General features: G+C 65.2%; 54 protein-coding genes (1 of these 54 running past the window's edge). 12 read left to right on the forward strand and 42 right to left on the reverse strand.

From position 1 onward, the window contains the following. From MLGJGCBP_RS29325 to MLGJGCBP_RS29340, 4 genes are all read right to left on the reverse strand, one after another. Positions 1-503: SDR family NAD(P)-dependent oxidoreductase (locus MLGJGCBP_RS29325; RefSeq protein WP_160099958.1), on the reverse strand; the 503-nt coding region annotated here is incomplete at its 3' end. Between the two features lie 29 nt (positions 504-532). Continuing rightward, positions 533-1,669: an acyl-CoA dehydrogenase family protein gene (locus MLGJGCBP_RS29330; RefSeq protein ID WP_160099960.1), complete on the reverse strand. Its 1,137-nt coding sequence runs from the start codon at positions 1,667-1,669 to the stop codon at positions 533-535. Positions 1,670-1,758: 89 nt separating this feature from the next. Continuing rightward, the gene (locus MLGJGCBP_RS29335; RefSeq protein WP_160099962.1) at positions 1,759-2,565 is read right to left on the reverse strand and encodes an enoyl-CoA hydratase-related protein; all 807 of its coding nucleotides are present in this window, start codon (positions 2,563-2,565) and stop codon (positions 1,759-1,761) included. A 395-nt stretch (positions 2,566-2,960) separates the two neighbouring features. Next, entirely contained in the window at positions 2,961-3,485 is a 525-nt protein-coding gene (locus tag MLGJGCBP_RS29340) for a thioesterase family protein (protein WP_160099964.1), read from the reverse strand. A gap of 45 nt (positions 3,486-3,530) precedes the next feature. Between MLGJGCBP_RS29340 and MLGJGCBP_RS29345 the strand changes: the two genes are divergently transcribed. Continuing rightward, positions 3,531-4,082, forward strand: a complete 552-nt coding sequence (locus MLGJGCBP_RS29345; RefSeq protein WP_087560775.1) for a TetR/AcrR family transcriptional regulator — start codon at positions 3,531-3,533, stop codon at positions 4,080-4,082. 65 nt (positions 4,083-4,147) lie between these two features. On the opposite strand, the gene MLGJGCBP_RS29350 is transcribed toward MLGJGCBP_RS29345, so the two are convergent. From MLGJGCBP_RS29350 to MLGJGCBP_RS29360, 3 genes are all read right to left on the reverse strand, one after another. Further along, positions 4,148-5,164, reverse strand: coding sequence for a DUF7064 domain-containing protein (locus MLGJGCBP_RS29350; protein ID WP_160099966.1), 1,017 nt, complete (start codon positions 5,162-5,164; stop codon positions 4,148-4,150). Further along, positions 5,161-6,432 carry an MFS transporter gene (locus MLGJGCBP_RS29355; RefSeq protein ID WP_160099968.1) on the reverse strand — a complete coding sequence of 424 codons (1,272 nt, stop codon included), beginning with the start codon at positions 6,430-6,432 and terminating at the stop codon, positions 5,161-5,163. The genes MLGJGCBP_RS29350 and MLGJGCBP_RS29355 overlap by 4 nt, the downstream gene beginning before the upstream one ends. Before the next feature lie 129 nt (positions 6,433-6,561). Beyond that, positions 6,562-7,824 (reverse strand): acyl-CoA dehydrogenase family protein, encoded by a 1,263-nt coding sequence (locus tag MLGJGCBP_RS29360; protein ID WP_160099970.1) that lies wholly within the window; start codon positions 7,822-7,824, stop codon positions 6,562-6,564. A 151-nt stretch (positions 7,825-7,975) separates the two neighbouring features. Here MLGJGCBP_RS29360 and MLGJGCBP_RS29365 point away from each other — a divergent pair, with 151 nt between their 5' ends. Both MLGJGCBP_RS29365 and MLGJGCBP_RS29370 read left to right on the forward strand, forming a co-directional pair. Continuing rightward, on the forward strand, positions 7,976-8,428 hold the full coding sequence (locus MLGJGCBP_RS29365; RefSeq protein WP_087560825.1) for a MaoC family dehydratase: 453 nt from the start codon (positions 7,976-7,978) through the stop codon (positions 8,426-8,428). A 20-nt stretch (positions 8,429-8,448) separates the two neighbouring features. Beyond that, complete coding sequence (locus MLGJGCBP_RS29370) at positions 8,449-9,465, forward strand: NADPH:quinone oxidoreductase family protein (protein WP_160099972.1); 1,017 nt, start codon at positions 8,449-8,451, stop codon at positions 9,463-9,465. A 16-nt stretch (positions 9,466-9,481) separates the two neighbouring features. Here MLGJGCBP_RS29370 and MLGJGCBP_RS29375 read toward each other — a convergent pair whose 3' ends face one another. Continuing rightward, a complete protein-coding gene (locus MLGJGCBP_RS29375; RefSeq protein WP_160099974.1) occupies positions 9,482-10,531 on the reverse strand; it encodes a phosphotransferase family protein in 1,050 nt (349 codons plus the stop codon). A gap of 122 nt (positions 10,532-10,653) precedes the next feature. Here MLGJGCBP_RS29375 and MLGJGCBP_RS29380 point away from each other — a divergent pair, with 122 nt between their 5' ends. Further along, complete coding sequence (locus tag MLGJGCBP_RS29380; RefSeq protein WP_160099976.1) at positions 10,654-11,439, forward strand: SDR family NAD(P)-dependent oxidoreductase; 786 nt, start codon at positions 10,654-10,656, stop codon at positions 11,437-11,439. 9 nt (positions 11,440-11,448) lie between these two features. On the opposite strand, the gene MLGJGCBP_RS29385 is transcribed toward MLGJGCBP_RS29380, so the two are convergent. The 7 genes from MLGJGCBP_RS29385 to MLGJGCBP_RS29415 form a co-directional block, all read right to left on the reverse strand. Then, complete coding sequence (locus MLGJGCBP_RS29385; RefSeq protein WP_160099978.1) at positions 11,449-12,159, reverse strand: SDR family oxidoreductase; 711 nt, start codon at positions 12,157-12,159, stop codon at positions 11,449-11,451. After that, a complete protein-coding gene (locus tag MLGJGCBP_RS29390; protein WP_160099980.1) occupies positions 12,156-13,496 on the reverse strand; it encodes a PucR family transcriptional regulator in 1,341 nt (446 codons plus the stop codon). The genes MLGJGCBP_RS29385 and MLGJGCBP_RS29390 overlap by 4 nt, the downstream gene beginning before the upstream one ends. Before the next feature lie 34 nt (positions 13,497-13,530). Continuing rightward, a complete protein-coding gene (locus MLGJGCBP_RS29395) occupies positions 13,531-14,451 on the reverse strand; it encodes an LLM class flavin-dependent oxidoreductase (protein ID WP_160099982.1) in 921 nt (306 codons plus the stop codon). Between the two features lie 148 nt (positions 14,452-14,599). Continuing rightward, on the reverse strand, positions 14,600-15,397 hold the full coding sequence (locus tag MLGJGCBP_RS29400; protein WP_160099984.1) for an SDR family NAD(P)-dependent oxidoreductase: 798 nt from the start codon (positions 15,395-15,397) through the stop codon (positions 14,600-14,602). Between the two features lie 28 nt (positions 15,398-15,425). Then, positions 15,426-16,580, reverse strand: coding sequence for an acyl-CoA dehydrogenase family protein (locus MLGJGCBP_RS29405; RefSeq protein WP_160099986.1), 1,155 nt, complete (start codon positions 16,578-16,580; stop codon positions 15,426-15,428). A 188-nt stretch (positions 16,581-16,768) separates the two neighbouring features. Continuing rightward, positions 16,769-17,299: a MarR family winged helix-turn-helix transcriptional regulator gene (locus MLGJGCBP_RS29410; protein WP_160099988.1), complete on the reverse strand. Its 531-nt coding sequence runs from the start codon at positions 17,297-17,299 to the stop codon at positions 16,769-16,771. A gap of 83 nt (positions 17,300-17,382) precedes the next feature. After that, positions 17,383-18,363, reverse strand: coding sequence for a quinone oxidoreductase family protein (locus tag MLGJGCBP_RS29415; protein ID WP_160099990.1), 981 nt, complete (start codon positions 18,361-18,363; stop codon positions 17,383-17,385). A 274-nt stretch (positions 18,364-18,637) separates the two neighbouring features. On the opposite strand from MLGJGCBP_RS29415, the gene MLGJGCBP_RS29420 reads away from it, so the two are divergent. Next, the gene (locus MLGJGCBP_RS29420; protein ID WP_087560787.1) at positions 18,638-19,777 is read left to right on the forward strand and encodes a LuxR C-terminal-related transcriptional regulator; all 1,140 of its coding nucleotides are present in this window, start codon (positions 18,638-18,640) and stop codon (positions 19,775-19,777) included. 443 nt (positions 19,778-20,220) lie between these two features. After that, entirely contained in the window at positions 20,221-20,946 is a 726-nt protein-coding gene (locus MLGJGCBP_RS53820; protein ID WP_328799638.1) for a helix-turn-helix transcriptional regulator, read from the forward strand. Between the two features lies 1 nt (position 20,947). Here the strand turns inward: MLGJGCBP_RS53820 and MLGJGCBP_RS29430 are convergent, their stop codons facing one another. The 15 genes from MLGJGCBP_RS29430 to MLGJGCBP_RS29500 all read right to left on the reverse strand — a co-directional run bounded on the left by MLGJGCBP_RS29430 (position 20,948) and on the right by MLGJGCBP_RS29500 (position 36,936). After that, the gene (locus tag MLGJGCBP_RS29430; RefSeq protein ID WP_160099992.1) at positions 20,948-21,268 is read right to left on the reverse strand and encodes a 2Fe-2S iron-sulfur cluster-binding protein; all 321 of its coding nucleotides are present in this window, start codon (positions 21,266-21,268) and stop codon (positions 20,948-20,950) included. Positions 21,269-21,496: 228 nt separating this feature from the next. Further along, positions 21,497-23,161 (reverse strand): AMP-binding protein, encoded by a 1,665-nt coding sequence (locus tag MLGJGCBP_RS29435; RefSeq protein WP_087560790.1) that lies wholly within the window; start codon positions 23,159-23,161, stop codon positions 21,497-21,499. Between the two features lie 196 nt (positions 23,162-23,357). Next, a complete protein-coding gene (locus MLGJGCBP_RS29440; RefSeq protein ID WP_160099994.1) occupies positions 23,358-24,803 on the reverse strand; it encodes an aldehyde dehydrogenase in 1,446 nt (481 codons plus the stop codon). 67 nt (positions 24,804-24,870) lie between these two features. Continuing rightward, entirely contained in the window at positions 24,871-25,911 is a 1,041-nt protein-coding gene (locus tag MLGJGCBP_RS29445) for an ABC transporter ATP-binding protein (RefSeq protein WP_179220393.1), read from the reverse strand. A gap of 56 nt (positions 25,912-25,967) precedes the next feature. After that, entirely contained in the window at positions 25,968-26,498 is a 531-nt protein-coding gene (locus tag MLGJGCBP_RS29450; RefSeq protein WP_160099996.1) for a hypothetical protein, read from the reverse strand. Next, a complete protein-coding gene (locus MLGJGCBP_RS29455) occupies positions 26,495-27,076 on the reverse strand; it encodes a hypothetical protein (protein ID WP_160099998.1) in 582 nt (193 codons plus the stop codon). Before MLGJGCBP_RS29455 ends, MLGJGCBP_RS29450 begins: the two co-directional genes overlap by 4 nt. Continuing rightward, positions 27,052-28,542, reverse strand: coding sequence for an MCE family protein (locus MLGJGCBP_RS29460; RefSeq protein ID WP_160100000.1), 1,491 nt, complete (start codon positions 28,540-28,542; stop codon positions 27,052-27,054). Before MLGJGCBP_RS29460 ends, MLGJGCBP_RS29455 begins: the two co-directional genes overlap by 25 nt. Further along, a complete protein-coding gene (locus MLGJGCBP_RS29465) occupies positions 28,542-29,681 on the reverse strand; it encodes an MCE family protein (RefSeq protein WP_160100002.1) in 1,140 nt (379 codons plus the stop codon). The genes MLGJGCBP_RS29460 and MLGJGCBP_RS29465 overlap by 1 nt, the downstream gene beginning before the upstream one ends. Next, positions 29,678-30,892 (reverse strand): MCE family protein, encoded by a 1,215-nt coding sequence (locus MLGJGCBP_RS29470; RefSeq protein WP_160100004.1) that lies wholly within the window; start codon positions 30,890-30,892, stop codon positions 29,678-29,680. Before MLGJGCBP_RS29470 ends, MLGJGCBP_RS29465 begins: the two co-directional genes overlap by 4 nt. Then, positions 30,892-31,893 carry an MCE family protein gene (locus MLGJGCBP_RS29475; RefSeq protein WP_160100006.1) on the reverse strand — a complete coding sequence of 334 codons (1,002 nt, stop codon included), beginning with the start codon at positions 31,891-31,893 and terminating at the stop codon, positions 30,892-30,894. Before MLGJGCBP_RS29475 ends, MLGJGCBP_RS29470 begins: the two co-directional genes overlap by 1 nt. After that, on the reverse strand, positions 31,893-32,900 hold the full coding sequence (locus tag MLGJGCBP_RS29480) for an MCE family protein (RefSeq protein ID WP_160100008.1): 1,008 nt from the start codon (positions 32,898-32,900) through the stop codon (positions 31,893-31,895). The genes MLGJGCBP_RS29475 and MLGJGCBP_RS29480 overlap by 1 nt, the downstream gene beginning before the upstream one ends. Further along, on the reverse strand, positions 32,900-34,063 hold the full coding sequence (locus MLGJGCBP_RS29485) for an MCE family protein (protein WP_160100010.1): 1,164 nt from the start codon (positions 34,061-34,063) through the stop codon (positions 32,900-32,902). The genes MLGJGCBP_RS29480 and MLGJGCBP_RS29485 overlap by 1 nt, the downstream gene beginning before the upstream one ends. 1 nt (position 34,064) lies before the next feature. Further along, the gene (locus tag MLGJGCBP_RS29490) at positions 34,065-34,850 is read right to left on the reverse strand and encodes an MlaE family ABC transporter permease (RefSeq protein ID WP_236581460.1); all 786 of its coding nucleotides are present in this window, start codon (positions 34,848-34,850) and stop codon (positions 34,065-34,067) included. A gap of 132 nt (positions 34,851-34,982) precedes the next feature. Then, on the reverse strand, positions 34,983-35,777 hold the full coding sequence (locus tag MLGJGCBP_RS29495) for an MlaE family ABC transporter permease (RefSeq protein WP_160100014.1): 795 nt from the start codon (positions 35,775-35,777) through the stop codon (positions 34,983-34,985). A gap of 55 nt (positions 35,778-35,832) precedes the next feature. Continuing rightward, entirely contained in the window at positions 35,833-36,936 is a 1,104-nt protein-coding gene (locus MLGJGCBP_RS29500; protein ID WP_087560803.1) for an NAD(P)-dependent alcohol dehydrogenase, read from the reverse strand. 306 nt (positions 36,937-37,242) lie between these two features. Here MLGJGCBP_RS29500 and MLGJGCBP_RS29505 point away from each other — a divergent pair, with 306 nt between their 5' ends. Beyond that, entirely contained in the window at positions 37,243-38,604 is a 1,362-nt protein-coding gene (locus tag MLGJGCBP_RS29505; protein WP_160100016.1) for a C40 family peptidase, read from the forward strand. Positions 38,605-38,665: 61 nt separating this feature from the next. On the opposite strand, the gene MLGJGCBP_RS29510 is transcribed toward MLGJGCBP_RS29505, so the two are convergent. The 3 genes from MLGJGCBP_RS29510 to MLGJGCBP_RS29520 form a co-directional block, all read right to left on the reverse strand. Continuing rightward, positions 38,666-39,061: a DUF2834 domain-containing protein gene (locus MLGJGCBP_RS29510; RefSeq protein WP_236581435.1), complete on the reverse strand. Its 396-nt coding sequence runs from the start codon at positions 39,059-39,061 to the stop codon at positions 38,666-38,668. 34 nt (positions 39,062-39,095) lie between these two features. Then, positions 39,096-39,413 carry a 2Fe-2S iron-sulfur cluster-binding protein gene (locus MLGJGCBP_RS29515; protein WP_087560805.1) on the reverse strand — a complete coding sequence of 106 codons (318 nt, stop codon included), beginning with the start codon at positions 39,411-39,413 and terminating at the stop codon, positions 39,096-39,098. A 69-nt stretch (positions 39,414-39,482) separates the two neighbouring features. Next, the gene (locus tag MLGJGCBP_RS29520; RefSeq protein ID WP_087560806.1) at positions 39,483-40,805 is read right to left on the reverse strand and encodes a cytochrome P450; all 1,323 of its coding nucleotides are present in this window, start codon (positions 40,803-40,805) and stop codon (positions 39,483-39,485) included. A 281-nt stretch (positions 40,806-41,086) separates the two neighbouring features. Between MLGJGCBP_RS29520 and MLGJGCBP_RS29525 the strand changes: the two genes are divergently transcribed. Further along, entirely contained in the window at positions 41,087-42,310 is a 1,224-nt protein-coding gene (locus MLGJGCBP_RS29525; protein ID WP_160100018.1) for a lipase family protein, read from the forward strand. A gap of 15 nt (positions 42,311-42,325) precedes the next feature. Here MLGJGCBP_RS29525 and MLGJGCBP_RS29530 read toward each other — a convergent pair whose 3' ends face one another. The 9 genes from MLGJGCBP_RS29530 to MLGJGCBP_RS29570 form a co-directional block, all read right to left on the reverse strand. Continuing rightward, positions 42,326-43,108 carry an SDR family NAD(P)-dependent oxidoreductase gene (locus MLGJGCBP_RS29530; RefSeq protein WP_160100020.1) on the reverse strand — a complete coding sequence of 261 codons (783 nt, stop codon included), beginning with the start codon at positions 43,106-43,108 and terminating at the stop codon, positions 42,326-42,328. Positions 43,109-43,149: 41 nt separating this feature from the next. Next, on the reverse strand, positions 43,150-43,485 hold the full coding sequence (locus MLGJGCBP_RS29535) for a non-heme iron oxygenase ferredoxin subunit (RefSeq protein WP_087560809.1): 336 nt from the start codon (positions 43,483-43,485) through the stop codon (positions 43,150-43,152). Positions 43,486-43,528: 43 nt separating this feature from the next. Beyond that, on the reverse strand, positions 43,529-44,032 hold the full coding sequence (locus MLGJGCBP_RS29540; RefSeq protein ID WP_160100022.1) for an aromatic-ring-hydroxylating dioxygenase subunit beta: 504 nt from the start codon (positions 44,030-44,032) through the stop codon (positions 43,529-43,531). A 56-nt stretch (positions 44,033-44,088) separates the two neighbouring features. Next, a complete protein-coding gene (locus tag MLGJGCBP_RS29545; protein WP_160100024.1) occupies positions 44,089-45,402 on the reverse strand; it encodes an aromatic ring-hydroxylating oxygenase subunit alpha in 1,314 nt (437 codons plus the stop codon). A gap of 41 nt (positions 45,403-45,443) precedes the next feature. Continuing rightward, a complete protein-coding gene (locus tag MLGJGCBP_RS29550) occupies positions 45,444-45,722 on the reverse strand; it encodes a hypothetical protein (protein WP_087560812.1) in 279 nt (92 codons plus the stop codon). An 11-nt stretch (positions 45,723-45,733) separates the two neighbouring features. Beyond that, positions 45,734-46,933 carry an NAD(P)/FAD-dependent oxidoreductase gene (locus tag MLGJGCBP_RS29555; protein WP_160100197.1) on the reverse strand — a complete coding sequence of 400 codons (1,200 nt, stop codon included), beginning with the start codon at positions 46,931-46,933 and terminating at the stop codon, positions 45,734-45,736. A 78-nt stretch (positions 46,934-47,011) separates the two neighbouring features. Further along, entirely contained in the window at positions 47,012-48,247 is a 1,236-nt protein-coding gene (locus tag MLGJGCBP_RS29560; RefSeq protein ID WP_160100026.1) for an MFS transporter, read from the reverse strand. Between the two features lie 87 nt (positions 48,248-48,334). Beyond that, the gene (locus MLGJGCBP_RS29565) at positions 48,335-49,318 is read right to left on the reverse strand and encodes an alpha/beta fold hydrolase (protein ID WP_160100028.1); all 984 of its coding nucleotides are present in this window, start codon (positions 49,316-49,318) and stop codon (positions 48,335-48,337) included. Beyond that, entirely contained in the window at positions 49,305-50,369 is a 1,065-nt protein-coding gene (locus MLGJGCBP_RS29570; protein WP_160100030.1) for an amidohydrolase family protein, read from the reverse strand. Before MLGJGCBP_RS29570 ends, MLGJGCBP_RS29565 begins: the two co-directional genes overlap by 14 nt. A gap of 231 nt (positions 50,370-50,600) precedes the next feature. On the opposite strand from MLGJGCBP_RS29570, the gene MLGJGCBP_RS29575 reads away from it, so the two are divergent. The 4 genes from MLGJGCBP_RS29575 to MLGJGCBP_RS29590 all read left to right on the forward strand — a co-directional run. Next, the gene (locus MLGJGCBP_RS29575; RefSeq protein WP_236581436.1) at positions 50,601-51,407 is read left to right on the forward strand and encodes an IclR family transcriptional regulator; all 807 of its coding nucleotides are present in this window, start codon (positions 50,601-50,603) and stop codon (positions 51,405-51,407) included. A 120-nt stretch (positions 51,408-51,527) separates the two neighbouring features. Beyond that, positions 51,528-52,589: an extradiol ring-cleavage dioxygenase gene (locus MLGJGCBP_RS29580; RefSeq protein WP_160100032.1), complete on the forward strand. Its 1,062-nt coding sequence runs from the start codon at positions 51,528-51,530 to the stop codon at positions 52,587-52,589. Positions 52,590-52,790: 201 nt separating this feature from the next. Further along, positions 52,791-54,569 carry an AMP-binding protein gene (locus tag MLGJGCBP_RS29585; RefSeq protein WP_160100034.1) on the forward strand — a complete coding sequence of 593 codons (1,779 nt, stop codon included), beginning with the start codon at positions 52,791-52,793 and terminating at the stop codon, positions 54,567-54,569. Positions 54,570-54,673: 104 nt separating this feature from the next. Then, positions 54,674-55,394, forward strand: partial view of an alpha/beta fold hydrolase gene (locus MLGJGCBP_RS29590; protein ID WP_160100036.1) — the 5' portion only. It continues 128 nt past the right edge of the window; 721 of the gene's 849 nt are visible here — the first part of the coding sequence; its start codon is at positions 54,674-54,676; its stop codon lies beyond the right edge, outside the window.

Here is a 55,394-nt window from a genome sequence, read left to right on the forward strand (position 1 = left end):
TTCGCCATCGCGGACGGGACGACGAACGCGGATCCGCTCCAGACCCAGGTGGTGAGCGTCGACAGAACGACGCCCTTCGTCCCGCCTTCGATCCAGCGGCGGCCTGCGGCGTGAGTGGTATTGAACGACCCGTTCATCACCGTGGAGGTGACGGCTTCGAAGGCACGCGGGCTGAGTGATTCGGTGGGGGCGATGAAGTTCGCGGCGGCGTTGTTGATCACGCCGGTGAGCGGACCGTGGAGAGTCCAGATTTCGTCCATTGCGGCCGACACGAGATCTGCTTTGCGCACATCGACGGTCTGCCAGTGGACCGAACCCGGCCGGGAGACGGACGCCTCCGCCGCGGCTTCCTCGAGTACGGCGGGACGGCGGCCCCACAGGTGGACTTCGGCGCCGTGGTCGACGAGGTGGCGCGCGACGCCGCGGCCGAGCCCGGTGCCGCCGCCGGTGATGAGGACGCGCTTGCCCGCGAGGGCGTCGGAGGTGAAGGGAGTGGTGGTCATGCGATGGTCCTTACGATGGGGAACGAGGGCTACAGGCCCAGGCTCTTGCTGATGATCTCACGCTGAATCTCGTTGGTACCGCCGTAGATCGGTGGTGCCAGAGAACGGCGAACCTGCTCCTCCATGCCGTACTCGCGGGTGTAGCCGTAGCCGCCCATCATCTGCATCGCCTCGAGTGCGGTCTTCTTCGCGATCTCGGTACATCTCAGCTTGGCCATCGAGCCCTCGCGGTTGAGGTTGTCTTCCTCGCCCGCGTCGATCCGCTCGGCGACCTCGTACACGAAGGACTTCGCGAAGGCGATGTCGGTGGCGAGGTCCGCGATCCGGTGCCGGATGGCCTGGAAGCTGCTGATCTTCTGGCCGAACTGTTCACGCTCGGTGACGAACGCGATCAGGTCGTCGAGCGAACGCTGGGCGCCGCCCAGTGCCATCGTCGCGATGATGAGACGCTCGACGCTCAGTCCGCGCATGAGGTGGCGCCACGCCTGGTTCGGTGTGCCGACGACTGCGCTCGCCGGGACCGCGACGTCGGTGAAGTACAGGTCGTTGCAGGTCCGGGCTTCCATGGTCTGAATTTCGTGGATCTCGAGGCCCGGGGCGTCGGCAGGCACCATGAACAGGGTCAGGCCCTGGTGCTTGTTGCCGGAGGAGTCGGTCCGGGCCAGGAGCAGGATGTGCTCGGCGACGTGGGCCGCGGAGATCCACGTCTTCTGCCCGTTGATGACGTAGTGGTCGTCGACCAGTTCAGCCTTGATCCGGACGCCACCGAGATCAGAGCCCGCGCCGGGCTCGCTGAGGGCGATCGCCTCGAGTTTGCCGGCGGCCATGTTGCCGACGATGGTGCGCTTCTGCTCGTCGGTGCCGTAGCGAAGATAGGTCTGCGCGGCGGTGAGACCGGTGGAGTAGGCGGTGATGGGTGCGAGGCCGCGGGCGGATTCCTCCAGGAAGATGCATTCCTCGACCATTCCGGCCCCGCCCCCGCCGAACTCCTCCGGCAGCGAGACGGCGAGCCAGCCGAGACCCGCGAACTTCTCGAGGATGAGGGGGCTGTTCGCCAGTGTGCCGCCCTCGGTCAGCGCGTCCCGTTGCTGGAGGGTCTTGCATTCGGCGGCGCAGAACTCGCGGACGGCAACCGCGAACTCCTGTTGCTCTCGGGTGAAACGCATAGCTGCGGCTGCTCTCTCGCGTGAGGGGAGGGGGTGGGGTCGACGCGCGGGCGGGAGGCGAGGCGCGTACGCCCCGCCTCCCCGAACGGTCAGGCCCCGCGGAACTTGGAGAAGTCGGGCTTGCGCTTCTCGTTGAACGCGCTGATTCCCTCGATGGCCTCGGCGGACTCACCGAACAGCTTGAGCGTCGAGTAGGCCATGTTGCCCTGTGCGATGAAGTGCTCGGTGTCGGCGTTGAGCGACTGCTTGAGTACCTTCAGCGCCGTCGGCGAGAGCTGCAGGATCTCGTCGGCCCATGCCCGGACCTCTGCCCGCAGCTGGTCACCGGGCACCACCTTGTTGACCAGACCCCAGTCGAGAGCCTGCTCGGCGCTGTAGCGGCGGCACAGGAACCAGATCTCACGCGCGCGCTTCTCGCCGATGGCCCGCGCCAGGTAGCCGGTGCCGAGGCCGGCGTCGAACGATCCCACGCGCGGCCCGTTCTGCCCGAAGATCGCGTGGTCGGCGGCGATGGACAGATCGCACAGCAGGTGCAGCACGTGGCCACCACCGACCGCGACACCGTTGACCGCGGCGATCACGGGCTTGGGCACGTCGCGGAGAACGCGGTGCAGAGCCTCGACCTCGAACAGACCACTGTCGGACGGGCCGTAGTCGCCGGTCTCCATCCGCTGCTTCTGGTCGCCACCCGAGCAGAACGCCTTCTCCCCGGCGCCGGTGAGCGCGATCGCCCCGACCTCGGAGCTGCCCCATGCCTTCTTGAACGACTTCACCAACTCGTCGACCGTCCGCGCACGGAACGCGTTGTACCGCTCGGGCCGGTTGATCGTGATCCAGGCGAGTCCGTTCTCGACCTCGTACGTCACATCCGTGAAGTCACTCGTGAAGTCACTCATCGACCTGTTGGTCCTTTCGTGTCGCCCGCGGAGCGTGAGCCGCCCGCGAAGTTCTTTTGGTCTTACCTTATGACAAAGGTAGCGCTGATAACGAGCGTTTTCAAGAGCGGGGGCAAAAAACGCCTGTACCTGCGGTGATGGATTCGCGTGTCTCTGCAAAAAGTGCGAATCGGCGAAGATTGACTCGTACGGAGCCCGTGGGACGAGCCGCAGTGGGCTCCCGGGCTTCAGGACGTGCTTGACTGCTGAATTCGATTGGTCACGAACATGATTGGGCGCACGATGGCCACAGACGCACTACTTCTGTGCTCAGGCACCCCCTGTCGGCACCCGTAGCGAGTGTGAGAACCGAGAAGGTGCGCGTCAATGGATGATCGGAGCTCGGTCCGACGCCGTCACCGCGCGGCCCTGGCGCGGACGCCCATCGCGCCGCACACCGGGGCGGGCCAGTCGACGTGTGCGGTGCCTGCCAGTTCCCGGTCGACGGCGTCCGCGACGTCGGCCGCGAACGGGACCACTCGGCGGCTGGTGAGGTCGACGTGGGTCGCGGTGACCTCGAGGGTGCTCGCGAGGCGTTCGGTCGTGTCGTCGACGAGAAACGCCATCGCGTGGACTACTTTGTCCGAGCGTTCGACGATCTGCGCGTGCACCGACACGCGGTCGCCGACGTGGACTTCGGCGTAGTAGCGGATGTGATGCTCCGCGGTGAAGAACCCCTGGCCGCGGGTGCTGCGGTAGTCGTCGGTGATGCCCAGCCGATCGAACACTTCCGCGATGGCCTGCGCCTCGAGGTCGAAGTAGTGGCGGATGTTCATGTGGCCGTTCTCGTCCTCGTAGGCGGACGGAATGAGCACGGGCCCGCATTCGCGGGGCAGTGCAACCACCTGGAGGTATGAGGGGATTCCGGCTGGTGACGTCATCGGCTCATAATAACGATCGTTAACAACGAGTGCTAGGATGCAGGTGTGGACCGGAACAGGAAGATCCTCGACACCGCCGCAGAGCTGTTCTACGAAAAAGGCTTTCACGGCACGAGTGTCGATGAACTGGGATCCCGTGCGGGTCTGAGCGGTCCTGCCATCTATCGTCATTTCTCGGGCAAGGACGAGATTTTGGCCACCCTGTTCGACGAGGCGATGGACGAGTTGATCGGCGCCACCGAACCGGTGCACGAGGACGCGGAGCTCGATCTCCAGCGGATGATCCGCCACCACGCGCTCTATGCTGCCCGGCACCGCCATCTCGTGAACGTCAGCCAGCGTGAAGACCGGTCGCTGGTCGATCCGTGGCGGAAGGCGATCAACCGCAGGCGCAAGCAGTACGTCCAGGGGTGGGAGGCCGCGGTGGCGCGGTCGATTCCCGCCGCGTCACCGGCGGAGGTTTCGGTGGCAACCCAGTCCTGCCTGGGCATGATCTTCTCGATCGCGTATTGGCCCGCCAAGGTGACCCGCACCGCCGGGCTGGCCGACCACATGGTGCGGATGGCCAGCGAGGGACTGGACGCTTTCCGGCAATAGCGCACTGCGAACAGCACTCTGCCCCTGCATCTATCGGTAGATGCAGGGGCAGAGTCGGCTTCGGGCTAGGTCGCGATGCTGGAACGGTACGTGTAGGACGACGACCGCGACAGGGCGAACTCGAAGATTCCGTAGCCGGTCTGCCCGTTCCACTCGAACGTGCAGCACCGGTCGGTCAGGGCCGAGTCGAGGGTCGTCGGCCCCACGGATCCGTCGAGCGGATAGACGTCGAACTCTTCGAAATCGCGGCCACGGACCTTGCCGTGGTGTCCGCCGTAGCCACCGCCCGCCATGTACCCACCGCCGGCGGAGGCGTCCGCACCGATGCGGTAGGTCTCGCCGCCGGCCGTCACGACCTCGACCGTCCCGCCGGTGAGGTCGTTGCCCGCGGCGAACGCCAGGTCGTGCCGGACGTCGGTGATGTCGTCGAGTCGGCCGTCGTCGTGCATGACGGCGCCTTCCAGGAGAATTCGGCCACCTCGACGGTCCTCGACGAGCAGGAACCCGAACGTGCGGTCCGGGAACTGCGCCTGGTACCAGATGTGCAGGCCCTGTCCACCGGACATGGTGCGTACCCCACGGGAGCGGTCCCGCAGGCCGTACCACCCGCCGACGTCGGTGGTGGTTCCGTCGAGGGTGAGAGTGCCTTCGTAGCGGCCGGGCTGGAAGAGGTGGTCGAACGACGTGACGTTGCCGTCGGCGTTCTCCACGTCTACCGATCCGAGCCAGTACGGTGCCCGGGCACGCCAGACCAGGTCCAGTTCGAGTCCGGTCTTGTTCTCACCCAGCTGGATTCGCCAGGTGGTGTTGTCCTCGAGCGTCTCCCACTTCAGCGGCCCGACGGAGGCGGCGTCGGTCGCGTCGTGCTCGGTGGAGAAGCGCAGGTTGCGCTGCTCGGTCTCCGTGGTGAGGACGACGAAACCGTCCACGACGTTCCGCGGTGGATAGACACCGGCGCCGAGGATCACCGACGGTGCGGTATTGCCGTCCGGATGAAGGTTGAACATGAACCGGTCGAAGAATCTCTCCGGCATGTCAGCGGTGGCCCGGGTTACCAGGGCGTCGTGGAATCCGTCGGTCATACGTGCTCCTTTTGTTCTTCAGTCACATTGTCGGCGCCGATTTCGCGGTGGTCCAGCGTGAAGCGGTAGGAACCCATCATCAGCAGGCACGCGATGGCGATGCCGACCAGGACGATGATCGGGAGCGCGCCGGCACTGTAGGAACCGGTGGCGCCGTAGACCTGCCCGAGCAGGAAGATGCCGAACGCCGACCCCTGCGCGTACAGGAAGTAGATGAATCCCAGCACCCGGCCGTAGGAGTGCTTGGGGAAGTACCGGCTCACCATGTAGGCGGCGAGATCGCCTTCGGACCCCAGGCCGAGGCCGATCAGGACGGCGCCGAGGAACAGCATGCCTACCTGCGTCGACGTGATCATCAGGAAGACGCCGACCGCGCACAACGCGAAGATGATCGAGCCGATGGCGGGCGCGTAGAACCGGTCCAACAGGTAGCCGACCAGCAGACGGGCGGAAACCGACGCCAGGCTGAGGACGGACAGGATCGAGACGGCGGTGCCCTGGCTGATGCCCTTGTCGGTGGTCATGGGGACGATCTGCGACATCAGCCCGAACGTCGCCGACGAGACGAAGAAGATGGCGATGGAGAGCATCCAGAACTGCCGGTACTTTCTCGCCACGGTGAGCAGCGATTCCCCGGCCATCCGGCCCTGCTGACGCGCGGCCATGCGCTCGGCCTCGTGTTCGGCAGGCATGCGGGTGACGAAGGCGTAGACGGCCGCCGGGATGACCGTGCACAGGGCGCCGATGACCAGGAAAGCCAGGCGCCATCCGCCGATGCCGAGCATCCAGTTGGCCAGATACGGCATCAGCACACCGCACGAGCCGAGGCCCGCCATGAGGATGCCCAGCGCCATGCCGCGACGGTCTTGGAACCACGCACTCACCACGGTCGAGTGCGCGACCGGGTTCACGGCGCCCGCTCCGGCGCCGATCACCACACAGAGCAGGTAGAAGGCGAGTTGATTGTTCGGGAGAACGGACATCAGCATCAGGCCGATTCCGAACGCCAGCGACATCGGAACCGAGGGGATCTTGGGCCCGTACCGGTCGATGAGGAAGCCCAGGATGACGATGCTGATGCCCACCAGCACCGTTTCGATGGACAGACCGTTGCTGATGACGCTTCGTTCCCAGCCGAACTCCTGGGTCATGGGCTTGCCCAGGATGTTGAACAGAACGTTGACCGCCGTCGTGCCGAACAGCAGAGTCAAAAAGCCTGTGACGACGTACCACCAGCGGTTCAGGTGCCGCGTGGACGCTGTGCTCATGGGAGCTCCTGTCGATCGATGTCGATGGTCGAACAGTGGACGTGGGGTGCGGGCGAGCCACGTGAGTGGCGCTCGTCACAGCATGGAAGCATATGGACAGTCCAAATGCAAAGGACAGACCAAAAATCGCTATGTGGTTCCCCCAGCCGGTCCTCTCGTTGATCCGAAATCGAACATCCTGCTCGCGATGCGACGCAGCTGGAGCTCGTCGGTGCCCTCGGTGATGCGGTACCGCCGATGGTGGCGGTAGATGTGCTCGAACTGCTTGTGGCGGGTGTAACCGACGCCGCCGTGGATCTGGATCGCACGGTCGGCCGCGCGGCACGCGAGCTGATTGCTGCGCAGGTTCACCATCGCGACCTTGTCGGAGACGGCCGTCTTCCCGAGTTCGTCCATCATGGCCGCGGTCTTGTAGATGGTGTTGCGGATCAGCTCGGCGTCGGTCTGCAGTTCCACCAGCTGCCACTGGATGCCCTGGTGTTCGTGCAGCGGCTTACCGAAGACGACCCGCTCCTGCGCATACCGGACACTCTCGTCGATGCAGTACTGCGCGGCGCCGAGCGACGACGCCGCCTGCCGGATGCGATTCTCGTGGACGAACAGCTGCGCGCAGTCGAGACCGCGGCCGACCTCGCCGACCACTGCGCCCGCCGGGACCCGCACGTCGTCGAGATGGACTTCCGAATGGTCGCTGGGCATGTTGAACGTCCAATGGTTGAACGGCACGGAGAACCCGGGCGCGTCCGTCGGCACCAGAAACGCGGTGATCCCGTCCGCCTTGCCGGCCTGCCCCGACGTGCGCGCGAACACGAGGTCGACCTCGGAGCAGTCGACGAGACTGTTGAAGCGCTTCGCCCCGTTGATGATCCAGTCGTCACCGTCACGGCGGGCCGTCGTCTCCAGGTACGTCGCGTCGCTGCCGTGCCCAGGCTCGGTGAGACCGAACGCGATCTCGATGTCGCCGCGGATCAGCGGTTCGAGGTACCGCTCCCGCTGCTCGGCGGTGCCGTATTCGTGCAACACGAGCGCGAGAGGGAGGTTCGCGACCACCGAGGCCTCGTCGGCGTGCGGGAAGTGCAGACCCGAGCCCCGGGTGAGGAGGTGCTCGCGCACGACGGCCATCGCGAGGTTGCTCCCGTCGTTGCCGCCGAGCACCCGGGGCAACGGGAACCGGAAGAACCCGGCGGCGTCGGATCGGCGCCGCGCCTCGAGCAGCAACTCACGCCATTCCTGCTTGGGGAACCCGTCCCGTTCCCAGTCCGTGCGGGCGTACTCCCGGCGGTGGTCGAAGAACTGCGGGTGCTTGGCCTCGAGCGGGGTGATCTCGCGATCGATGAACGCGTCGAGGTCGGTGACGAACTGCTGCACATCGTCGGGAATGGTCCAGTCCATGGGGCGTCCTCCGCTTCGGTTTCCTGATGTATCGGACGGTAGGGAGCGGCGGCACCCACGGCCACGAGGCTGCCGCGCCGCACTGTTGATTTCTCCAGTGCCGGATCGACGGTTCCTGGGGTGCGCGTGGTCGGCGTGGTTGCATGCGGCCATGCTGAAGCTGAACGGGATCGACGAGTTGGTCGGGCGGATCGGCACCGACCTCGGGACGACGGCCTGGTACGCCGTGACCCAGGACCGCATCACCGCGTTCGCGCACGACACCGAGGACTTCGAGCGGATCCACGTCGACCCCGAGCGGGGACGGGAGGCCGGATTCGGCGGCACGATCGCCCACGGAATGTACACACTCTCGCTCGGGCCGAGGTTTCTCTACGAGATCTTCGAGATGAACGGGCATTCGCTGGGGCTCAACTACGGGTTCGACACGGTGCGGTTCCTGAACCCCGTCCGGGTGGGTTCGCGGATCCGCATGACGGCGCGACTGCAGGATGCGCGGCCGATCGACGGCGGATACCGGTTCACGATCCGGCAGACCTTCCAGATCGAGGGCCACGACAAACCCGCCTGCGTCGCAGACGCGGTCGTGGCCTACTTCCACTGAACACGAGGAGAGTGACGTTCATGCGTGCAGTCGTCGTCGAGGAACTGACCGGCCCGGAGGGCGTGACGTTGGCAGAGGTGCCAGAACCGCAGGGCGCCCACCCCCGGGCGGACGGTCAGCGACTGCTCGTCGACGTGCACGCCGCCGGCCTGTCGTTCATCGACCCCCTGCAGACCTGGGGGAAATACCAGAACGGCGTGCCCACACCATACGTATGTGGCAGCGAGTTCGCGGGTGTCGTGGTCGAGGCGCCGGCCGGCACCGACTTCCGGCCGGGTGACCGGGTCGGCGGAATCGTGTGGCACGGCGCGCTCGCCGAGCGAGCCCTGGCGCTACCCGACTACACGGTGAAGATCCCGCCGTCGATGTCGTTCGTCGAAGGCGCCGCGCTCTACATGAACTACGCGACGTCCTGGTACGCGCTGCACCGGGCGCAGGCCCGGCCGGGCGAGTACGTGCTCGTCCACGGCGCGGCGGGTGGGGTGGGCACCGCGGCGCTCGACCTCGCGGACACGTTCGGGGTGAAGGCGATCGCGGTCGTGTCCGGCGACCGCAAGGAAGAGGTCGCGCGCCGGCACGGCGCGCACGCGGTAGTGCGGTCGGACGGGCCGTGGCTCGACGAGGTGCGCGACCTCACCGACGGGCGCGGCGTGCACGTGGTGATCGACCCGGTGGGCGGCGACCGGTTCACCGACTCGCTCCGTGCGCTGCGTCAGGGCGGGCGACTCGTCGTCGTCGGATTCACCGGCGGCTCGATTCCCACCGTCAAGGTCAACCGCCTGCTCCACCGCAACCTCACCGTCACGGGAATCACCATGGACAACATGGAAACCGAGTATCCCGGCACGCTGCGGATGGTCCGGGACGCCGTCGAGACGCTGGCCGCCGAAGGACGGATACGGCCGTACGTCGGGGCCACGTTCCCGCTCGACCAGGCGGCGACCGCACTGCGTACGCTCGACGACCGCGCCGCGATCGGGAAGGTCGTGGTCGAGGTGGTACCGAGCGGTGACACGGAGGTTGTGGCGTCAACCTGACGCCATCACCCGGGTGTCACGAGGAGGGAGCGATCGAGGTCTGGCCGAGGACAGCCAGGCCCCGCTCGACCACCTCGGCGAGGCTGTCGGCGGCGACAATCAGGGAGGCGTCGGGGTCGGCGCGCCGCCGGTTGCGTTTGACGAACACCGAGATCGTCGACGCCGTCTTGTAGTGGCAGTAGGCCAGGAACCAGTCCAGGTCGGGAATCGGACCGTCACGCTCGGCGCGATACGCCGCCAGGAGTTCGCCGCGCGACGGCATTCCGGTTCCCGCCGCAACGTCGGCCGCCGACCGCGTGCGCCGGAACCGGTGCACCGGGTCGGTGTGCATCAGCAGCCACGCCAGATCGGTGCGGGGGTCGCCGACGGACCAGATCTCCCAGTCGATGATCGCGGCGAGGTTTTCGCCGGCGAACAGCATGTTCGCGAGTCGATAGTCGCCGTGGAGCAGCGTGGGAGCGACCGGTGCCGGGATCCGGTCCGCCAGCGCGGCGTGCAGTTCGGCGTGGCGAGGCGCGATGTCGTCGTCGACGGTGTCGAGCAGGCGCTGCCAGCGCGCAAGTTCCTCCGCGACGGTGACGACCGGTTCGTCCCCGACTCCCAGCGCGACGGGGTCGAGGTTCTGCATCCGCGCGAGCATCCCCGCGGCTCTGTGAGCGCGGACGGCAACCGTGTCGGCGGAAGGAGGGGAGTCGGCTTCGTCGAGGAGAGGTTCGTAGGACTGTCCGTCGACGAGGGTCATGCCGAAGAACGGTGGCCGTTCGGGTGTTCCGCTCTCCTCGAAGAGGATCGCCGGCACCCGGACGCCGGGCGCCGCGCCGAGCAGACGGATGATCCGCGCCTGCCGGAGGACGTCGCGGTTGCGGACCGGTTCCAGTCCGGGGGGTGCCATCTTGAGGACGATGCCCGCGTCGGGCAGGCCGGGGCGGCTGAGAACCGCCCGGTAGGTCAGGCTCGACACGCCGCCCGGCAGTGCCGAGGGCGCCGATATCGCGGATCCCGGCCATTGGCGACCGGCAGCCTCGGTCGCGCGGGCGGTCAGAGTGCTCACGTCGAATTCCGTCACGAATCCACGATCGGTCCGGTCCGCCGGTGCCGCAAGCACGGGCGCGATCGCCGCTGAAGAAACCCACAGCGGCTCCCCGGTGCATGCTTCGGCTCCCACGGAGTGCGTGGTAGAGCTTGCCTATGTCGAATACCTCTCACCACCGAAACATGCTGGAGCGATTCTCCTTGCACGGCAAGGTGGCGATCGTGACCGGGGCGTCGTCCGGACTCGGAGTGGCGTACGCGCTCGCGCTGGCTCAGGCGGGCGCGGACGTCGTCCTCGGCGCCCGGCGCGGCGACAAACTCGCGGCGACCGCGGAACAGGTGCGAAAGTACAACCCCCGCGTAGTCGCGGTGCATACCGACGTGACGGAGGCGGACCAATGTAATCGCCTGGTCGAGGCCGCCGTCGAGGCGTTCGGGAGGGTGGATGTCCTCGTCAACAACGCGGGCACCGGCGGCGAATACCATCACGTGACGCAGGACCCGCCCGACCACTTCCGGTCCGTCGTCGACGTCAACCTGCACGGCTCCTACTGGATGATCCAGGCGTGCGCGCGGGTGATGGGCCGGGGAAGTTCGATCGTGAATGTCTCCAGCGTCATGGCTCTCACGACGGCGAAGATGCCCGCCGCCGCGTACAGCGCGAGCAAGGCTGCCGTTCTCGGATTGACCCGCGACCTCGCCGCTCAACTCGGGCCGAGCGGTATCCGTGTCAATGCCCTTCTGCCGGGGGTGTTTCCGTCCGAGGCGACAGCGCACTACAGCGAGAACTACAAGCGAAAGATCATCGACGCGCGGATACCGCTCGGCCGGATCGGCGATCCCGAGGACATCGCGGCGGTGGTGGTGTTCCTGGCGAGCGACGCATCCGCATATCTGACCGGGGTGAGCCTTCCGGTCGACGGCGGCGTGCTGGTGAACTGAACGCCGCGATCAGCGCCGTACCACCGAGGAGGTGACCGAGCGGGTGTTGAGGCCGTCGCCGCCGTCGACGGTGAGGAACTGGCCGGTGACACTGCGCGCGGTGGGGGAGGCGAAGAACGCGACGGCGTCCGCGATGTCGGCCGGGTCGACGAATCCGTTGGGCATCGACGCGAGCCACGCGTCCTGGATGTCCTGTGGCATCGACAGAATGCCGGAACTCGCGGTCATCCCGGGCAGGACCGCGTTGGCGGTGATGCCGAGGGAGACGTTCTCGGCCGCGACTGTCTTGACCAGACCGAGCAGGCCGGCCTTCGTGGTGCTGTAGGAGACCTGCGCCGGCATGCCCTGCGTGCCTGCGGTGCTGGAGATGACGACGACACGCCCGTACCGTCGTTCGCGCATCCCCGGCAGGCACTGCTGAAGCACCCGGAACGTCCCGGTGAGATTGACGTCGAGATCCTTCCGCCACTTGTCGATCGACATGCTGTGTGCGGCGCCGAACATCGTCGTCAGCCCGGCGTTGGCCACGTAGACGTCGATGTCGTCGAGGTCCGGCAACTCGTCGGACGCGATGTCGGCCTGGTAGGTGCACCCGGGTGCACGGTCGAGGGTGACGACGTCCATCCCGTCGGCCTCGAGCCGGGCCACGATGGCCTTGCCGATACTGCCGTCGCGTGCGGCGCCCGTCACGAGTGCCGTGCGGCGGCGCGGGTCGGTCATGCGGATCTCCGTTCGTCCGGGAGCGCGTCTGCGCGCACGGTGTTGTCGTCCTGCGCTTCGGCGCAACGGCTTTCGAGGTGGAAGGCCGGGTGGTCGCGCAACCGGAGGACGAGAAGTGCGGTCTGGATGCTCAGTTGATGGGACGCGTCTCCGGTGACGTCGAGTCCCGTGAGGGTGTGAACCCGCGACAGCCGGAGGCGGACGGTGTTCTCGTGCACACCCAACCGGGCGGCGGTGCGGCGCATTCCGCGATTCTGCTCGAACCAGACGGCCAGCGTGCGAATCAGTTCGGTCGCGGCTGCCGCGTCGTCGTCGAGGAGCGGGCCGAGCATGTCGTCGATGAAGTGCCGGATCGCCGAGACCTCGCCGTTCGCGAGGAAGAGCCGGGCCGGTCCCAGGTCGTCGACGGCGAGGACGCGGTGCCGCGTTCCGTGAGTGAAGCGGTCGATGCAGCGCACGACCTCCCGCGCCTCCCGGTACGCCCGGGCGAACGAATCGGGTTCGTACACCGACGACACCCCGGCGATCAGGCCGCTCGCCGGGCTCAATTCGGCGGCCGCGGCCTCGAGGGTCGACGTGATGCGCCCGACGACGGCGGGGGACGCCGCCCCCGCGGGTGCCTCGATCAGCAGGAGGATCCCCTCGGAACCCCGGGTCGACAGCACCTCCAGGCCGAGTGCGCGCTCGGTGTACTCGGCGAGGGAACGGTCGAGATCCTCGGGTGCACCCTCGGAATCGCGCACGTACACCAGGGCGCGGCGTGCGTAGACGTTCACACCGAGGTACTCGGCGCCGGCCGCGAGATCTTTCCAGGCGCCGGAACCCCGGACGAGTTGCCGGGCGAGGTTCGACCTCGCGTTCCACGCGACTCGGGTGATGCGGCGCTGGGTGAGGAACTGGGCTCCGATGCGGCGGGCACAGCGCAACGTCACGTACTCGTCCGTGGGATGGAACGGCGTCGGCTGTTCGTCCACGACGAGCCACCCGAGGTGCTCGCCGCGTTCGACGACGGCGCTGAGAATCTTCCGGCGAGACAACCCGGTGCCGAGTTCGGCGGGCAGCAGCACCGGGTCCGCACTGGGCGGGGTGGTCGTGGTGTGCCCGCGCACGATGTCGCGCAACGGCGGGAAGGTGGTCTGCCTGCCGGCCTCCGGGCGGGTGGACGCGACGACGTGTCCCTGGCGATCGAACAGGGTCACCGCCTTGCCGGTGGCCTCCGAGCAGACCCGGACGATCGCGGACAGGCAGTCGACCGCGACCGCGGCATCGTCGAGAAGTTCGTCGAACACGCTGAGCGGCAGCTGCTTACGGCCGGTGTCGGCGCCGGAGGTGGACATCGTGGTCCTCGCTTCCGTGTCTACCGGGTCGTGGTCAGCTGTGATGGGTGAGCAGAAGTGTGCGGACGGACGCCGCGTGCTCGATGGCCGCCTCCATCGACGTGGTTACCGGCACCAGCGTGATGTTGTCCGCACCTGCCTCGACGAACGAGTTCAGCCACTCGGCCACCTGTTCGGGTGTTCCGGCGGGGGCAAGATGACGGAACTTGTCTCGCGGCAACTGATACAACGCCTGCATCTTCTCGCCGACGAGTCGGTCCGCGACCGCGGCGTCCTTGTCGAGCCCGCACCAGACGTTGACGCCGAACGAGTCGGGTGCCCGGTCTTCCTTCGCTGCCGCATCGAGAATGGCGGTACGGGTCTCGGCGAACCGGCGTGGAGTGCAGAAGATGCCGAGCCAGCCGTCGCCGTAGCGGGCGGTGCGGCGGATCGCGGATTCGCCCCGCCCGCCGATGAGGATCGGCACCGCCGGCTGCGGCGCAGGCAGGATGCGGGCCCGGTCCAGGGTGAAGAACTCACCGTGATGGGTTACTTCCTCGCCGGTGAGGACGGCGCGCAGCACCTCGAGGGTCTCGTCGAGGCGACGGCCGCGGGTGCTGGGGTCGACCCCGCTGTTCGAGATCTCGGAGCGGTCCTCACCGCCCACGCCGGCGCCGAGGACCAACCGGCCGGGCGCGATCTGCGACAGCGTCGCGATCTGACGGGCGGCGAGCATCGGGTGCCGCAGTCCGAGCAGGTACACGCCGATGACCACCGACAACGTGTCGTGGGTCGACAGCACCGACGTCGCCGACACCATGCCGTCGAACCCGGTTCCGCCGTGGAAGCTGATGTGATCGCCGACCGTGATGTGGTCGAGACCCGCCTCCGCGGCGGAATCGAGGAGCAGTCGCCGATCAGCAGGTTTCGGGACGAGGAGCGCATCTGTGACCGATAGTCCCACTCTGATCGACACCCTGATCTCCTCTCGTGCGAATGGACTGACCATAAACTTCTCACCCCGCGGATGGCAAGGCCGGACGGTGGCGTGCCGTGGTCACAGCATCGGACTGCCGCCGTTCACGCCTTTCGTGGCGCCCGGGCCTCGCCGAGGCAGGTCCGACTCAGGCTGCGGAGATCCCGCCGTTGACGCTGATGGCCTGTCCGGTGAGCCGGCGCGCGGCCGGGGAGGCGAGGAAGACCGCCAGCGCGGCGAGGTCTTCGGATTCGGGAACGCCGAGGTGTGCCTGTGATGCGGCCTTGGCGAACAGTTTGGCGCTGAATCCGTCGGCGGTGATGCGTTCGGTCGACCCTGTTCCGTTGACGAGTGACGGTGTCAGGACGTTCACCCGGATTCCGCTGCGTTTGGCTTCGATCGCCAGGGTTCGGGTGAACATGACGATGGCCGCCTTCGCGGCACCGATCACGGACTCGCCCGGTGTGGCGGTCTTGGCGGCATCCGAGGCGACGTTGATGATCACGCCACCCTTCCGTGCCGTCATGTGCGGGACGATCTCGCTCGCGAGGTACATGCACGGCAGTGCGAGCTGGTCGAAGATGCGCGCGATGTCGCCGGTGGGAATGTTCGCGAAGAGTTCCGGCCTTGTGTCGGCGGCCGTCGTGGAGACCAGGATGTCCACGCCGCCCAGAATTCGCTCGGCTTCGGACGCGATGTGTGCGGCACCGTCGACGGTGGTCGCGTCGGCCGGCAGGAAGGTCACCTCGCAATCGGAATTGACGGACGAGATGCGCTCGGCAGCAGCGTGTCCGCGCTCTGTGCTGCGTCCGACGACCATGATGTGCGGCGTGCCGGCGTGGGCGAGGCCGACTGCGGTCGCGAGACCGATCCCAGCCGTACCCCCGACGACGAGAGCGCCGCTGTCCGCCAGATCCTTCGGTGGCGCAATTTCATGGGTTCCCATGGGTGTACTCCGTTTCGGGTGGTGTGGGTCAGAGGGACACGGTGCCGCGGGCGAAGATGTCCTTGGCGATGATGCGCTTCTGGATCTCGGCTGTCCCGTCCGCCACGAGATAGGCGGTGACATCGCGGTAACGCTGCTGCAGAGGCGATTCCGTGGAGTACCCGAGATTTCCGTGCACGCGCATCGCGAACTCGATGGCATTCTTCGCAACCACGGGCGGCCACCACTTGCTCATCGAGGCGAGGGCGGTGTGCGGCTGGGACGTCTCACGCAACCACAACGCCCGATAGCAGATCCAGCGTGCACCTTCCAGATAGGTTGCGTGTTCGGCGAATTGGAACGCGAGCCCCTGGTGCTCGGAGAGTGGCTGTCCGAACGTCTCCCGCTGCTGGGCGTACGCGGCGGCTTCCTCCAGGCTCTGCTTTGCGGCGCCCAGGCACATCAGCCCGAGAGCGGCTCGGCTGAAGTCGAAGTGGTCCATGACCGAATGGAATCCCTTGCCGAGTTCGCCGACGAGATGTGATTCGGGGATGAAGACGTCGGACAGGTGGATGCTGCCCCAGCCCAAGGGCAGGCAGCCCATGCCCGGCATGTGGCTGACGCTGACGCCTTCCGCGTCGAGTGGAACGACGAAACAACTGACACCCCGTGCGCGGCTCGATCCGGGTTCGCGTGCGTAGACGAGTGCAGCGGTGGCGTTCATCGCCCAGGAAATCGCAGTCTTCTCGCCGTTGAGACGCCAGCCGCCCTCGACAGCCGTTGCCGTGGTGGTCAGTGCACTCGCGTCGGACCCCGACCCGGGTTCGGTCAGGGCAATGGCGATGGTCTGCTCACCGCGAATGAGGGGAGGAAGGTAGTGCTCTTGAATCTCGTTCCGGCACAGCACCAGTTGCGAGGCGACGAGCCCGATCTGGACGGGCGCCGATGCCATGTTCACGTCGCCGTATGCCAAGGTCTCGGTGGCGATTCCGAGCAGAACCGGATCTTCGGTGCCGGTTCCGCCGTATTGCTCGGGCAGGCCGATGCCCAACAGACCCAGGTCGCCGATCCTCTTCAGGATGTCGAAGGGGAATGCGGTTGATGCCGCGCGGTCGCGGTAACCCGGGAGGAGAACTCGATCACTGAACGCTTCGAGTGTCTTTCGAAACTCTTCCTGCTCGTCGCTGAATGCAAATGAAACCATGGAGTGTGCTCCTGCGCGTTGCTTGGCTGGGAATGAGGGATTGGGCGCGCGCCGCGCCGTGAGTAGCGGGACGGTCGGGATGCGCCCATCGGAAGTATTCTAGGTTTGAATAGTAGGTCGCCAAAGCATCTGAAGCAAGAGGTGTCCACCGGGTCGTCGTAGCCGGCCGGGAATGAAGGAGGCAGGCCTCAGTGCCCGGTCTCGACGTCGCCGACGGCGCGACGCACGAGTTGCAGTTGTTCGACAAGGGATTCGAGTGTCTCGGTGTCGACCGAGGCCAGACCGAAGCGGACTCCTGCGAGTCGGTTGTTGGCGTCCTCGACCACGTCCAAACCGGCCGGTGTGAGCGTGGCGAGAACCGTGCGGCGATCCGTCGTGTGCGCGCGCCGTTCGACGAGGCCTGCCTTCACGAGTTGATCGACCGCCATCGAGACCGTGGTGGGATGGACCATGAGGTACTTGCTCAACTTACCGAGCGGGCGAGTTCGGCCCTCCGAGAGTTGTAGCGAGGTCAGGATCAGATACGCGTTGCGCGACAGCCGAAGTGAACGCAACTCCTGATCCATGGCGCGGACCACCCATTGGTGGGTGCGCAGCAACGCCATCGTGGTGACGAACTCCAGTTCGGCAGAATCGCGCCGCTCCGTCCATTCGGCGCGCATCCAGTCGATCACGTCGGGTTGATCGTCGTCGGCAGACATCGGGAATTCACTTGCCACTGCGAGTCCTCTCGTCGTCACCGAACGGCGTCGCGGTAGATGATAGACCGCACGCGCACCCGCTCCGTGCGTGAGAACCGCTGTCAGTCGTGCGAGAGAACGATCTTCCCGAACCCGGTGCCCTGTTCGAGGTGCTTGTGTGCGGCCGCCGCCTCGGCGAGCGGGAACACCGCGCTGATCGGCATCGGGGGAACGGTTTCGGTGTCCAGCAGGGTGAGGAGGCCGGCGAAATCCTGCGGGCTGCCCATCGTGGTTCCGATCAGTTCGTACTGGCCGAAATAGAACGGCCGGACGTCGAGGGAGGCGAGTTCGCTGCGCGACGCACCCAGCACGACCAACCGGCCGCCCGGTCGCAGTGCCGCGATGGACTGTTCCCACGTCCCTACGGAGTCCAGGACGAGATCGAAACCCTGTCCGTCCGGTGACAGCCCGCGTGCGGCTTGCGGCCACTCGGGGTCGGTGTAGAGCACGCCGTCGGCCGCGCCGAGTTCCTGGGCCTGTGCGATCTTGGCGGCCGACGAGGACGTGACCGTCACATTCGCGCCCACCGCGGACGCCAGCATGACAGCCATGGTCGCGACGCCGCCACCTGCACCCAGGACGAGGAGATTCTCGCCGGCGCGGAGGCGGCCGCGGGTGAAGAGGGCGCGATACGTCGTGAGTCCGACGAGGGGGAGCGCGGCGGCCTGCTCCCAGCTGAGCCCGCGGGGCTTCGGGGCGACGCAGTCTTCCGGGACCCGGACCAGTTCGGCGTATGTACCTCGTTGGTGATCGCCGAGGATTTCCCAGCGTGCGCTCGGGGCGGCTTCGCGATCGCCCCACCACAGCGACGGGAGGACGAGGACTTCCTCGCCGGTGTCCGTGCGGATTCCCGCGCCGTCGGCCCCGAGCACGTGGGGAAGTGGTGACGAGTACTTGCCCTGGCGGACGAGGATGTCGTGCCAGTTGAGCGCGGCGGCTTTCACTCGGACGGTGACCCAGCCCGGGTCGGGTACGGGATCGGCGACCGACTCCAATCTCAAGACATCCGGCTCCCCGAACTCTCGCAAAACCACGGCGTCCATCGAAATCCTTTCGGTCGTACCTTTTAAATGATAACATCGATCTGTTGTCGGGCGACTGGGCGGCGACCGTTCGCGCGTGAGCTCGATCGAAAACTCGGAACTCTTACTCCGCCAATATTGTTGGCCTCGTATCACCGCGGGCGGGGGCACTCTACGCGGCTTGCCTCCGGTGCGCGACTCGTGTTTAGTGATGCCAGTCACATACGATGGAGTCGGTGGGAATGTCTGCCGTGCGGCGTCCAGCGCGACGCACGCGACCGAACTACGGAGCGCAATGAGTCGGACAGAACAGTCAGTCGAAGTGCGGGACGAGGGGCTCGAGCAGAGTGCGCTCGAGTGTATGCGTGCCACCGCGAAAATCCTCGGTTCGGATTTCCGCGCACCGTGCCCGGATGCTGTGTTCGGAGCGTTCGCCGCCACGCGAGATCAACTCGGGCACGCGCTGACCGAAGGGCTGTTGCCCGAGTCCGACATCGAGGAGGCATGCTTCCTCCTGGTCCGGATCGAGGAACTCCAGGAGCAGTACGCCGAGACCGCGGCGATCCGCCGTGCCGCCGAATTGCGGTCGGTTCACGACGCTGCTGCCGGACTGCGCGGTCTCGCATCCGACGACATCATCCAGTCGGCCCCGGCGGCGATCTGCTCTGCGCTCCCGTTCGCGCGTGCCATGATTTCCGCGATCAGCGGATCGCTGTGGCAACCGCAGCGACTGCACGTCGAGCCGGAATTCGACGGGTCGCCGCTGGATTTCTCGGACTATGTAGAACGTGCAGAGTTTCCGTTGTCCGATGCGCGGCTGGAGACGGAACTCGTTCGCCGGCGAGTGCCCGCACTCGTCCCGGCGCCCGCCCACGACGAGCGGACGTTGAAGGAGATCGTTCTCGCATCACGCTCCTCGAGCTACGTCGCCGCACCCATCATCTCCAGAGGCAGGGTGATCGGCCTCGTTCACGCCGATCGTCCCGGCGTGCGGGACCCGCTCGATCCGGACGACCGAGATCGCCTGGACGCGTTCGCGACGTTCTTCGCGCTCGTGTACGAGCAGGCGGTGCTACGGGAGCGGATCAGCGCGCAGAGATCCAGGCTCGCAGCTTCGTTCGATGCCACCGACACGGTGCTCGACCGCATGCACAGGGCGGAGCTGGGCCTGAGACCCCAACCAAGCGAGCAGTTGCACAGTTCTCGGAGCCCCGGCGCCGAGATATCCGCCGTGGAGGTCAACGCGGCATTGACGTTCCGTGAGCGCGAAATCCTGTCCCATATCGCGACAGGCGCCACCAACAGCCAGATCGCGCAGACACTCGTCATCTCCGAGGGCACCGTGAAGTCGCACGTCAAACACATTCTCAAAAAGTTGCGTGTGCCGACGCGAGCGGCGGCGGCCGTGCTCTATTCGCACCAGAACCGGCGATGACCCCGACGCAGGGCTCGGCAGGGTCGCGAGGCGACGTCGAAGCGATGAAGGCGGCCGTCTCGCTCCTCGCTCGTTTGCATGACGAGTTCGGTCTCGGGCCGGAGGCTCCGATCGAGACGCGCAAGTTGTCACCGGGTCTCGTGCTCGCCCTGCTCGGCGACGCCACAGAAGCCGCACTCCGTGGACTGTCGGCGATCGCGGTGGACCGTAGGGTGTCCTTCGGAAGGCTTCTCGTCGAGCTCCGCGATGCCCGCCACCGTCTTCGCGGAGCACGGTCCTCGTCGCCGATCGTCACTACCGCGGAGTTCGCGGCTGCCATTCGTAGGCTTCGCGGTGCCGAATCAGTGGCCGGGTTGACCAGGAGGGTGTGTGCCGAGGCGGCCGCGATGACCGGTCTTCCCCGGATAGTGCTCTCCGAGGTGCACGGCGACGGTTGGACCGTGATGGACACGCTGTTCGACAAGGGCGATGAACCTGACGTCGGTTCAATCGCGACCACGGAGATCGCGCCCGGATCGCCGGAGGAACAAGCGGTTCAGACGCGCGCCGCTGTGCTCGTGGTGCCGAATCCGCAGTCCTCGACGGGGAACTCCACAGACATTGCAGGTGCTTCGTTCTTCGGCAGTGGGGGGTATGCCGTGGCCCCGATCGCCGTCTCCACCGGGGTAATCGGCCTGATTCACGCCGGCCGCACCGACGACCGAAAGCTGAGCACCGCCGAGCGAGACCTACTCGATGCTTTCGCCGTCAGTTTCGGAACTCTCTTCGAACGAGCGCTGGTGTCCGAACGATTGACAGAGCAGAAGCGGCTGATCGTCGAGCACCTGCAGCAGGAAAGTCGCGATGCGGAAGGACTCTCGACTGCAGACGTCACTTTCGGAACGCCACGCGGCGAGGGGGCGACGTCCCTCTCACCCGCGCCCCTGTTTCCGAAATACAACACACCTGGCCTGGAGGAACTCACCCGGCGGGAGCGTGAAGTATTCCATCTTCTGGCGGCCGGCAAGTCCAACACGGAAATCGCGGACGTACTGGTAATCAGCGTTTTCACGGTGAAATCGCACGTCAAGAAAATCCTGCGGAAACTGGGAGCGATGAACCGATCCGAGGCGATCTACCGGTACCTCGAGATGACGGACTCCGATGCATCGTCCCGCCGCACGACGTGAATCAGCCATTGGTGTCCGGGACGACGACCCGGACACCGTCGCACTGACCGTTGACGATCAACTGGCACGCGAGACGTGAGTGGGGTTGTACCCCTTCGAGATACTCGAGTAGATCGCGCTCTTCGTCGGTGGCATCGTCGAAGAGGTTTACGGTGTCCTTGTCGAGAATGACATGACACGTTGCGCACGAGCAGCTTCCCCCGCACTCCGCGACGATTCCGGGAAGATTGTTGCGGACCGATCCGTCCATGATGCTCTGGCCCGGCGGGACGTCGATCGTCGATTCGGTTCCATCCGGCAGCACGTAGGTAATCTTGCTCATTCCGTCATCCTTCGAGGTCAGTGGGTTCTCAATCGGAGGGGAGCCTCTGTGATTCAAGTCTCGCCTCTGCCGGCCCGCGAAACGTCACCTCGACGGGAGATTTACTTACGCCCTTGGAGGGAGGTTGTGACGAAGTAGCAGCAGGACCGGACCCAGCGGCAGGGGCTGCGCACTGTCGCTGCGCAGCCCCCGGTCGCTGTCGAGAGCACTGAGCAGTGCCGGGTGGTCCTACTCGTCGCCCAGTGTCGCGGCCTGCTGACGGAGTACAAACTTCTGGATCTTCCCGGTGGCGGTGGTGGGAAGCTGGTCGACGACGACCACCTTCTCGGGGATCTTCTGCATCATTGCTTTGCGTTCGTTCCGGAGGAAGTCGGCCAGGTCGTCGAGTGTCGGAGCGGGGCCGTCGACGACGATGAAGGCGCACACCTTTTCGCCGAGGCGCGGATCGGGCATGGACACTGCGGCCGCTCCCGTTATCTGCGGATGCGACAGTAGGTGTTCTTCTACCTCACGTGCCGAGATGTTCATTCCACCACGGATGATCAGGTCCTTGATCCGACCGGTGACCCGCAGGTATCCGTCTGCGTCGACGCGCCCCAGATCACCGGAGGCGAGGAACCCTCGATCGTCGACCGATGCAGCCGTGCGCTCGGGGTCGCGCCAGTATCCGAGGAAGATCCCCGGTCCTCCGTAGAAGATCTGGCCTTCCTCGCCGGCCGTGACGATGGAGCCTTCCTCGTCACGAATCTCGAGATCGACACCGTCGAAGGCGCGCCCGTCGGAGGCGAGCACCTTCTCGACGGGGTCGTCGACACGCACCGCCGTCACCAGTAGCCCTTCGCTGCTGCCGTAGACCGGGAGCAACGTGCAGCCGGGCAGCGCCGCCTTCCATTCCCTCAGGAGAATTTCGGGAATCGGTGCGCCGGCACTGACCCAGAGCCGCATCGAGCTGATGTCGTAGTCGGCACCGGCATCGATGGCCCCGAGTGCCATCTGGAGGAACGGCGTCGCGGCCATGCTGACCGTGGTCTTGAACTCCGCGATACGCCGAAGGCCCTCGTTCGGCTCCCACACGTCGAGAAGATGGATCCCGCTGCCGAGGATCAACGGTGTCGCCACGCCCACAGCCAGGCCTGTTGCATGGGTGATGGGCGAGGGCATGAACACCACGTCGTCAGGGCTCAGTCCCATCACCTGACCGCCCAGTCCGTAGGCGGTGAACGAGAGCGTGTTGAAGGTGTGCTGGCAGCCTTTCGGTCGCGACTCGGTCCCCGAGGTATAGATGATGGCGTGGGGGGCATCAGCCGTCGGAGGTGGACCGAGTTCGTCGTCACCGGGGACGAGTTCGCCTGCAGTCAGTGAATCGAACGCGATCTCATCGGCCCCCGCCTTCCCGCGCACGACGACGACGTGTTCGAGTCCGGGAACCTCCGGACGGACTTCGGCCAGCATGTCGGTGTACCGAAACTTTCGAAACTCCTCTGTGACGAAGGAGATCTTGGCACCGGAATGCTCGAGAACGTACCGGACCTCGTCGTGCCGGTACACCGGCATCGTGGGGACGAGCACGGCACCGATCCGGGCGACTGCCACATAGATGACGACGAATTCGTTCCAGTTCGGCAACTGGACCTGGACGCGGTCACCGCGCTCGACTCCGAGCCTTCTGAGTGAGGCTGCGAGGCGGTACGCCTGCGAACGCAACTCGCCCCGTGTGAGTGATCCGTAGCCGTCGGTGACAGCGACGAAGTCGGGATCGAGCGCCGCCCAGTGGTCCACGTGTTGGGCAAGGCTCTCGTCGCGCCAGTACCCGTTCGATCGGAACGCCTCGAGGGTGCGCGCACTGTAGCGGTCCTCGGGGAGGATGGCTCCCGCGTGCTCCATGACATCCATGCGTGGATCCTTGCTTTCAGGTGCCTTTCCTCGACAGGAGGCAGGCCAGAGTGAACGGTCAAACCATGATGCCGACCGGGAGGGAATAAAAGGTATGAAACGGACGCCTTCTCACTCCTCGGGGTGAGGTAAATATCCCGTTGGGATGAGTGGGCGGCGGAGGATGCGGGCGCGGCGACTGTGCCGCGCCCGAGCGTCACAAGTAGATCGACTTCGGTGCGAGGTAAGCGGAGAGGGCTTCCGGGCCCAGTTCCCGCCCGAGGCCACTGGCTTTCACACCACCGAAGGGTGCCGTCGGATCGGGAAGGTAGCCGTTGATACCGATCGTTCCGGTCTGGATACGCCGGGCCACGGCTACACCGTGATCGTGATCAGATGTGAAGACGGTGCCACCGAGGCCGAAGTCGCTGTCGTTCGCGATGCGGACGGCGTCCTCGTCGTCGCGGTACGAGATGATCGAGAGTACCGGGCCGAAGATCTCCTCCTGAGCGATGGTGAAGTTGTTGTCCACGTCCGCGAAGATCGTCGGTTCGACGAACCATCCCTTGTCGAGGTCCGCGGGGCGGCCACCGCCGACCGTGATACGGGCGCCGTCACCCTTGCCCTTCGCGATGTAGGACTCCACCCGCTCGCGCTGACGAGCGCTCGCCATCGGTCCGACCATCGTGGCGGGGTCGAGGGAGCTTCCCACGGTCAACGACCCTGCCAGAGCGCTGAACGTGTCGACCACTTCCTGGTAACGCGACTGCGGCGCCAGAATGCGGGTGCCGAGGTAGCAGACCTGCCCGTTGTTCAGCATGGTGGCGCCGAACAGTTGTTCACCGACGGTGGCGAGGTCCAGATTCGCGTCGTCGAGAATGATCGCCGCCGATTTTCCGCCCAGTTCCAGTGTGACCGGCCGGAGGAGCCGGCCGCAGGCTTCGGCGATGTTCCGGCCGGCAGCCGACGACCCGGTGAAAGCCACCTTGTCGACCTGGGGATGCGAAACCAGATACGCACCCAGTTCGCGGCCGCCGGGCACGATGTTGATCACACCCGCCGGCAGGTCTGCCTCCTCGATCGCCTCAGCGAGAACGTAACTGTCGAGGACAGTTTCGGGGGACGGCTTGAGCACGATCGTGCACCCGGCAGCGAGAGCAGGTGCGTACTTGAACGCGGCGAGCGCCTGCGGGAAGTTCCACGGGACGATCGCGCCGACGACTCCGATCGGAGTCTTGGTCACGAGAGTCGATCCGCCGAGCAGACCCGGCCGCGTCTCCTCGAAGGTGTCCTTCTCGATCAGGCCGGCGTAATAGCGGAGGAGAATCTGCGGAAAGACCGATTCCAGCTTTTCGGCGACGGCGACGGGCATGCCGTTCTGCGAGCTCACCGCCTGGACCATTTCGGATGCCCGTTTGTCGAGCGCATCCGCCAGGCGATTCAGGGCGTGCGCTCGCCGCGCCGGCTCCCACTGCGACCACCCGGTCGGATCGTCGAATGCCCGGCGCGCCGCATCGACGGCGGCGTCCATGTCGGCTTCTGTGCCGTCGGGAGTGTGGCCTACCACCTGTTCGTCGTTGGGTGATACCACCGTGATCACGGCACTCGAGGTGGGTGCATGCCATTCGCCTCCGATGAAGAAGGCGTTGTTGTTCGTCGTCATGACGGGTTCCTCTCGTAGATCTGGGTTGCGGTGCTGCTGTTGCCGAGTCGGGAATTCGGACGGTGTCTCACACCGATTCGAGTGGTTCCTCGTAGAGCGAGAATTCCTCGGTGTCGTCGTAGGAGCCGAGGCTCTCGTCGAGGCTTTCCTGGATCGCGATCTGGGCGCTCTCGGGGAGGGTGTGCATGATGTGCCGGACGCGTTCCTGGCGGCGGGCGACTGCCTGCCGGAACGGCATTCCGGGCGTGGCCTTCATCTGCGGGACGATGCCCTCGACGTCGTCGACACCACCGGCGTGGTGACCGGCGTCGACCATCGCCTGCTCGGCGGCCATGGTGGCTTCGTCCTTTTCCTCGGACATGCCGATCGGGCCGATCATGGTGCCGTTGAGGAATTGTTTGACCACCGGCTGGTCGCTGGTGAGCAGCACTTCGCGGGGTCCGAACATCACCAGTTTGCGACGGAAGAGCATGCCGATGTTGTCGGGCACCGTGCGTGCGAGGTTGATGTTGTGCGAGACGATCAGGATCGTTGCGTCGATTTCGGCGTTGATGTCGATCAGCGTCTGGGAGATGTACGTGGTGCGGACCGGGTCGAGGCCGGAGTCTGGCTCGTCGACCAGGATGATCTGCGGGTCGAGCACCAAGGCGCGGGCGAGCCCGGCACGTTTGCGCATACCGCCGGAGATCTCTCCGGGCAGTTTGTCTTCGGCCCCGAGGAGACCGACGAGTTCCATCTTTTCCATGACGATCTTGCGGACGTCGGATTCGGATTTCTTGGTGTGTTCGCGTAGCGGGAACGCGACGTTGTCGTACAGGTTCATCGACCCGAACAACGCACCGTCCTGGAACAGCACACCGAACAGTTTGCGGATCTCGTAGAGCTCCTTGCTCGAGCACTCCAAAATATTGGTGCCGTCGATCACGATCGAGCCCTGCTCCGGACGGAGCAGTCCGATCAGCGACTTCAGGAACACCGATTTACCCGTACCGGACGGTCCGAGTAACGCACTGACCTCACCGGCGGGGAGGGTCAACGACACGTCCTGCCAGATTCTCTGCGAGCCGAACGACTTGGTCAGTCCCTCGACGGATACCTCGACACCCACCACTACCTCCTACGATTGCGAAAACATCGACTGATCACTGTGATTCGGGGAAGCGGTCAGACCGGGGTCATCTCCGTCATGACCCACGCACCCTCCTGTTCCGTCATGCCGACCCGTACTCGGCTTCCGTCCAATTTCGGTGCTGCGCTGTCGGTGCTGGTGGTCGACTGGTTGACGAAGAACAGCAGCGTCACCGTGTCTTCCGACGCGGAGACGACGGAGGAATCGACGACGGTCGCCGAGGTGACGACCTGACGCTGCTTCGCGGACGGAATGATGACCTCCTTGCCGACACTGTCGAACTGGCTGCGGAGATCGCCTCCGAGACTGGGAAGTACGTCCGCGAAGTGCGCGTCGACGGTGTTGAAGTCGTAAGACAACACGTCGGTGAGCAGTTGGGTGGCGCGGTCGCGCGCCTGGGCCTGCGCGGTGTCGACCTGGCGGTGATCGTGAACCTGGAGCGCGATGGCGACGGCCGTCGCGACGAGACCGCCGGCGACGAGCACGGCGAGGTAGCGAATCGCCCGCCGACGCGCGAAGGACCAGGAGGCGATTGCCTCGGGTATCCGGGTGAGTGTGCTTCTCATGCTACGAACTCCACATCTGAAACGAGCCAATTGCCGTCTACCGAATCGAGAGAGACCTTCATTCGGTAGACACGGATCTCGCCGTCGGGTGCCTCGGTGTTCTTCACCGTGGACGTCACGGCGGCGAGGACGACGGCATGCGCGTCGTCGGCTTCGACGAGACCGGCTTCCTTTACTTCGCCGGTCGACTCCACCTGGCCCTGGTTCAACACCTCACCGAAACTTCCCGATGCGCTGGTGAACTGGTCCCGGAACGGTCCGGTGGTGCCGTCCGCAACGCGCTGGATATCTTCCTCGACGCTCTGGTGCCGCAGCGTCACGAGGTTGACCACCACCTGACGGGCCGTCTCGAGGACCTGCCGGTCTCGTGACTGCGCGCTCTGTTCGGCACGTAGGTTCGTCCACGAGACGCCACCGACGATCAGGGCGGCGAGTGCTACGAGCACGATTGCTGTCATCGTCACGATGAATCCTCGGGCACTCTTATGCACCTCGGAGTCGGCTGTCGCGGCCGCGGCATCGTTCTCGGTTTGATCGAGGTCCGGTTCGACCTCTACCTGAGCAGTAGTGCCTGCCATGTCAATTCCTCCTCTAGCTTTGGTGCAGAAACGCTGGCGATCGAGTACAGATCGCCGTTCGGGGCCCGAAAGTTCCCGGTGACCGGGTCGTACGGGACACTGGTGGTGCCGTTGCCGCCGGCGGCGAGATCCTGTGGGTTCGACCACGAAGCCGGTGCGACGGTCAGAGGTTCGGGAACATCGTGAGCAGGCTGGCTCGCGATCGGGCCCGCGTTCGGTGCGCCGGTGTCCGTCGGCGGCGGCGAATACGGTTGTCCGGGCCGGGCCAGCATTCCCGGCCAGGTGGACGGCAGACCGCCTGGGCAGTCCGCGATCTCGGCGGTACGCACCGCGGGATTCGTCGCGCAGGGGATGTTTCGTGCCCCTCGGGCGACCCGGGGGTCGGCCTGCGGGAGCTTGCAGTAGGAATTCTCCGGTGCCGGGACCGCGCTGAGGTCGCTGGGGTCGCGGCGCTGCGTTTCCTGGTACCCCTCGGTGCACGGGAGCGGGTTCGCGGAGTTGCCGAGTTTGACGTCCAGCGCGCCCTGACCGTAGACCCGGTCGTCACCCTGGACTCCTCGGTGCATGTAGTTGATCGACGCCGACACCGCCGGGTAGACCACGAGAATCTGCCGAATACCGGGGAGGTTGACGCGCGCGACCTCACCCACGGTCTGGAGGTTCGCCAGCAGCAGCGGGACGGTGGGACGGACGTCGTCGAGGGTGCCGCTGACCGTGTCGAAGAACTGTGATCCGTTGTCGAGGACACCGCGGACCTGCGCGTCGCTCATGACCAACTGCTCGGAGAACGAGGACAGATCGCGGGAGAAACTCGCGATGTCGGCACGAGAGTCGACACCGGCATCGAGGACCGGTTCGGCGTCGTCGAGCAGGGTCCGGGTGGTCCCGATCTTCGCCTGCGCAAGTTCGATGAGGGGACGGGACGAGTCGATGAGCCGAGACAGGGCCGGTCCCGCCCCGTCGAAGGCGGTGTACGCCTCGTCGACGGTGACTCGGAGGTCGTCCTTGGGCAACTCGGACAGGAGCACGTTCACCTTGTCGACGACCTCGGAGGCGGGCACCGGGATTTCGGTGTTGGACTCGGTGATCACGTCACCGTCCGCGAGGAAGGGGCCTTCGGACGACGCCGGAACCATGTCCAGATATTGCTCGCCGATGGCCGAGACGCTGCGGACGAAGGCCCGGCTGTTCGCCGGAATCGCGAAGTCCGAATCGAGTTGCAATTTTGCGGATGCTCGATCAGGACCGACGTCGATCGATTTCACGACGCCGACGTCGACACCCCGATAGGTCACCAGGGAGTTCACGTAGAGGCCTCCGGCGCGGTCGAACTCCGCCGTGATCGTGTACATCCCGATCCCGGTCACCCGTTTGAGGCCGAGGTAGTTGACCGCGGCGTTGCCGACGGCGAGAACGGCGACCACGGTGAAGACGATGAGTTGGAAGCGGACGAGTTTCGATCTCATCAGCGCGGTGCTCCGTTCTGCTGTGCGGACGCCGCAGGCCCGCGGGACGTCGTTGCGCCAGTGGGTGCCAACAGGGGATTTACCGCTTGCCGGGCGGGGTTCAGTCCCGCCAACTCGTCGAGTGGAATACTGCCGAGAACTTTGCCGCCGACCGTCTCGGCGCTGACGTCGAGGGTGAGGAAGAGATTCATGTAGTCACCCCGCACGGCGCGCTGGGTGGTCGTCACCGGGAACGGTATGGTTCCAGCGATCTTCAGCGCTTCCGGTAGGTGATCACCGGCCGCAGCGAGCTGCGAGAGCACCGGCTGCAGCGACCGCAGATTCGCATCGAGATCGTCGCGGCTGCTCTCGAGCACCTGGGTGGCGACCTCACCGAAACGCCCCACGTCGTCGAGCATCGTGGTGAGCTGCTTCTGCTGTTCGTCGAGGATCTGCATGGCCGGCTCGATCGAGGTGATTCCTCGATCGATCGTCTGATTCTGACTGGCCAGTTCCGCACCGAGGCGATCGAGCCCGTCGATCGCCCGGACGATGTCGTCGCGTTGCTGATCGACTCCGTCGACGAACTCCTCGAGGTTGCCGAACAGGCTGCGCAGCGATTCTTCCCGGCCACCCAGAACGCGGTTGAGCTCGGAGGTCACGGTGCGAATCTGTTGTAACCCACTTCCGTTGAGGACGAGCGCGAGCGCCGAGAGCACCTCCTCGGTCGACGGATATTGACTGGTGCGATCGAGGGGAATCACGTCACCGTCGGCGAGCCTGCCCACTGCGTCCTCACCGGGCGGCACGGCGAGCTCGAGGTACTGGGAGCCGAGCACACTCGTTTGGGCGAGTTTGGCGCTGACGTTCGCAGGGATTTGTGCCTCCGGGTCGAGTTCGAGCGTCAACTTCGCACCCCAGTTGTCACCCGCGATGTGGCTGATGTTTCCCACGATGACGTTGTCGGCCTTCACCGGTGAGTTGCCCACCAAATTCTGGATGTCCGCCAACTCGACGGTCACCTCGTGCGCGTCACCTCCGACTGCGTTGCCGGGCAGCCCGATCGAATTGATCCCGTCGAATCGGCACCCGGCCGCCGCGGCCACGACGCCGACGAGCATGGTCGCCGTGAGCGCTGACCTCCGAATAGAGTTCGTCATCGTGGTCCCTCCGGAAGGATGAGGTTCTGGAGACTCTGGGTGATGGAGGCGACGGGATCGTTCGGTGCAGGCGCCCCCGGCGTACCTCCCGGCGCAACCGGGTTGACGACGGCTGCCGGTGCCGCCTGTCGCACCGCGGCATTGGCCAGTGGTGCGGCAAAAGCGCCTGCAGCCGTCGCACATTCATTCGCAGGCGCGTCGACCGTGGTCAAGAGTGCGCAGATGAGCGAGCGGGGATCCGGCATCTCGGGCACGGCGAGGGCACCCGTGAGCGAGTTGGCGTCGGCGTCGTAGATGTTGTAGAAGTCCGACAGCGCGGTCGGCCCCGAGTGCAGGATCGACATCAGGGTGTCCTGGCGGTCCACGAGCAGCCGTGTGATCTCGTTGAGTTGCCCGACATTGTCGACCAGCGCGCCACGGTTGTCCTCGATGAACTTCGTGACTTCCTGAAAGGTCGTCAGCATGCTGCTCAGCATCGCGTCGAGTTCGGTGCGGTTGGCGTTGAGCAGCCCCGACACGTTTGCGAGTTCGCCGCTGAACGCCCGAATCTGCTGGTCGCTCGCGGCCAGTGCGGTCGTGAACTTCTGCAGGTTTTCGACAGTGCCGAACAGATCCTCGCCGCTCGCGTTCAGTGTGGTGGCGGCGTCCGAGAGGTGGGTGAGGGAATCGTGCAGCGCCGTGCCCGTCCCGTCCAGGGTCCGGGCGGTGCTGCTCACGAAGCGATTGAGCGAACCGTCCGGGTGGTCCGGGGTGCGGCCGGCGTCCTCGGCGAGCTTGACCACCTGCTTCTTGATCTCGTCGAATTCGACCGGGACCGCGGTCCGGTCGAGGGGGATCTCGTCACCGTCGGACAGGGTGGGTCCGCCGGAGTATGCCGGTGCCAGCTGGATGTAACGGCCGGTCACCAAGGTCGGCGCGACGACCGCGGCCTTCGCGTCGGCGGGAACGTCGTACTCGTTGTCGTAGTCGAATTCCACCCGGACCCGCTCTCCGTCCGGTTCGATCGTCGTGATGCGGCCGACCTCGACACCGAGGATCATCACTCGGTCCCCGACGTACATGCCGGTGGTGTTCCGGAAGTAGGCCGTGACGTGGTTGACGGAGTGGTTCTCGATCCAGGCGGCGGTCACCAGCCCGACGAGGGCGACCGCGACCACCACGGCGAGCAGTTTCGCCGGCAGCGCCCGCGCCATTTCCCGTACCGATGCCATCAGCGCGGCCCCCCGAAACTTCCGGGAAGCTGCCCGGAGAGATTGGCCGGGACGATGTTGTGGAGCAGCACTCCGAAGAACGGTCCGCTGCCCACCGCCTCGCCGACCTGCTTCGCGAACCGTTCGAGGCCGGTCAGCGAGGCGTTGATGTTGTCGTAGTTGCTGTTCAATGTGGCCACCAGAGTCTTCAATTGTTCGAGAGTGGGTCCGAGTGTTGCCGAGTTGTCGCGGGACAGGCCGGTGAGCGCATCGGCCACCTGACGGGACTGCACGAGGACGCGATGGATGGTGTCCGCCCGGTTGTTCAGCGCAGCGAAGAGCGACTGGCCCTGGCCGAACAGCGCGGAGACCTGGCCGTCCCGATCCGCGAGGATCTTGGACACGTCGGCCGCACCGGCGAGCAACCGACGCAGTTCCTCGTCCCGGCTCGATACCGTCTCGGACAGGCGGGACAGACCGTCGAGGGAGGACCGCAGATCTGGCGGAAGCTCGTCCTCGACCGACGAGACCTGCTCGAGCGCTCCGGACAGGTTGACGGTGTCGGTCTCAGACACCTTGTCGGTGACTTCCTCGAGCGCGCGGGTGATGTCGTATCCAGAGCTGGTCTGGGCAAGGGGGATGGTCGCGTCGTCACCGAGCTCGCCGTGACGTCCGGGTGTGATCTCCACGTACCGCCGGCCGAGAGCGGTTTCGACCTTGATCGCGGCCGTCGTGTCCTCACCGAGCGCGACCGCGCCGCTGTCCACATCGAACTCCACGTCGACGCGTCCATCGCCGATCGAAAGCTTCTTCACTTCACCGACCTTCACGCCCGCGATCTGGGTGGTATCACCCACGGCGAGGCCGCTGGCGTCGGCGAACTCGGCATGGTAGGTGGTTGCCCCGCTGATGCCGGGGATGGACTTGAAGTTGAGCGCGAGGAACAGAATCCCGATCAACACGGCTGTTCCGATCAAGCCCATGCGGAACGAGTCCCGCTCGAGGAAGGACTTCTGAGCCATTACTGGCACCTTTCTGCGGGAGCCTTGAACATCGGTGTGACGCCGCCGGGACCCGGGCCGGACGCGTACTTGATGGCGAGACCACAGACGAAGAAGTTCACGAAGCTGCCGTAGCCCGCGACGCGGCCGATGAGTCGATAGTTCTCGGGCAGCGTGGACAGCACCATGTTCAGCGTGTCGGTATTCGCGTTGAGGTTGCTCGCGAGATCACCCAGCGCGACGACGTCCTGCGCGATCGCCGGCCGGTTCTGGTCGAGCACACTGGAGAGACTGTCGGTGACACGGTCGATGTTCACCAAGGAGTTGGTGATCAGATCACGGTCACCGTCGAGTCCCGCGACCAGCCGCTGCAATTGGTCGATCAGCGCGGAGAACTGGTCACCGCGATTGTTCACCGTCCCGACGACCGCATCGAAATTGCTCACCACCTGACCGATCGCCTGATCGCGGTCCGCCAGTGTGTTGCTCAAGGTCCCGATTTGAGTCACCAGACGCCCGATGCTCGCTTCCTGGCCGTTCAGTACCTCGATCAGCGAGGCGGACAGTTGATTGGTCTGATCCGGGTCGAGACCCTGCAGGAGAGGTCGGAAGCCGTTGACGATCTGGTCGAGGTCGAGCGCCGGCGTGGTCTGCTCGAGCGGGATCGGGCCGTCGAGCGCTCCGATGGCTCCGGGCCCGTTCGACAGCTCGACGTAGCGGTCACCGATCAGGTTCTTGTACTTGATCCGGGCTGTGGTCCCCGCCGTCAGCGGACGTTCGGTGGAGAGCGAGAACGACACCACTGCCGTGCCGTCCGAGGCCAGCTCCACCCCCTGCACCTTGCCCATCGGCACACCACCGACTTTGACGTCTTCGCCGTTGCCCAGCCCGGACGCACTCGAAAACACGGCTTGATAGGTGTGGGTGCTACCGAAGCGCATGTTTCCCACCACCGTCGCCACACCGAAGCCCGTCAACGAGGTGACCAGCACGAAGATCAGCAACTTGATGCCAGGTGCCTTCGTCATCAGCGAACACCTCCGAACATGAACTGCGCGAACGGATTGCCGATCAGATCCTCGACGCCGTGCGCCGGCTGGTAGGCCTTGCTGCCGTCGTCGAAATCGGTATGTCCGGGAGGCTGCGCCGGGTCGTAGCACTGCGGTGCGCCGTCCGCACCGTTCTTCGGTGCATTCTCCGGGTACGTGTACGGCGGATCACCCATCAGCAGAGTGCCGAGAATGTTCAGGCCCGCCTGATCACTACCACCGACGGTGCGCTCGAGGTACCTGTTGGTCTGATCCAGGCTCGCCAGGAAGCACGGATACATCGGGGCTTGCTGCGCAAGCAGTGCCGTCGTCGGTTCCAACGCGTCCAACGACTTTTCCAACGGGACACCGGAGGCTTCGAAGAAGCTCCGCCCGCTGTTGCCGAAGCCGCTGAAACTGAGCAGGAAGGCGCTCAATTGCTGCTCCTTCTCGGTCACCGTGTCACCGGTGGTGCTGACGTGGTCGACGGTCCGTAGCAGATCGGGAGCGGCATCGGCGAGGATGCCGGAGACCTCCGCACCCTTGACCAGGTCGCGCTGCAACGTGGGAAGGCTGCCGTTGAATTCGGACAGGTAGGTGTCGAGTTCGACCATCATGTCACCGAGTTCGTCGCCGCGTCCCTGCAGCGAGGTGGACAGCGCACTCAATGTCGCGTTGACCTTCTGCGGCTCCACCGTCCGCAGCACCGTCACCAGCGAATCGAGGAGGTCGTTCACCTCGGTGGCCACGGCGGTGCCCTGAACCACGGATCCCGCCGAAACGGTGGTCGTCGTGGGGTGCTCCGGTTGCACGAGCGTGACGAACTTGCGACCGAACAACGTGGTCGGATCGATCACGGCCGTGATGTTCTCGGGTATCCCGGAAGTCCGGCTCTCGTCGATGTCCATGGTGATCTCGGCCTGGTTGTCCACCATCCGTACCTGCGACACCCTGCCGACGACGACATCTCGCATCTTGACGTCGGATCCGGGTTCGAGCATCAGGCCCGACCGCGCCGAGTACAGCGTGACCGGAACGGACGAGTGGAACGATCCGCGGTAGGTGCCGACGGATACGGCAGTCGCGATCGCGATCAGCGTCACCAGACACACACCCAGGAGCACATAGACCAGGCGGCTCCGCTCTTCGATATGGCCACCCATGTCAGCCCGACACTTTCACGGCACCGGCGGAGCCACCGTAGACGGCAATTCCGACGAGAAGGTCGATCACCATGATCGCGATCAAGGAGGTGCGCACGGCACGCCCGACCGCGACGCCGACGCCTGCCGGCCCGCCCTTCGCGTTGTAGCCGTGGTAGCAGTGCACGCACATCACCACCACGGACATCGCGACGACCTTCACCATCGACCACGCGACGTCACTCGGGACGAGGAAGACGTTGAAATAGTGCTGGTATGTTCCGCTCGCCTCTCCGAGGTACTCGGTGACCAGCTGGGTGGCGACGTATCCGACGAACAACGCCACGGCGTACAGCGGAATCACCGCGATGACCCCGGCGGTGACGCGAGTCGTCACCAGGTAGGGCAGCGATGGAATCGACATCGTCTCCATGGCATCGATTTCCTCGCTCACGCGCATCGCACCGAGTTGCGCCGTGAATCCCGCGCCGACCGTCGCCGTCAGCGCGATGCCGGCGATGACGGGGATCGCCTCGCGCGTATTGAAGAATGCCGAGATGAAGCCGGACAGCGCGCCGATTCCGATGCGGCCCATCGAGGTCGCACCCTGCTGGCCGACCTCATAGCCGACCGCGGTGGTGAGCAGTGAGATGACGACGAGCGTTCCTCCGATCACCGCGAGGGCGCCGGTGCCCATGCTGACCTCGGCCAGCAGCCGGAGCGTTTCCTTCCGGTACCGCCGGAAGGTGCGCGGAATCGCGGTGATGGCGTGACTGTAGAAGTGGAGCTGTCGGCCCATCTCCTCCATGTGGCCGATCGGTGCATCGACCGCGCGCAGCGCGATCGTGGCAACCCTGGGTCTCGCGCCGGTGGCCCGAGTAGCTTTCGACACAGAATTCTCCCGTTGACAGCCGTCTTCGCGGCTAGAGGTGGAGCGCTGTCAGTGCAGCGCGAGAGTCGTGATAACCGAGTTGGCGAGGAAAAGAAGCAGAAAGCTGAACACGACGGTCTGGTTCACTGCGTCTCCGACGCCCTTGGGTCCGCCCTTCGCGTTGAGTCCCAGATGGCAGGCGACGAGCCCCGCGAGCATGCCGAACACTGCCGCTTTCACCTCGCTGACGAGGAAGTCGGGCAGTTTGGTGAGGATCGAGATCGCCGTGACGTACTGGCCAGGCGACGCACCCTGCATGTACACCGTCGCGACGTATCCGCCCACCAGGCCGACGGCGGAGACGAGACCGTTCAGAAACATTCCGATCAGTGTCGACGCCAGCACCCTCGGCACACACAGACGTTGAATCGGATCGATCCCCAGCACCTTCATCGCGTCGATCTCTTCGCGAATCGTCCGGGAACCCAGGTCGGCGCAGATAGCGGTAGACCCTGCGCCTGCAACGACGAGAACCGTGACCACCGGTCCGATTTCACGGATGATTGCCACACCTGCGCCCGCACCGCTGAGGTCGACAGCGCCGATCTCGGCCAGCAGGATGTTGATCTGGTAAACGAACATCATGCAGAAGGGAATCGCCATGAGCAGCGCCGGCATGATCGAGACACCGGCGATGAACCACGCCTGCTGAACGAACTCGCGAGCGTGAAAGGGGCGCTTGAACATGCACCGGAACGTTTCCATCGACGTCGCGTAGAACGCACCGACAGCTGTCGGCGCGACCTGGACGGCCTTCCTGACAACGCTCGCCCTCGGCGGGCGGGTTTTCAGATCTACTGACATCGAACAGCCTTTCTCGCTGCTTCCGGAGCACCCGATACGTAAGCGGAGTCGGTCATCATTCGTGCACGAGGACGACCTTCACCGCCTCACCCCGATGCTGCACGGCCACAGCCTCATTGATCTGCGAGAACGGCATCGTCGTGATCAACTTGTCGAACGGGAACTTGCCCTGACGGTGCAGGTCGAGGAGGTGCGGAATGAACGTATCGGGGTCGGAATCCCCCTCGACGATCCCGCGGATCGTGAGACCGAACAGTTGCGTCGACATCATTCCGATCTCGAGTGTGGCGGCCGGGTCGGCGGGCACGCCGATGAGGCCGAGGGACCCTCGGACACCCAGTGACTGAAGGATCTGGTCCAGCACGGGGCGGAGGGCCGTCGTGTCGAGGGCATAGTCGACGCCGTCGGGCACAATTGCCCGGATCTGCTCGGAAAGAGCGCCGTTAGCTGGGTCGACGACATGTGTCGCACCCAGTGTGAGAGCGAGTTCGCGGCGCGACTCGTGCGGTTCGACGACGATGATCACACCGACCTCGCGTACCACAGCGGCAAGGACGGCTGCCAGGCCGACCGAGCCTGCTCCGACGACGACCAAGGACGAACCCGGCTCGACGTCGAGTGAGTTCAGCACCGCGCCGGCGCCGGTCTGGATTCCACAGCCGAGCGGGCCCACGAGTTCGAGCGGGGCATCGTTCGCAACCTTGACGACATTGCGTTCGTGGGCGATCGCGTGCGTCGCAAGCGAGGACTGCCCGAAGAAGTTGCTGCCGAGCTGAGTGTCACCGTCGGCAATCGCCGAACTGCCGTCCGGACGCACGCCGCCGAAGTTGTAGGCCATGAAGTTATGGCAGTAGGCAGGCTCACCCTTCTCGCAGTGGGCGCACTGGCCGCAACTGTTGAAGCTGATCGCGACCTTGTCGCCTTCAGCGACCTTGGTGACCCCGGATCCGACCTTCACGACCGTGCCGCTGCCTTCGTGGCCGAAGACACCCGGGAGCGGGAACGGGAGATGTCCCTCCTTGACGGCCAGGTCGGTGTGGCAGAGACCGACGCCGGCGATCGCGACGAGAACTTCGTATTCCGCGGGTTCGCTCAAGGACACGGTCTCGATGGCGAAGTCGCCGGCGACTTCGTGGACTACGGCGGCGCTGATCTGCACGATTGCTCCTAGATTCAGGGTGTTTGAGCCTTTGCCCGCTGTGGGGCATCACTTCCGTACGGGTGATGTTAGGTAGGTCACAAGGCAAGAAGACAGGGGTGACGGCCAAGTTCGCTCCAATCTCCCCCTTCTCCCCCCCGGTGGGGGGAGGTGAAGGCGCGAGGCCTGTTCGCTGCGGGGTGGTTCGTAGCTCCGATGAAGTATCGGAACCACCCTCTGGTGCGACGCGGCAGGGAAGGCGGACGGGGGAGACTCGAGTCACATCTTGGGGTCACATGGATCTGGCTCACAATCAGGAGGAAACGAATGTCTGTTGATCCTTCGGCGATCATCGTCGGAGTAGCCGCGGCACTCGGTGGCATCGTGCATACCGCCGATCTCCCGGAACCTGCACAAGGCATTGCAACGCAACAGGTTCAATCGATCGTGGACGCCGCACCCGCACTGGGCGCGCAGATCGACGAATCCATCGCGGGACTGCCTCGGGAAACCCGGGACCCGGCTCGTCGAATCGTCGACGATGTCGCCGGTGCCGTCCAGGGTGTGATAGCGCCGTATCTTCCGCCCGCGCCCCCGCCGGTGTCCCCGCAGGACCCGTTGCCGCCCCGGGATCCCCGGCCTGAGGGCACCGCGAATCCACAGTCCGCCGGCCCCGTTGCGACGGAGCCGCATTTCACGGTTCCGTGGTCGTCGCAGACGACGGATGATGCACTCATGCAGGGAGAGTCGGATGGCACGTCGCCGCGGCTGTTGCCATCGGTGCTCGAGTATCCCGCCGCAGCGTCGTCGACGATCGGTTCCATCGCAGTATTCGTTCCGTGGTTCCAGAAGGCGGGCGCCATCTGCGATGGCGTCAAGGCGCCCGTTCTCGCTGCGCTGTACGCCGCGGAGAACGGATTTCGCTACGGCGCAACCGCTCCGACGTCCCCATCCGGGGCGCGTGGTCCCGGCCAGTTCATGCCGGCCACGTGGGCGCGGTACGGCAAGGATGCCGACGGTGACGGGAAGGCCGACATCCTCGACGTCGCGGACTCGGTGATGGCCTCCGGGCACCTGCTGTGCGACATGTACGGCCAGATCGAGCAATGGAAATCCCAGGGCGAGGTGGTCGGAGACACGCTCGACCTCACGATCGCCGCATACAACGCGGGCGCCGGCGCGGTTCGACTCAATCACGGTATGCCCTCGGGTGCGCCGGATTACGAGAATCAGACAAAGCCCTATGTCGCGAAGATCCGCGCATCCGAACAGCGATACGCCTCCCTTCTCGGAGTCTTCGGGGGCGGGGTTGACGGAATCGGCGGCAAGATCGTCGAAGCCGCTGTCCGCTATCTCGGTCTGCCGTACGTATGGGGCGGCGGGAACGTGAACGGCCCCTCGGCGGGCGGGTTCGACTGCTCAGGGCTGACGTCCTACGCCGTCTATGCGGCGACGTCGGGTCTGGCACTGCCCCGGACCTCCGAGACGCAATGGAATGTCGGTGTGGAGGTTCCCATCGGAGACGCCAGACCAGGGGATCTGCTGTTCGGGAACTGGGGGCCCGCAGGTCCCGGGCATGTCGCGATCTACGTCGGAAACGGTCAAATGGTGCACGCCCCGACGACGGGTGACGTGGTTCGAGTCGCGCCGGTATTCGACGGGATGAAGGCGCGAAGGGTGGTGTCGTAGAGCAGACCAACGTGCGAGGTCCCTACGTCGACTGCTCAACGTAGGGACCTCGGTTCGTCAGCTAGCTTTGTACGGCACCGGACGTCGGACTGCCCGGTGCCGCCGTCTCCCGTCGGTTGACATCGCCTTGCGCGAGGAATCGCTCGCGGACCACGAGATAGAACGGGAAGGCCATGGACACGCCGATATAGGACAGCAGCACGAAGACCACGCCCCACTTCCGCCCCATACCGATTCGGACAGTATCCGTGAGCACCCATACGATGAAGACCACCCACGCGATCAACATGTCGACGCTCAGGAACGCCGCGGTGCCGCCCGGCTCGATACCGTCACCGAAGAACTCGACCGGGTTGAGAATATTTCCCCCGTCGCCCATCCAGTCGAACGCGAACGGCCAGGTCAGGAGCAGAGCCGCCGTCCCGGCGACGAGATAGAAGGAGTGCCGGACATTCATCGCGGTATCCCCGCGCGGCAGCGTCGACACAACCTCACCTGCTGTCTGCGACGCGGACGTGGATCTCGTCGTCGCTGTTGCCGATGACGAGCTGGCAGGACAGTCGGGAATCATCGTCCGCTGCGTCGAGATAGGCGATCAGATCCGCCTCCTCGTCGGTCGGCTCGGCGAAGTGGTGAGCGTGCTCCTGCGGAAGATGGACGTGACAGGTTGCGCAGGCGCAACTGCCGCCGCATTCGGCGACGATGCCGGGGAGGTTGTTGCGAAGCGATGCATTCATGATCGTTTCGCCGGGGTCGACGTCGATCTGCCGGGTCGTGCCGTCCGGCAGATGGTAGGTAACTTTCGGCATGGTTTCGTAGTGCTTTCTTGCTCGAAGGCGATGCGCCGAGCGTCATTCCGGACTCGGCGCATCACCGGGTCAGGCGAAAGTGAGGTGGACGGGAAGGCGTCGAAGTCCGCCGACGAAGTTCGTCTGGATCATCTTCGGTGCACCGGTCACCTCGACACGTCGGAGCTTGGGGAGCAACTCTTCGAGCATGACCTTCATCTCGAGCTTCGCGAGATGCTGCCCGATGCACATGTGCGGTCCGTATCCGAAAGCGATCTGCTTGTTCGGGCGGCGGTCGATGTCGAAGATGTCGGGGTTGTCGAAGACCTCGGCATCGCGGTTGCCGGACTGGAACAGCAGCATCAGCCGGTCGCCCGCCTTGATGGTGCGTCCACGCAGTTCGTAGTCGGTAAGGGCGACGCGGGTGAACTGTTTGACCGGAGACACGATGCGCAATGCCTCGTTCACCAGGTGAGGAACCAGGCTGAGATCGCCGCGCACTCGATCGAGAATGTCCGGGCGGGCGGCCAATTGCTGCAGGCAACCCGCGAGCGTACTCGCCGTGGTGTCGTGCCCCGCGGTGGCGATGGCGACGAACCACCCGTACGCAAATGTCTTCGCGAAGTATTCACCGTTCGCGTCCTTCGCGCCGGCGATGAGAGTCGCCAGGTCGTCACGCGGCTCAGCGCGCCTGCTTTCGACGAGAACATCGAAGTAGGCGTAGAAGTCTGAAATCGCTGCGGCCCATTGCTGTGCTGCAGCGTCGGGTGACAGTGCCTCGACGTCCTCGCGCGCCGCATCGGGGTCAGCGACACCGAAGAGGTCCTGGGTCAGGGCCATCATGCGCGGTTCGTCTTCCACGGGAACGCCGAAAAGCGACATGATGACGTGCAGGGGGAAGAACACCGCGAACTCGTGGACGGCATCCAGATCTTGGCTTCCGGCGACGAGGCGCGCAACGGATTCCCTTGCGGTCTCACGGATGCGGTCTTCCCACTTCTTGAGGTTGGCCGGCCGGAACCAGTCGAAGGCGACGTCCTTGATCGTGGTGTGCTCCGGGGGGTCGAGGTAGGGCAACGCGTCCAGGATGCGAAGACTTCCGCCGGTGAGTTTCTTGGTGAACTCGTCCCCGGCCTGGTTGCTGAGAATGGGGTTGTGCGAGCCCTTGTTGTCGCCGCCGCCTGCGCTGAAAATCTCCGGCTGCCGTTCGATCTCCATCAGATCCGAGTGCTTACTGACGAGCCAGAGTGCGTCGTATCCCTCTACTCGCGCCTGCGCGAGAGGCTGATTCTCGCGCAGCCACCGGTAGGCCTCGTATAGCTTCGCGTCGTCGCTGTGTCCCTCGGGAAGAACGATCTGCCGGGCTATTTCGTCGGGAATTGTTGCGGTGTCAGCGGATTCGACCGTCGTCATGGTCTACCTTCTCTCTCGTGTGGGCTGAACAGCGCCGAGACGCCCGGGCATTGCGCCCACGTCCTCGAGTGCTGTGACTCGAGTCTCATGCATCGTGGAGGTTGGTACGTCACCCGGATGAGGTGTTTTGATCCCGCTTCGGAGGGGGTGAGTGGCGCTTGCGCGTGCGGGCCTGCAGTGCGGTCGACTCGATCCCGCTTTGGTTGGACAATATCTACACTTCGACCGTATTTAGTGGCAGAATACCGGTCGTATGGGTTGCCACACGAGAGGAGCATCCTGTGCGGGCGAGGCTATGGTCGTTGATTCTGGCTGCGGTGGTGACAGCGGCGAGTGCGAGCCTGGTAGTTGGAGCCGGTACGGCGTCAGCCGACCTTCCCCTTCCCGCCGAGGATGCGTTCTACCAAGCTCCGGCCGGCTACGAGGCGGCGCCGGCGGGGACGATCCTCCGGTCACGGCCGGTGGCAGCGACGGCGTTGAGCGTGCCGCTCCCGGTCGACTCCTGGCAGGTGCTCTACAAGTCCGTCGACTCCCAGCGGGCCCCGGTCGCAGACGTGGCCACGATTCTGGTCCCGCGAACTCCGTGGACAGGCAATGGTCTCCGTCCACTCGTCTCGTATCAGACCGCGGAGGACAGCCTCGGTTCCCGGTGCGCACCGTCCTACGCTCTCACCGCCGGGCTCGGAGCCGCGACCTCGAACGCCGCGACCGAGTCGGTGATGATCGCGTATCTGCTGTCCCGCGGGTGGGCGGTCGTCACCGCCGACTACGAGGGTCCGCAGTCCGAATTCCTCGCCGGTCCGCAGTCGGGATATGCGGTTCTCGACGGAATCCGCGCCGCGAAGCACTTCGCGCCGGCGGGACTCGACGCCGACGCGCCCACGGGATTGTGGGGATATTCCGGCGGTGCGTTCGCCACGGCGTGGGCCGCTCAGCTTCAGTCCGCGCATGCCCCCGAACTGCGACTGGACGGAATAGCTCTGGGCGGGTTGCCCGCCGATCTCGAGGCGGCCATGCGGAACGTCGACGGCGGGTACGGGTTCGGACTCACCTTCGGGGGCCTGATCGGAATCGACCGTGCCTATCCCGAGGATCGGCTGAGTGAGCTGTTCACCGCGGAAGGCCGGGCGGCCATGCAGGCGAGTAGTGCGGATTGCACCGTCGAACTCATTGCGAACCACGCATTCCGGTCGCTGCACGACTACACCGTCGACCCGCGGCCCTTCGACGTTCCTTCGTTGCGGGAGGCCCTCGCCGAGAACAGCCCCACGGCAGTCGGGACGAGGGCACCGATCTACAGCTATCACGCGAGCGGGGACGAACTGGTACCCGTCGCGGTCCCCGACGAGTACGTCCGCCGGGCCTGCGCTGCCGGCAGCACCGTTCAGGTGGTTCGACCTCCGGGCGGGAGCCACAACACCACGTTGATCTCCGGTGCACAGGGTGCGATCGACTTCCTCGCAGCACGATTCGCCGGCGAGCCCGCCATCGACGACTGCCGATAACGCATCCGCAGCAACTTACAGCATCGAGCTGCCACCGTTCACGCTGATCACCTGACCGGTGACGTAGGACGCCTCCTCCGAAGCGACGAAGGCGACTGCGGCTGCGACTTCCTCGACAGTTCCGGGGCGGTTCATCGGAATGAGGTTGCGCATCTGGGCCCCGAATACCGCCATGTCCTCCTTGACTTCGGGGGTTGCGGCCGCCAACTTCGCCGCCGCCTCCGGTGTCTCGACCCAGGCGGGGGCGACAGTGTTGACGGTGATGCCGGAATCTGCGAACTCGCGGGCGAGCCCGGTCCCGAAGGCATGGACTCCTCCCTTGGCAGCGTTGTAGATCGCGTGCCGGTACAGACCGTTGCGCACGGATTCTGCACCGATGTGGACGATCCGGCCGTAGCCGGCGTCCACCATGTGGGGAAGTGCTTCGAGGGTGGTGTACAGGGTCGTCCACAGGTTGCGGTCGACGGTGGCCCGCAGTGTTTCCTCGGTGTGATCGAACGTGGGAAGAATGACACCACCGCCCGCGCAGTTCACGAGGACGTCGATTGCGCCGCGTTCGGTGACCGTCCGCCGGACGAGTTCGGCGGCATCTTCGCGTTGCGACAGGTCTCCTACAACGGTGGTCACCGATGCCGCACTACCGGGCCGAAGATGGTCTGCCACCGCCTCGACCGCGTCCGCGCTGAGGTCCCCGAGGACGAGGTCGGCTCCTTCGTCTGCGAGTCGGACGGCGATGGCCCGGCCGATGCCGCTGCCGGCCCCGGTGACAACCGCGGTCCGGCCTTTGAACCTGTTCATGTGGTGGTACTACCTTCCGCTGGTGCTCGACGCGATCGTGTTCAGTCTTCGTTCGGTGCTACGTACACCCGGCCGCCGGTCACCACCGTGCGGTACTTCTTCAACGCCAGCACAGCGGGAAAGCACAGGGGTGCTCCGGTGCGGACGTCGAACCGGGCCATATGGAGTGTGCAGAGCACCTCGTGGCCCTCGAGTTCGCCCTCTTCACCCAGCGACCACTTCTCGTGACTGCAGGAATCGGAGGTGGCGTAGAACTCGCCGTCGACGCGATAGACGGCGATCCCGCCATCCGCCTCCAGCCGAAGGGTTTCACCGTCAGCCAGATCGTCCTCGTTGCACGCGAAGATCAGTGCTGCGGTTGATATTTCTGGTGCCATGATCGGCCCTCTCGTGATGCGTGAATTCGGTGCGGGTGACAGTTCAGATGATGAAACTGATCTTGCCTTGAGGATCGAGCATGTCGTGGGCCAGGACAGCTCGCTTGCGGCGGATCAGGAAGGAGGAACCTTGCGGTACCAGGTCGTAGTCGTAGCGGCCCACGTACGTGTCGAACTTTCCGGCCTTGGCGCGGTTGATGATGAAATTGGCGGTGACGGAGATGCTTTCGTCGGACTCGCTCAGAATGCGCACGTTACCGACGATCCGACTGGTCTGTGAGTGCGGAAACTCGGCGTGCGCTTCCGGCTTCTTGAGGCGAATCACGCGCTGCTCGAGCATCGTGCGGCCGTCATGGATGAGCGACCAGGTAAGACCTGGATCGGCGTCCGGCCGGTCGGTGGCCGGCACCTCGTACGTGCAGTCCAGGGTGAACAGGTCGAGCCACTCCTCGAGCCGCCATCGATCGATCAGGGCGGCCTCGTGGAAAAGGAAATCCTCTACTGCGCTTCGAGTGGTGATGGACGGTGTCGCTGACACGGAAGTCATACCGATGTCCTTCTGTGATGACTGGATTGTGGATTATTCGGTGTGAACGAGCGAGGTCAGGCGTCGACACCTTGCTTGTCGAAAGGAACGAAAGGCGTGCCCTCGGTGGGGAGTTGTTCTCCGGTGATGCGCCTGTTCCATTCTCGCCACCACGACCGCATTTGAAGTTCGTCGTTGGCGGCCGGTACCGGCTTGCCCATACCTTTCGACACGTCGGACCAGGCGATCTCGTTGCGTGCCCCGAACCCCTTCTGAGCCTGTTCGAGCGCCTCGACGTCGTCGGGGGTTGCCAGTCCTGCCGGGCCCCAGAAGGTGAGTGCATTATTGATGCGGTATTTGACGAATTCTTCGTCGACACCCTTGGGGATGATCTGCCAGCCGGTGACGAGGGTTTCGGAGGGACTCACCGGGTAGAAGGTGCGTAACGTCAACCCGAAGCTGAGGTCGATCAGGATCATGCTGGGAAAGAACACCGAATTCCGGGCAAGACCGAACGCAGCGTTGGCGTAGTTTTCGCCGAAGTTCTGTTCGGCCTGTGATCGCAAGTCGGCGAGAGTTTGTTTGACACCGTCTGTGGCCAGGGGAAGTCCGTTGGCCGGGTACATCAAGGTGGCGTGGCCGTTGGGGAACTCTGTGCCCATGCCGGCGGGACCGACCCCGTTGACGGTGTCCTGGCCCAGCATCGGAGGCGTGGCACCCAATTCCATCATCATCTCGAAGTACGTGTGATGCACGGACTTCGCGTGATATCCGTCGATGCTGTTCTCGACGAGGAGCTTCCAGTTCGCCTTCAGTGAGTACTTGTGGGTGCCCTCCAGAATCGCGATGCCTTCGGGAGACTGATCGGCCGCGAGGTCGATGAAGTAGCGGGCGTCGCCGAGGTACGTCAGCAGGTCGGGCGCGTCGGCGTCGAAGTTGACGAAGTAGAGCCCGCGATAGGAGTCGACCTGCGCCGGGGACTGCAGACCCTTGTACACGGTCGCCGGCTCGGTCTTGTAGTCCTCGTTGCCGGGAACATTGACCAACTCGCCCGAGTTCCGATACGCCCAGCCGTGATAGAAGCACGTGAAGATCTTGGCGTTGCCCGAGGAGTGCCTGCACACGGAGGAGCCGCGATGCAGACAGGTATTGAGCAGCACCCGCACGTCACCGTGGCGGTCGCGGTTGAAGATCACCGGCCGCCCGCCGACGTCACGCGTCTGGAAATCGTTCTTGCCCGGGATCTCGGACTCGTGTCCCACATAGAGCCACGTCTTGCCGAAGATCTCCTTGCGCTCGCGGTCCAACACCTCCTCGGAGGTGAAAGCTTCACGGTTGACCCGGAAGAGGTTGTTCTCGCGGTCGTCGATGATGAATTGCTCTGCAGTCATGGAGTGATCCGTTCTGATGAGTGCGGCTGCGGCGGCATGAGTTAGCGATGGTCTGCGACGTCGGGTTTGGACGTGGCCAGGTCCCGGAAGAGCCAGCTGTCGGGGTCGGAACCGGTGGCGGGCACCACCAGCACGGCAGTCGGGCCGATCGTCATCCAGTTCCGGCCGTCGTCGTCCGGCTCGGCAGGCAGGATTTCCACGGTCGTGAAGACCTCGTTGCTCAGGTCGTGGGTCCCGATGATCACGTTGATCTTGCAGCCCTCGGACTCGATGTGAAGTATCTTGTCCGGACCACCCTTGAAATGCTGAATGTGACGCATGGTTGCCTTCCTTATCGGGCGGGTGTCTGTTCGCCGACGAGGTCCGTGAGACTCCCACCGCGCCGGTAGATCTTGCGAAACGCAGCGACAGCTTTCGCGTTGTTGACGCTGACCTGGGCTATCGGGTTCTCGTCGGTGTCGACGTAGACGGCGCGGAAATACCCCTCCGCCATCGAACCCTCTCGATGAGCGAGTTCGCCGAGCGAGGGCCTCCCGACGATCTGGATGCGGGAGCCGTACTGGTCCGACCACACGTAGGGAAGCTGCGGTGCAGGCGGTTCGGCGCCGGTCAAAATCGAGGCAACCGCATCGGCCTGCTCGCCCGCGCTGGTCCAGTGCTCGATCCGAGCCCGGACGCCGAGCAGCGGATGCGGGCGAACGGCGAGGTCGCCGATGGCGAAGATCGACGGGAAACCGGGGATCTCGTAGCGCTCGGTGCAGTGCACGCCGTCGTGGTCGACGGGCAATCCGCTGCCCTCGAGCCAGTGCGTGTTCGGTGTTGCACCGACCCCGACGACAACGAGGTCGGCGGGCACCGCTCTTCCGTCGGCGAGCGCAACACCTTCGACGCGCGCGCTACCGAGGAATCGCTCGACACGTGCTTCGGTGACGAGTTCGGTGCCGTTGAGCGCGTGAATCGAGGAGACCTCACGTCCTACCTCGTCACCGAGGATCGGACTCATCGGGACGGCAAGCGCCTCGATGACGGTGACGTCGAGACCGCGGAGTCTCGCCGCGGAGGCGAATTCGGCACCGATGAACCCCGCACCCACCACCGCCACGCGTGGTTTGCCGGCGAGTGCGTCGCGCAGCGCTGTCGAATCGTCGAGTGTTCGGAGCGTGTGCACGCCGGTCAGACCCGGGGGCACCGGCAAGCTCCGGGCCCGGGCGCCCGTCGCGATCACCAACCGCTCGTAGGAGATTTCCTCGCCGGTGTGAGTGACCACGACCTGCCGTGCCGGATCCAGCGCGGTGGCGCGCACGCCCAGGCGGACATCGAGGTCGAGTTCGGCCGCGAGTTCGGGTGTCAGGAGTCGCGGGACCTCCGGAGTGTGGCCTTCGGCCAGGAGGTCCTTGGACAGCGGCGGTTTGTCGTAGGGCCAGTGCTGCTCGCTCTCCACGAGCGTGATGGGCCCGGCAAAACCGCGCTGTCGCAGAGCGATTGCTGTTCGAGTGCCTGCAACAGAGGCGCCGACGATCAGGATGGACATAATGGTGAACGTAATCATCCGCCGCCTCCCGGGTGTGCGCGGTTCCGGCCGCTGGAACACCCGTCGCGAGGGCGCGGGCTAGTTCTGCCTCCGCCGTGCGATGGACAGAACGGCCGCTCCTGCCGAGTTGGTTGCTACGGCCGCTGCGGCGACACACAACAACGTTGCCGTCGTGCCGATGGCGAACGAACCGTGAAGCCAGGCGATCGCGGTCGGCAGTCCGAATCCCAGGTAGCCGAGACAGTAGACCCGGCCGGTCATGGTTCCCAACCGGCCGGCCGGGGCCAATCGCTCGCAATCGCGCAAGCATCCGACCAACGTCAGCCCGTAGCCGATACCCAGCACGGATGCGGCGGCGACCACCACCCAGACCGACTCGGTAGCTGCTGCCCAGGCGGCGGCGAGCGTGCCCGCTACGACGAGCACCACGCCGATCACCCGCGCCGAACCCGATCGCCGAGTCGTGGTCCCCACGAAACGTTGCGCGAGGAAACCCAGTCCCAAGCTGAGCAGACACAGCAGCCCCGAGAATGCGGAGGAAAAGCCGTCCAGTTGCGTAGCCACGATGGACGGGAGGATTGCGTACGCGATACCCAGTGCTCCGAAGATCCATGGGGCTGCAGGAATCACGAGGAGGTGGAATTCGACGGGGAGTGGCGTTCGAATCCTCTCCGACGGTGGCGACAGGGTGCGTGCTGGACCCGGCGCGGACCTTGCGATCAGCACCGCGCCGACGACGCAGAGCGCCGTGTGCAGGACGAACGGCGCGACGGTCGGAGCGGGAGCCCACTGGGCGAGGGCGCCCGACGCGGCCGCACCCATCGCGAAGCCACTCGTCAGGCTCATCGCCGACGCTCGCGGAGCGCGGCCAGGCTCTGTCGACAGCGAGTCGAGCGACAGCCCACCGACCACCATCCCGATACCCAGCGCCACGCCGGTCGACATTCGTCCGGCGAACATCAGCGCGGGGTCGTGCGACCCGACTGCGACCAGAATCGAACCCAGTGCGCTCAATGGCACGGCCAGGACGAGGGGACCCCGGATGCCGCGGCGCTCCGCGAGCCGATGCGAGAGCAGGAGAGAGGGAATCAAACCGACCACGTACGCGAACAGCAGGGTATTCACGGCGAGTTCGCTGAACCCGCGCTCCGTCCGGTACATGGTCAGCAACGGAGTGAACTGATTGCCACCCCACGCCACCACGAACATCGCAGAGCAGACCGCAAGCCAGGTCCAGTCCTGACGACCGGATCGCTGCGGGTCGGCCGTGGGGTTTGGTGATTCGCCGGTCGAAGCAGTCTGCGGTAGAGCCATCGAACACGTCCTAGGTTCGCGAGGGCGGGAAACGCCGAAAGGCCGACACCGAATCCTGAGATCCGGAGTCGGCCATCGGTGGGAAAATCAGGCAGAGACCAGGGAGCGATCGACCAGCGGCAGTTCGGGCCGGCGATCGGAGACACCGGCGGCGTCCGCGAGGTCGCCGGAGACCTTCCCGTCCCGGAAGAACTCGAGGAACACCGGGTTGAACAGGTCCGGACGGTCGGTCTGGCCCTGGTGCCCGCACTCGTCGGGGTAGAAGAACTGCACGTTGGGCAGGTGATCCTCCTGGACGTACCCCCACTCGACCGGCGTCAGGATGTCCTGTCGGCCGTAAAGGTAGAGCCCGGGAGTGGTCAGCCGGTCCAGACGCCCCTTCGTCACCAGACGGGCGGCGCGATTCTCGTCCGTCCAGTCCGTGATGCGGCGGTACTGCAACAGACTGGGCCAGAACTTCGCGTGTGCGTCCATCCGGTCCCTCGCAGAGAGGTAACGCATGTCGATCAGATCTTCACTGATCGCCTCGCCGCGATGGATGATCGCCTCCATCATCGTGCGCATTCCCTCGCGGGTGCCGTCGTAGGCCGTGAGACGGAACTCGCCCGCCGGGGGTGTCAGGTGCTCCGGGACCACGTCGCCGACATCTCCGGCGATGAGAACGAAGCTCTTGACCTTGTCCGGGTGGGCGACCGTGTAGTTGACCGTATTCATACAACCCATGGAGTTGCCCGCGAGGTGGAACTGGTCCAGACACAGTGCGGTGGCGAACTGGTCGATGAAATCGACGAAGGTTTCCATGCCGTCCGGCCAGTATTCCTCCCTCGTGTCCGACAGACCGAAGCCCGGCATGTCGGGGCAGTACACCCGGAAGCCGTTTTCCGCGAGGTAGGGTGCCAGGAAACGCCATCCCGCAAGCCCTGAGGAGCCCGGCAGGCCGCCGTGGAGCAGGACCACTGCGGGTCCCGAGGTGCCGGCAGTCATGTAGTGTGCGCGGGCGCCGTTCGCGAGGCGAACCCATCGGCTGGCCATGCCGGGAACGTCGACGAGGTTTTCATCAGTGAGTGCCATAATGGTCTTCCTTTGTCGGTGACGAGTGGTCGGTGACGAGCTCTCCGGATGGCAGTCCGAGGAACTCGAGTGCGTTGTCGCGGAGGATTCTCGGTACCGTCCCGGGCGGTAAATCAGCTGAGGCAGAGAGCAACTCCGCCAATCCGGCTTCGGGTTGGCCCGAGATGAACGGATGGTCGCTGCCGAGGAGGATCCTGTCCACACCGAAGCGGTGAACCAGTACCGGCAGATGCGCCGGGTCGAATACCAACGTGTCTGCGTAGAGCCGCGATACGAGGTGGTCCAACTCCTCGGGTAGGTGCGTACCGGCAATCTGTGCGCCGAGGCGCAGTCTCGGGTACGCCCAGGGGAAAGTGCCGCAGCCATGGACCAAGGCGATGCGGAGTCCTCGATGGCGGTCGAGAACTCCGCCGAAGACGAGAGCCGTCGCGGCAAGTGCGGTATCCGAGGTCATGCCCAGTCCGAAGTCGTAGGTGAATCCGGAACGGCGGACCGCGCCGCCACCACCGTCCACGGGATGAACCAGCACTGCGAGTCCGAGGCTGTCGGCAGCGTCGAAGAAGTACTCCAATGCCGGATCGTCCAATTCCATTCCATCGATTCGCGTGCCGATCTCGACGGCGCGCAATCCCAGATCGGCGGACAGGTGATGAAGTTCGGACAGGCACTCTCGCGGTGATCCGAGCGGAACGGTTCCCACCCCGACGAGCCTGCCCCCGCCGTCTTGTACTGCGCGGGCAACGGATTCGTTGATCCAGCGGCAGTACGAGGCGAACGGTGCTGCCGGCGCTCCGTATTCGAGTGTGACGGGAACGGGAGAAATTGCCTGAATCGCCACGCCCGCACGATCCATGTCTTCCAGGCGTGCCTGCACATCCCAGAGGGCACGCCGGACGGTGCGGAAATCCTCGGTTCCGCGGACCAGGCGTCCTGTCGCCGCCGAGTCGACAACCAGTCGAGGTGCGCGCGGAAACCCGGCCATGACGTCGGCGGGAGGAGCGTCACGCGGGAAATGGTGCGCATGCACGTCGATGGTGCCGGGTGGAACCACGAGGGCCTCCTTGTGCGTGCATCCGAAAATTCGTCTCCGTGCCCACTCGTCGGTTAGGCCGGACCTCCGGAACGCTAGGGGCCTCACTGCGCTCGCCGCCGTGGCTGTTCCAGGGGCTGGAACCGTCCGGTGAAACCCGTACCCTGAATACCGGGCGTGTTGTGACCGCCGTTACAGTGGGATTTCCGATGGGTCGGTGGAGCGGAGAGTGCGGAGGCCCGGATAATGCACATGGCGGATGACAAACACGACGTCGGTGGTGCGGAGGGCGCGCCTCCCTCCATTCTGGCGAAGGCGTTCGTGGTCATCGGAGCGTTCAACGAACGTGATCGGGTTCTGACCCTGACACAGATCAGCCGCAAAACAGGCTTACCGAAGTCGACGGTCCACAGATTGCTGCAGCGGTTGGGCGAGCTGGATGTGATCGAGGAGCACGGTGCGGGGTATCGCCTCGGCATCCGACTGCTGCAGCTGGTTTCCTCCATGCCGGTGGACGGTATGCGCGAGGTCGCGTTGCCACATCTGGCCCAGTTGCAGGCGTGGTCGAAGGAATCGGTGCACTTCGGCGTCCTCAGGGGCAACGAGGTCGTCGTGCTGCAGGCACTCTTCGCCGTAGACCACGAACGGCCCATCGGCGAGGTGGGAACACGAATCCCCGCACACCTGTCCGCGATGGGCCGGGCGATGATGGCATACCTCCCGGAGAACGAGCTCACCGAACTGCTTGCGGGTCCTCTCGTCGGACTGACGCCCAGGTCCGTGACGGATCCGGTGCAGATCCATGAGGAATTGAAGCGCGTGCGGGTGTCGGGGGCGGCGATCCAGAAGGACGGCGTGGTCCTCGGCCTGGGCAACATTGCCGCGCCCGTCCTCATCAAGGGCAGGCCGATGGGTGCGATCGCCGTTCAGTTCGACACGTCGAAGCAGGTAAGCGAGTCGATGATCAATGCCGTCAAACTGACCGCCCACCGCATCAGCCGCGATACCGCCCAGATGCTCTCCCAGGGCAGAGCAGATCTCTTTCCGTTCGACGACTGACTCCGTGTTCCGGACACTGGAACTTGCTGTGCGTCCGGCACCGGAGGGTCACACGATGGGGGAGCGATCCGCCCGGCGCATGTGACGGCGCCCGAGGCGTCACCTCAGAAAGGACGGCCCATGGGAGAGTTCCTCGCCTGCGGCATCACCCATTACCCGTTGTTGGCGGGAACCGACGAGCACATGGCGGGCCTCCTGCGATGGACGCTCACGGACCCGGGCATCCCCGCCGAGGAGAAGGACCCTGCCAACTGGCCGGACCGCATGCGTCGCGAGTGGTCGGATGACGGCGGCACGGCCGCCGCCGGTGCGCATCGTGCGGAACTGGTCGCGGATCTGGCGCGGGTCCGGCAGGCGATCGACGAGTTCGCTCCCGACGTGGTCGTGGTGTGGGGCGACGACCAGTACGAGAACTTCCGCGAGGAGGTGGTCCCACCGTTCTGCGTGCTCGCCTACGGCGATCTCGACGTGCCCGCCTTCGAGGTGATGAACGAGCGGGGTAGCCCGAATTTCTGGGGCAAACCGGATGACTTCGAGATCGTGATGCACGGTGACGCACTGGGGGCGAAACAACTCGCCGACGGCCTGATCGAGCGCGGATTCGACATGGCCTACTCGTACAAGAAGCGTGCCGGTGCACATTTCCCGCACGCCATCCTCAATACGCAGCTGTTCCTCGACTACGACAACGCCGGCGCGCAGATGTCCTATCCGTTCATCCCGATGACCGTCAATTGCTATGGGCAGCATGCCATCGCACGACAGGGCGGATTGGCGAGATTCGCCGACATCGAGTCGGAGGTACTCGACCCCTCAGGCCCGACACCGGCACGGTGTTTCCAAGTGGGTCGAGCGGTCGCGCAGCATTTCCGCGACCACGATCTCCGGGTGGCGTTCGTCGCCTCCTCGAGCTGGTCGCACGCATTCTTGGCGGACAAGTTGTGGCACATTCGTCCGGATACCGAGGCCGACATGCGCATCTACAAGGCGCTGCTCGAAGACGACTTCGCGCTGATGCGCAACTACACCAGCGCAGAAGTCGTCGACGCCGGCCAGCACGAGATCCTGAACTGGTTCTGCATGCTCGGTGCGGTCGAGGAACTCGGCCTGCACCGGGAGTGGTCGGATCTTGTCGTGACCGATGTTTTCAACTCCAACAAGGCATTTGCCGTGTACTCGTAGTGAGCTGTCCGAGCCGGCCAGCCAGTCGCCGGTGCTGTCGCCGATCTGCTGAACCCCGCGTCTGGGTTCGTCACAGGTCGCGTGATCAGAGTGAACGGCGGCAGCAGCATGCCTGAGAGATTCCCTGCCCCCCTACGCCTTCCGGCGGGGACAATTATCATTCCCACATCTTCGGATGCGAGCCCAGAAAGACGGTAAGCCATGACCGGCGTCTCCCGCGTCGACGACGCGTCCCGTGTCACCGAGAATCCCGATTCGGCCGACCGCCCCGCCCCTCGCGGGGCGACCGAGGTCTACCGTGCTGCCCGAGACCTGTTACTGAGTCTCGGTCGCGACTACCGCGCGGCAGTCGACGAATTCACCTGGCCGGACCTCGGGGAACGGTTCAACTGGGCCGTGGACTGGTTTGACGCAATCGCTCGGGGGAACACCGGGGTGGCGCTGTGGATCGTGGAGGAAGACGGATCCGAGGCGAAGTACACCTACGACGAACTTGCACGGCGCTCGGACCAGGTAGCCGCCCACCTCGCCGGGAACGGGGTCGCAAAGGGGGACCACGTCGTCCTCATGCTGAACAATCAAGTCGAGCTGTGGGAGGCGATGCTTGCGGTCATGAAGCTGGGTGCGGTCATTCTGCCCACGACGACCGCACTCGGCCCCGCCGATCTCGCCGACCGCATCGGTCGCGGTGGTGCGCGTCACGTTATCGCCAACGTCGCCGACGCCGCCAAGTTCGACGAGATACCGGGCGGCTACACGCGTTTCGCGGTCGGTGACGAAGTTGCCGTACCCACTGACTGGGTGAACTTCAGGGGAGCGTACGCGCTGGACGCGCCACCGGCAGCACATCCGGACACCGCCCCTCATGATCCGCAACTCCTGTATTTCACTTCCGGCACCACCAGTCGGCCGAAACTCGTCGAGCACACCCAAGTGTCCTATCCGCTCGGGCATCTCGCCACGTCGTTCTGGATCGCGGCGGCACCCGGTGACGTGCACTTGAACATTAGTTCGCCGGGCTGGGCAAAACACGCCTGGAGCTGCTTCTTCGCCCCGTGGATCGCCGAGGCCACGATCTTCGTCTACAACTACTCACGCTTCGATCCCGCCTCGCTGCTCGCACAGATTCGCCGGGCCGGGGTGACCACGTTCTGCGCTCCGCCGACGGTGTGGCGGATGCTGATCAAAGCGGACCTCTCCGGTGGCCCCGGGGAGCTCCGTGAGCTCCTCTCTGCGGGAGAACCGCTCAATCCTGAAGTGATGGAACAGGTCCGGCGGCAGTGGGGGTTGACGATCCGTGACGGATTCGGCCAGACGGAGCTACCGCTGGCCATCGGAAATGTACCCGAGATGCCGGTCAAGCCCGGCTCGATGGGCCTGCCGCTGCCCGGCGTGCCGATCGTGCTGGTCGACCCGGTGACCGGGGCGCGGGTCGACGGCGTCGGCGAGGGCGAAATCTGTGTCGATCTCGCACGGCGGCCGATGAGCTTGATGACCGGCTACCAGGACGATCCGGAACGCAACGCCGAGGCGATGGCGGGTGGCTACTACCACACCGGCGACGTCGCAAGCCGTGACGCGGACGGTTACATCTTCTACGTCGGGCGCACCGACGACGTGTTCAAGGCCAGCGACTACAAGATCTCACCGTTCGAACTCGAGAGTGTGTTGATCGAGCATCCGGCGGTCGCCGAGGCCGCGGTCGTGCCGGCACCCGACCGGCTCCGCCTGGCCGTCCCGAAGGCCTATGTCAGCCTCGCGCCAGGCCACGAGCCGACGCGCGAGACGGCGCTCGCCATCCTCCGGCATGCCCGCGAGAACCTCGCCCCGTACCAGCGCCTACGCCGCCTGGAGTTCGCCGAGCTGCCCAAGACGATCTCCGGCAAGATCCGGCGCGTGGACCTGCGCGGACGCGAGGAGTCAGGTACCGCCGGTGCAGAGGAGTGGCGCGACGACCAGTTCCCGGAACTGCGGGCCTGAGCTCGAGTTCCGCGGACGACACCGATGAAATGCTTCGCCGTTGTATTCGGCAGTTCCGAGACACACACCCGCGAGACCGCCGAACAGGCGAGATAGGAATTCTGATGACAACCACTGACATCGCCCAGGGCCGACGCGTGGCCGTGTCGGGCCTCACTGCAGCGCCGATCGACACGTTCTATCTCGAGGCCGGCAGCGGCGATCCCGTTGTGCTGCTGCACGGGTCCGGTCCCGGTGTTTCGGGCCTCGCGAACTGGCAGCACACAATTCCCGGGCTTGCCGAGCATTTCCGGATCATTGCACCGGACATTGTCGGCTACGGGGAGACGTCGCGTCCCGACGACGTCGTGTACTCGCTGAGTACGTGGAGCGACCATGTCTTGGGCCTGCTGGACGCGCTGGAACTCGACCGGGTTTCGCTGGTCGGCAATTCGCTGGGCGGACGGATCTCACTCGACATCGCCGACCGTCATCCGGATCGGGTCTCGCGCATGGTCCTGATGGGCTCGCCGGGCGTGGGCATGACCCTGACCGACGGACTGAAGGCACTGCGCGCCTACGAACCCTCACTCGACAACATGCGGGCGCTGCTGCTCGACTACTTTGCGGTCGATCCGTCCATAATCACGGACGAACTGGTCCGCATCCGCTACGCGGCGAGTGTGGAGACCTTCGACGCCTACCGCGCGATGTTCTTCGATCCCCGGCACAAAGGTAATGAGCTGAGCATCACCGAGGAGCAGACACGGTCGATCCGTACGCCCTCGTTGCTGATTCACGGCCGGGAGGACAAGGTAGTGCCGCCGGAGGTCTCCTGGACCATGC

The sequence above is a fragment of the Rhodococcus sp. T7 genome (genome assembly GCF_009872365.1).
Classification (GTDB): Bacteria; Actinomycetota; Actinomycetes; order Mycobacteriales; family Mycobacteriaceae; genus Rhodococcus_F.

What these genes read in the sequence shown, in the direction of transcription:
- MLGJGCBP_RS29330 (WP_160099960.1), bottom strand. Translation starts at nt 1,669, where the DNA reads ATGCGTTTCACCCGAGAGCAACAGGAGTTCGCGGTTGCCGTCCGCGAG.
- MLGJGCBP_RS29335 (WP_160099962.1), bottom strand. Translation starts at nt 2,565, where the DNA reads ATGAGTGACTTCACGAGTGACTTCACGGATGTGACGTACGAGGTCGAG.
- MLGJGCBP_RS29340 (WP_160099964.1), bottom strand. Translation starts at nt 3,485, where the DNA reads ATGACGTCACCAGCCGGAATCCCCTCATACCTCCAGGTGGTTGCACTG.
- MLGJGCBP_RS29350 (WP_160099966.1), bottom strand. Translation starts at nt 5,164, where the DNA reads ATGACCGACGGATTCCACGACGCCCTGGTAACCCGGGCCACCGCTGAC.
- MLGJGCBP_RS29355 (WP_160099968.1), bottom strand. Translation starts at nt 6,432, where the DNA reads ATGAGCACAGCGTCCACGCGGCACCTGAACCGCTGGTGGTACGTCGTC.
- MLGJGCBP_RS29360 (WP_160099970.1), bottom strand. Translation starts at nt 7,824, where the DNA reads ATGGACTGGACCATTCCCGACGATGTGCAGCAGTTCGTCACCGACCTC.
- MLGJGCBP_RS29365 (WP_087560825.1), top strand. Translation starts at nt 7,976, where the DNA reads ATGCTGAAGCTGAACGGGATCGACGAGTTGGTCGGGCGGATCGGCACC.
- MLGJGCBP_RS29370 (WP_160099972.1), top strand. Translation starts at nt 8,449, where the DNA reads ATGCGTGCAGTCGTCGTCGAGGAACTGACCGGCCCGGAGGGCGTGACG.
- MLGJGCBP_RS29380 (WP_160099976.1), top strand. Translation starts at nt 10,654, where the DNA reads ATGTCGAATACCTCTCACCACCGAAACATGCTGGAGCGATTCTCCTTG.
- MLGJGCBP_RS29385 (WP_160099978.1), bottom strand. Translation starts at nt 12,159, where the DNA reads ATGACCGACCCGCGCCGCCGCACGGCACTCGTGACGGGCGCCGCACGC.
- MLGJGCBP_RS29390 (WP_160099980.1), bottom strand. Translation starts at nt 13,496, where the DNA reads ATGTCCACCTCCGGCGCCGACACCGGCCGTAAGCAGCTGCCGCTCAGC.
- MLGJGCBP_RS29400 (WP_160099984.1), bottom strand. Translation starts at nt 15,397, where the DNA reads ATGGGAACCCATGAAATTGCGCCACCGAAGGATCTGGCGGACAGCGGC.
- MLGJGCBP_RS29405 (WP_160099986.1), bottom strand. Translation starts at nt 16,580, where the DNA reads ATGGTTTCATTTGCATTCAGCGACGAGCAGGAAGAGTTTCGAAAGACA.
- MLGJGCBP_RS29415 (WP_160099990.1), bottom strand. Translation starts at nt 18,363, where the DNA reads ATGGACGCCGTGGTTTTGCGAGAGTTCGGGGAGCCGGATGTCTTGAGA.
- MLGJGCBP_RS29420 (WP_087560787.1), top strand. Translation starts at nt 18,638, where the DNA reads ATGAGTCGGACAGAACAGTCAGTCGAAGTGCGGGACGAGGGGCTCGAG.
- MLGJGCBP_RS53820 (WP_328799638.1), top strand. Translation starts at nt 20,221, where the DNA reads ATGGACACGCTGTTCGACAAGGGCGATGAACCTGACGTCGGTTCAATC.
- MLGJGCBP_RS29430 (WP_160099992.1), bottom strand. Translation starts at nt 21,268, where the DNA reads ATGAGCAAGATTACCTACGTGCTGCCGGATGGAACCGAATCGACGATC.
- MLGJGCBP_RS29435 (WP_087560790.1), bottom strand. Translation starts at nt 23,161, where the DNA reads ATGGATGTCATGGAGCACGCGGGAGCCATCCTCCCCGAGGACCGCTAC.
- MLGJGCBP_RS29440 (WP_160099994.1), bottom strand. Translation starts at nt 24,803, where the DNA reads ATGACGACGAACAACAACGCCTTCTTCATCGGAGGCGAATGGCATGCA.
- MLGJGCBP_RS29450 (WP_160099996.1), bottom strand. Translation starts at nt 26,498, where the DNA reads ATGAGAAGCACACTCACCCGGATACCCGAGGCAATCGCCTCCTGGTCC.
- MLGJGCBP_RS29455 (WP_160099998.1), bottom strand. Translation starts at nt 27,076, where the DNA reads ATGGCAGGCACTACTGCTCAGGTAGAGGTCGAACCGGACCTCGATCAA.
- MLGJGCBP_RS29460 (WP_160100000.1), bottom strand. Translation starts at nt 28,542, where the DNA reads ATGAGATCGAAACTCGTCCGCTTCCAACTCATCGTCTTCACCGTGGTC.
- MLGJGCBP_RS29465 (WP_160100002.1), bottom strand. Translation starts at nt 29,681, where the DNA reads ATGACGAACTCTATTCGGAGGTCAGCGCTCACGGCGACCATGCTCGTC.
- MLGJGCBP_RS29470 (WP_160100004.1), bottom strand. Translation starts at nt 30,892, where the DNA reads ATGGCATCGGTACGGGAAATGGCGCGGGCGCTGCCGGCGAAACTGCTC.
- MLGJGCBP_RS29475 (WP_160100006.1), bottom strand. Translation starts at nt 31,893, where the DNA reads ATGGCTCAGAAGTCCTTCCTCGAGCGGGACTCGTTCCGCATGGGCTTG.
- MLGJGCBP_RS29480 (WP_160100008.1), bottom strand. Translation starts at nt 32,900, where the DNA reads ATGACGAAGGCACCTGGCATCAAGTTGCTGATCTTCGTGCTGGTCACC.
- MLGJGCBP_RS29485 (WP_160100010.1), bottom strand. Translation starts at nt 34,063, where the DNA reads ATGGGTGGCCATATCGAAGAGCGGAGCCGCCTGGTCTATGTGCTCCTG.
- MLGJGCBP_RS29490 (WP_236581460.1), bottom strand. Translation starts at nt 34,850, where the DNA reads ATGGAGGAGATGGGCCGACAGCTCCACTTCTACAGTCACGCCATCACC.
- MLGJGCBP_RS29495 (WP_160100014.1), bottom strand. Translation starts at nt 35,777, where the DNA reads ATGTCAGTAGATCTGAAAACCCGCCCGCCGAGGGCGAGCGTTGTCAGG.
- MLGJGCBP_RS29505 (WP_160100016.1), top strand. Translation starts at nt 37,243, where the DNA reads ATGTCTGTTGATCCTTCGGCGATCATCGTCGGAGTAGCCGCGGCACTC.
- MLGJGCBP_RS29510 (WP_236581435.1), bottom strand. Translation starts at nt 39,061, where the DNA reads ATGAATGTCCGGCACTCCTTCTATCTCGTCGCCGGGACGGCGGCTCTG.
- MLGJGCBP_RS29515 (WP_087560805.1), bottom strand. Translation starts at nt 39,413, where the DNA reads ATGCCGAAAGTTACCTACCATCTGCCGGACGGCACGACCCGGCAGATC.
- MLGJGCBP_RS29520 (WP_087560806.1), bottom strand. Translation starts at nt 40,805, where the DNA reads ATGACGACGGTCGAATCCGCTGACACCGCAACAATTCCCGACGAAATA.
- MLGJGCBP_RS29530 (WP_160100020.1), bottom strand. Translation starts at nt 43,108, where the DNA reads ATGAACAGGTTCAAAGGCCGGACCGCGGTTGTCACCGGGGCCGGCAGC.
- MLGJGCBP_RS29535 (WP_087560809.1), bottom strand. Translation starts at nt 43,485, where the DNA reads ATGGCACCAGAAATATCAACCGCAGCACTGATCTTCGCGTGCAACGAG.
- MLGJGCBP_RS29540 (WP_160100022.1), bottom strand. Translation starts at nt 44,032, where the DNA reads ATGACTTCCGTGTCAGCGACACCGTCCATCACCACTCGAAGCGCAGTA.
- MLGJGCBP_RS29545 (WP_160100024.1), bottom strand. Translation starts at nt 45,402, where the DNA reads ATGACTGCAGAGCAATTCATCATCGACGACCGCGAGAACAACCTCTTC.
- MLGJGCBP_RS29550 (WP_087560812.1), bottom strand. Translation starts at nt 45,722, where the DNA reads ATGCGTCACATTCAGCATTTCAAGGGTGGTCCGGACAAGATACTTCAC.
- MLGJGCBP_RS29555 (WP_160100197.1), bottom strand. Translation starts at nt 46,933, where the DNA reads ATGTCCATCCTGATCGTCGGCGCCTCTGTTGCAGGCACTCGAACAGCA.
- MLGJGCBP_RS29560 (WP_160100026.1), bottom strand. Translation starts at nt 48,247, where the DNA reads ATGGCTCTACCGCAGACTGCTTCGACCGGCGAATCACCAAACCCCACG.
- MLGJGCBP_RS29565 (WP_160100028.1), bottom strand. Translation starts at nt 49,318, where the DNA reads ATGGCACTCACTGATGAAAACCTCGTCGACGTTCCCGGCATGGCCAGC.
- MLGJGCBP_RS29575 (WP_236581436.1), top strand. Translation starts at nt 50,601, where the DNA reads ATGGCGGATGACAAACACGACGTCGGTGGTGCGGAGGGCGCGCCTCCC.
- MLGJGCBP_RS29580 (WP_160100032.1), top strand. Translation starts at nt 51,528, where the DNA reads ATGGGAGAGTTCCTCGCCTGCGGCATCACCCATTACCCGTTGTTGGCG.
- MLGJGCBP_RS29585 (WP_160100034.1), top strand. Translation starts at nt 52,791, where the DNA reads ATGACCGGCGTCTCCCGCGTCGACGACGCGTCCCGTGTCACCGAGAAT.